Annotated in this window: 55 protein-coding genes and 1 riboswitch (2 of these 56 running past the window's edge); of the genes, 32 read left to right on the top strand and 23 right to left on the bottom strand. The window is 72.2% G+C overall.

Annotated elements, in window-relative coordinates; genetic code table 11:
* The 4 genes in view from ACWIHY_RS19890 to ACWIHY_RS19875 are tightly spaced (at most 12 nt apart) and all read right to left on the bottom strand, a layout consistent with a single transcriptional unit that may run on beyond the window.
* A protein-coding gene (locus tag ACWIHY_RS19890) for an amidohydrolase family protein (RefSeq protein ID WP_454376949.1) crosses the window boundary here: on the bottom strand, window positions 1–174 show its beginning. It extends 1,062 nt beyond the left edge of the window; the window shows 174 of its 1,236 coding nt (coding positions 1–174); its start codon is at window positions 172–174; its stop codon lies off the left edge, out of view.
* Complete coding sequence (locus ACWIHY_RS19885; protein ID WP_454376948.1) at window positions 171–1,457, bottom strand: amidohydrolase family protein; 1,287 nt, start codon at window positions 1,455–1,457, stop codon at window positions 171–173. Before ACWIHY_RS19885 ends, ACWIHY_RS19890 begins: the two co-directional genes overlap by 4 nt.
* 12 nt (window positions 1,458–1,469) lie before the next feature.
* Window positions 1,470–2,354: an SDR family NAD(P)-dependent oxidoreductase gene (locus ACWIHY_RS19880; RefSeq protein WP_454376947.1), complete on the bottom strand. Its 885-nt coding sequence runs from the start codon at window positions 2,352–2,354 to the stop codon at window positions 1,470–1,472.
* A complete protein-coding gene (locus ACWIHY_RS19875; RefSeq protein WP_454376946.1) occupies window positions 2,354–3,151 on the bottom strand; it encodes an acetoacetate decarboxylase family protein in 798 nt (265 codons plus the stop codon). Before ACWIHY_RS19875 ends, ACWIHY_RS19880 begins: the two co-directional genes overlap by 1 nt.
* Window positions 3,152–3,248: 97 nt before the next feature.
* Here ACWIHY_RS19875 and ACWIHY_RS19870 point away from each other — a divergent pair, with 97 nt between their 5' ends.
* The 6 genes from ACWIHY_RS19870 (at window position 3,249) to ACWIHY_RS19845 (ending at window position 8,758) form a co-directional block, all read left to right on the top strand.
* Window positions 3,249–3,980, top strand: a complete 732-nt coding sequence (locus ACWIHY_RS19870; protein ID WP_454376945.1) for a TetR/AcrR family transcriptional regulator — start codon at window positions 3,249–3,251, stop codon at window positions 3,978–3,980.
* On the top strand, window positions 3,977–4,957 hold the full coding sequence (locus ACWIHY_RS19865) for a DEDDh family exonuclease (protein ID WP_454376944.1): 981 nt from the start codon (window positions 3,977–3,979) through the stop codon (window positions 4,955–4,957). Before ACWIHY_RS19870 ends, ACWIHY_RS19865 begins: the two co-directional genes overlap by 4 nt.
* Window positions 4,958–5,021: 64 nt before the next feature.
* The gene (locus tag ACWIHY_RS19860) at window positions 5,022–5,255 is read left to right on the top strand and encodes a hypothetical protein (protein ID WP_454376943.1); all 234 of its coding nucleotides are present in this window, start codon (window positions 5,022–5,024) and stop codon (window positions 5,253–5,255) included.
* An 84-nt stretch (window positions 5,256–5,339) separates the two neighbouring features.
* Window positions 5,340–6,137 carry an SURF1 family cytochrome oxidase biogenesis protein gene (locus tag ACWIHY_RS19855; RefSeq protein WP_454376942.1) on the top strand — a complete coding sequence of 266 codons (798 nt, stop codon included), beginning with the start codon at window positions 5,340–5,342 and terminating at the stop codon, window positions 6,135–6,137.
* Between the two features lie 70 nt (window positions 6,138–6,207).
* Complete coding sequence (locus ACWIHY_RS19850) at window positions 6,208–8,013, top strand: glycoside hydrolase family 15 protein (RefSeq protein ID WP_454376941.1); 1,806 nt, start codon at window positions 6,208–6,210, stop codon at window positions 8,011–8,013.
* Window positions 8,003–8,758: an SDR family oxidoreductase gene (locus tag ACWIHY_RS19845; protein ID WP_454376940.1), complete on the top strand. Its 756-nt coding sequence runs from the start codon at window positions 8,003–8,005 to the stop codon at window positions 8,756–8,758. Before ACWIHY_RS19850 ends, ACWIHY_RS19845 begins: the two co-directional genes overlap by 11 nt.
* A 90-nt stretch (window positions 8,759–8,848) precedes the next feature.
* Here the strand turns inward: ACWIHY_RS19845 and amaP are convergent, their stop codons facing one another.
* Genes amaP through ACWIHY_RS19820 form a run of 5 tightly spaced genes read right to left on the bottom strand, consistent with a single transcriptional unit; the run spans window position 8,849 to window position 11,167 of the window.
* On the bottom strand, window positions 8,849–9,427 hold the full coding sequence (gene amaP / locus ACWIHY_RS19840; protein ID WP_454376939.1) for an alkaline shock response membrane anchor protein AmaP: 579 nt from the start codon (window positions 9,425–9,427) through the stop codon (window positions 8,849–8,851).
* A 7-nt stretch (window positions 9,428–9,434) separates the two neighbouring features.
* Window positions 9,435–10,121: a DUF6286 domain-containing protein gene (locus tag ACWIHY_RS19835; RefSeq protein ID WP_454376938.1), complete on the bottom strand. Its 687-nt coding sequence runs from the start codon at window positions 10,119–10,121 to the stop codon at window positions 9,435–9,437.
* Entirely contained in the window at window positions 10,118–10,465 is a 348-nt protein-coding gene (locus tag ACWIHY_RS19830) for a hypothetical protein (RefSeq protein WP_454376937.1), read from the bottom strand. Before ACWIHY_RS19830 ends, ACWIHY_RS19835 begins: the two co-directional genes overlap by 4 nt.
* 8 nt (window positions 10,466–10,473) lie before the next feature.
* Window positions 10,474–10,665 (bottom strand): hypothetical protein, encoded by a 192-nt coding sequence (locus tag ACWIHY_RS19825; protein WP_454376936.1) that lies wholly within the window; start codon window positions 10,663–10,665, stop codon window positions 10,474–10,476.
* 13 nt (window positions 10,666–10,678) lie between these two features.
* Complete coding sequence (locus ACWIHY_RS19820; protein ID WP_454376935.1) at window positions 10,679–11,167, bottom strand: Asp23/Gls24 family envelope stress response protein; 489 nt, start codon at window positions 11,165–11,167, stop codon at window positions 10,679–10,681.
* Window positions 11,168–11,261: 94 nt separating this feature from the next.
* Here ACWIHY_RS19820 and ACWIHY_RS19815 point away from each other — a divergent pair, with 94 nt between their 5' ends.
* On the top strand, window positions 11,262–12,032 hold the full coding sequence (locus ACWIHY_RS19815; protein WP_454376934.1) for a hypothetical protein: 771 nt from the start codon (window positions 11,262–11,264) through the stop codon (window positions 12,030–12,032).
* A gap of 60 nt (window positions 12,033–12,092) precedes the next feature.
* Here ACWIHY_RS19815 and ACWIHY_RS19810 read toward each other — a convergent pair whose 3' ends face one another.
* The 4 genes from ACWIHY_RS19810 to ACWIHY_RS19795 form a co-directional block, all read right to left on the bottom strand.
* Entirely contained in the window at window positions 12,093–12,884 is a 792-nt protein-coding gene (locus ACWIHY_RS19810; protein ID WP_454376933.1) for an enoyl-CoA hydratase/isomerase family protein, read from the bottom strand.
* 128 nt (window positions 12,885–13,012) lie between these two features.
* Window positions 13,013–13,234, bottom strand: coding sequence for a helix-turn-helix domain-containing protein (locus ACWIHY_RS19805; RefSeq protein WP_009337982.1), 222 nt, complete (start codon window positions 13,232–13,234; stop codon window positions 13,013–13,015).
* Window positions 13,235–13,588: 354 nt separating this feature from the next.
* Window positions 13,589–15,187 (bottom strand): ABC-F family ATP-binding cassette domain-containing protein, encoded by a 1,599-nt coding sequence (locus tag ACWIHY_RS19800; RefSeq protein WP_454376932.1) that lies wholly within the window; start codon window positions 15,185–15,187, stop codon window positions 13,589–13,591.
* A 95-nt stretch (window positions 15,188–15,282) separates the two neighbouring features.
* Complete coding sequence (locus tag ACWIHY_RS19795; RefSeq protein WP_454376931.1) at window positions 15,283–16,095, bottom strand: hypothetical protein; 813 nt, start codon at window positions 16,093–16,095, stop codon at window positions 15,283–15,285.
* Between the two features lie 294 nt (window positions 16,096–16,389).
* Between ACWIHY_RS19795 and ACWIHY_RS19790 the strand changes: the two genes are divergently transcribed.
* Window positions 16,390–16,791 (top strand): VOC family protein, encoded by a 402-nt coding sequence (locus ACWIHY_RS19790; protein ID WP_454376930.1) that lies wholly within the window; start codon window positions 16,390–16,392, stop codon window positions 16,789–16,791.
* Window positions 16,792–16,894: 103 nt separating this feature from the next.
* Here the strand turns inward: ACWIHY_RS19790 and ACWIHY_RS19785 are convergent, their stop codons facing one another.
* The 3 genes from ACWIHY_RS19785 to ACWIHY_RS19775 form a co-directional block, all read right to left on the bottom strand.
* Window positions 16,895–18,223, bottom strand: coding sequence for a hypothetical protein (locus ACWIHY_RS19785; RefSeq protein WP_454376929.1), 1,329 nt, complete (start codon window positions 18,221–18,223; stop codon window positions 16,895–16,897).
* A gap of 229 nt (window positions 18,224–18,452) precedes the next feature.
* Window positions 18,453–19,580, bottom strand: coding sequence for an alpha/beta hydrolase (locus ACWIHY_RS19780; protein WP_454376928.1), 1,128 nt, complete (start codon window positions 19,578–19,580; stop codon window positions 18,453–18,455).
* A gap of 88 nt (window positions 19,581–19,668) precedes the next feature.
* The gene (locus tag ACWIHY_RS19775) at window positions 19,669–20,391 is read right to left on the bottom strand and encodes a class II aldolase/adducin family protein (protein ID WP_454377000.1); all 723 of its coding nucleotides are present in this window, start codon (window positions 20,389–20,391) and stop codon (window positions 19,669–19,671) included.
* A gap of 203 nt (window positions 20,392–20,594) precedes the next feature.
* Between ACWIHY_RS19775 and ACWIHY_RS19770 the strand changes: the two genes are divergently transcribed.
* The 10 genes from ACWIHY_RS19770 (at window position 20,595) to cobI (ending at window position 34,430) form a co-directional block, all read left to right on the top strand.
* Window positions 20,595–21,335, top strand: a complete 741-nt coding sequence (locus ACWIHY_RS19770; protein WP_454376927.1) for a lysozyme — start codon at window positions 20,595–20,597, stop codon at window positions 21,333–21,335.
* Window positions 21,336–21,492: 157 nt separating this feature from the next.
* On the top strand, window positions 21,493–22,761 hold the full coding sequence (locus ACWIHY_RS19765) for an anion permease (protein ID WP_454376926.1): 1,269 nt from the start codon (window positions 21,493–21,495) through the stop codon (window positions 22,759–22,761).
* Between the two features lie 11 nt (window positions 22,762–22,772).
* Window positions 22,773–22,997 (top strand): hypothetical protein, encoded by a 225-nt coding sequence (locus tag ACWIHY_RS19760; protein ID WP_454376925.1) that lies wholly within the window; start codon window positions 22,773–22,775, stop codon window positions 22,995–22,997.
* Window positions 22,998–23,173: 176 nt separating this feature from the next.
* A riboswitch (cobalamin riboswitch) is annotated at window positions 23,174–23,253 on the top strand.
* 153 nt (window positions 23,254–23,406) lie between these two features.
* On the top strand, window positions 23,407–24,396 hold the full coding sequence (locus ACWIHY_RS19755; protein WP_454376924.1) for a cobalamin biosynthesis protein: 990 nt from the start codon (window positions 23,407–23,409) through the stop codon (window positions 24,394–24,396).
* A gap of 8 nt (window positions 24,397–24,404) precedes the next feature.
* Window positions 24,405–25,976 carry a cobyric acid synthase gene (locus ACWIHY_RS19750; protein ID WP_454376999.1) on the top strand — a complete coding sequence of 524 codons (1,572 nt, stop codon included), beginning with the start codon at window positions 24,405–24,407 and terminating at the stop codon, window positions 25,974–25,976.
* Window positions 25,973–29,650, top strand: coding sequence for a cobaltochelatase subunit CobN (cobN, locus tag ACWIHY_RS19745; RefSeq protein WP_454376923.1), 3,678 nt, complete (start codon window positions 25,973–25,975; stop codon window positions 29,648–29,650). Before ACWIHY_RS19750 ends, cobN begins: the two co-directional genes overlap by 4 nt.
* 79 nt (window positions 29,651–29,729) lie before the next feature.
* Window positions 29,730–31,748, top strand: coding sequence for a putative cobaltochelatase (locus tag ACWIHY_RS19740; protein ID WP_454376922.1), 2,019 nt, complete (start codon window positions 29,730–29,732; stop codon window positions 31,746–31,748).
* Window positions 31,748–32,347, top strand: a complete 600-nt coding sequence (gene cobO / locus ACWIHY_RS19735) for a cob(I)yrinic acid a,c-diamide adenosyltransferase (protein ID WP_454376921.1) — start codon at window positions 31,748–31,750, stop codon at window positions 32,345–32,347. Before ACWIHY_RS19740 ends, cobO begins: the two co-directional genes overlap by 1 nt.
* Window positions 32,341–33,681 (top strand): cobyrinate a,c-diamide synthase, encoded by a 1,341-nt coding sequence (locus ACWIHY_RS19730; protein ID WP_454376920.1) that lies wholly within the window; start codon window positions 32,341–32,343, stop codon window positions 33,679–33,681. Before cobO ends, ACWIHY_RS19730 begins: the two co-directional genes overlap by 7 nt.
* Entirely contained in the window at window positions 33,678–34,430 is a 753-nt protein-coding gene (gene cobI, locus ACWIHY_RS19725) for a precorrin-2 C(20)-methyltransferase (RefSeq protein ID WP_454376919.1), read from the top strand. Before ACWIHY_RS19730 ends, cobI begins: the two co-directional genes overlap by 4 nt.
* Before the next feature lie 2 nt (window positions 34,431–34,432).
* Here the strand turns inward: cobI and ACWIHY_RS19720 are convergent, their stop codons facing one another.
* Entirely contained in the window at window positions 34,433–35,155 is a 723-nt protein-coding gene (locus ACWIHY_RS19720) for a ZIP family metal transporter (RefSeq protein ID WP_454376918.1), read from the bottom strand.
* 96 nt (window positions 35,156–35,251) lie between these two features.
* Between ACWIHY_RS19720 and cobM the strand changes: the two genes are divergently transcribed.
* From cobM to cobC, 6 genes are read left to right on the top strand one after another with little or no spacing between them, the layout of a single operon-like run.
* A complete protein-coding gene (gene cobM / locus ACWIHY_RS19715) occupies window positions 35,252–36,109 on the top strand; it encodes a precorrin-4 C(11)-methyltransferase (RefSeq protein WP_454376917.1) in 858 nt (285 codons plus the stop codon).
* Window positions 36,106–37,380 (top strand): precorrin-6y C5,15-methyltransferase (decarboxylating) subunit CbiE, encoded by a 1,275-nt coding sequence (gene cbiE / locus ACWIHY_RS19710; protein ID WP_454376916.1) that lies wholly within the window; start codon window positions 36,106–36,108, stop codon window positions 37,378–37,380. The genes cobM and cbiE overlap by 4 nt, the downstream gene beginning before the upstream one ends.
* Entirely contained in the window at window positions 37,377–39,254 is a 1,878-nt protein-coding gene (cobJ, locus tag ACWIHY_RS19705) for a precorrin-3B C(17)-methyltransferase (protein WP_454376915.1), read from the top strand. Before cbiE ends, cobJ begins: the two co-directional genes overlap by 4 nt.
* Complete coding sequence (locus ACWIHY_RS19700; RefSeq protein WP_454376914.1) at window positions 39,254–39,868, top strand: precorrin-8X methylmutase; 615 nt, start codon at window positions 39,254–39,256, stop codon at window positions 39,866–39,868. The genes cobJ and ACWIHY_RS19700 overlap by 1 nt, the downstream gene beginning before the upstream one ends.
* Window positions 39,865–40,767 (top strand): sirohydrochlorin chelatase, encoded by a 903-nt coding sequence (locus ACWIHY_RS19695; protein ID WP_454376913.1) that lies wholly within the window; start codon window positions 39,865–39,867, stop codon window positions 40,765–40,767. The genes ACWIHY_RS19700 and ACWIHY_RS19695 overlap by 4 nt, the downstream gene beginning before the upstream one ends.
* Window positions 40,751–41,827 (top strand): Rv2231c family pyridoxal phosphate-dependent protein CobC, encoded by a 1,077-nt coding sequence (gene cobC / locus ACWIHY_RS19690; RefSeq protein ID WP_454376912.1) that lies wholly within the window; start codon window positions 40,751–40,753, stop codon window positions 41,825–41,827. Before ACWIHY_RS19695 ends, cobC begins: the two co-directional genes overlap by 17 nt.
* Before the next feature lie 350 nt (window positions 41,828–42,177).
* Here the strand turns inward: cobC and ACWIHY_RS19685 are convergent, their stop codons facing one another.
* Together ACWIHY_RS19685 and ACWIHY_RS19680 are read right to left on the bottom strand one after the other, a co-directional pair.
* Window positions 42,178–43,128, bottom strand: a complete 951-nt coding sequence (locus tag ACWIHY_RS19685) for an SCO1860 family LAETG-anchored protein (protein ID WP_454376911.1) — start codon at window positions 43,126–43,128, stop codon at window positions 42,178–42,180.
* A gap of 216 nt (window positions 43,129–43,344) precedes the next feature.
* Window positions 43,345–44,439 carry an amidohydrolase family protein gene (locus ACWIHY_RS19680; RefSeq protein ID WP_454376910.1) on the bottom strand — a complete coding sequence of 365 codons (1,095 nt, stop codon included), beginning with the start codon at window positions 44,437–44,439 and terminating at the stop codon, window positions 43,345–43,347.
* A gap of 76 nt (window positions 44,440–44,515) precedes the next feature.
* Between ACWIHY_RS19680 and ACWIHY_RS19675 the strand changes: the two genes are divergently transcribed.
* The 5 genes from ACWIHY_RS19675 (at window position 44,516) to thpD (ending at window position 49,145) form a co-directional block, all read left to right on the top strand.
* Window positions 44,516–45,622, top strand: a complete 1,107-nt coding sequence (locus ACWIHY_RS19675) for a pyridoxal-phosphate-dependent aminotransferase family protein (RefSeq protein WP_454376909.1) — start codon at window positions 44,516–44,518, stop codon at window positions 45,620–45,622.
* A 301-nt stretch (window positions 45,623–45,923) separates the two neighbouring features.
* Window positions 45,924–46,457 carry a diaminobutyrate acetyltransferase gene (gene ectA, locus ACWIHY_RS19670; protein WP_454376908.1) on the top strand — a complete coding sequence of 178 codons (534 nt, stop codon included), beginning with the start codon at window positions 45,924–45,926 and terminating at the stop codon, window positions 46,455–46,457.
* 48 nt (window positions 46,458–46,505) lie between these two features.
* Window positions 46,506–47,774 carry a diaminobutyrate--2-oxoglutarate transaminase gene (ectB, locus tag ACWIHY_RS19665; protein ID WP_454376907.1) on the top strand — a complete coding sequence of 423 codons (1,269 nt, stop codon included), beginning with the start codon at window positions 46,506–46,508 and terminating at the stop codon, window positions 47,772–47,774.
* A 54-nt stretch (window positions 47,775–47,828) separates the two neighbouring features.
* The gene (locus ACWIHY_RS19660) at window positions 47,829–48,227 is read left to right on the top strand and encodes an ectoine synthase (RefSeq protein WP_214899606.1); all 399 of its coding nucleotides are present in this window, start codon (window positions 47,829–47,831) and stop codon (window positions 48,225–48,227) included.
* Window positions 48,228–48,230: 3 nt separating this feature from the next.
* Window positions 48,231–49,145: an ectoine hydroxylase gene (gene thpD / locus ACWIHY_RS19655; RefSeq protein WP_454376906.1), complete on the top strand. Its 915-nt coding sequence runs from the start codon at window positions 48,231–48,233 to the stop codon at window positions 49,143–49,145.
* Between the two features lie 114 nt (window positions 49,146–49,259).
* On the opposite strand, the gene ACWIHY_RS19650 is transcribed toward thpD, so the two are convergent.
* Window positions 49,260–50,330, bottom strand: coding sequence for an alkene reductase (locus ACWIHY_RS19650; RefSeq protein WP_454376905.1), 1,071 nt, complete (start codon window positions 50,328–50,330; stop codon window positions 49,260–49,262).
* 117 nt (window positions 50,331–50,447) lie between these two features.
* Here ACWIHY_RS19650 and ACWIHY_RS19645 point away from each other — a divergent pair, with 117 nt between their 5' ends.
* Entirely contained in the window at window positions 50,448–50,951 is a 504-nt protein-coding gene (locus ACWIHY_RS19645) for a MarR family winged helix-turn-helix transcriptional regulator (protein WP_454376904.1), read from the top strand.
* Window positions 50,952–51,015: 64 nt separating this feature from the next.
* On the opposite strand, the gene ACWIHY_RS19640 is transcribed toward ACWIHY_RS19645, so the two are convergent.
* The 3 genes from ACWIHY_RS19640 to ACWIHY_RS19630 form a co-directional block, all read right to left on the bottom strand.
* Window positions 51,016–52,077, bottom strand: a complete 1,062-nt coding sequence (locus ACWIHY_RS19640) for an aminotransferase class V-fold PLP-dependent enzyme (RefSeq protein ID WP_454376903.1) — start codon at window positions 52,075–52,077, stop codon at window positions 51,016–51,018.
* 71 nt (window positions 52,078–52,148) lie between these two features.
* Complete coding sequence (locus tag ACWIHY_RS19635) at window positions 52,149–52,814, bottom strand: DsbA family oxidoreductase (protein WP_454376998.1); 666 nt, start codon at window positions 52,812–52,814, stop codon at window positions 52,149–52,151.
* Window positions 52,815–53,158: 344 nt separating this feature from the next.
* Window positions 53,159–54,688 (bottom strand): aldehyde dehydrogenase (NADP(+)), encoded by a 1,530-nt coding sequence (locus tag ACWIHY_RS19630; RefSeq protein WP_454376902.1) that lies wholly within the window; start codon window positions 54,686–54,688, stop codon window positions 53,159–53,161.
* A 107-nt stretch (window positions 54,689–54,795) separates the two neighbouring features.
* On the opposite strand from ACWIHY_RS19630, the gene ACWIHY_RS19625 reads away from it, so the two are divergent.
* Together ACWIHY_RS19625 and ACWIHY_RS19620 are read left to right on the top strand one after the other, a co-directional pair.
* Window positions 54,796–55,566 carry an IclR family transcriptional regulator gene (locus ACWIHY_RS19625; RefSeq protein ID WP_454376901.1) on the top strand — a complete coding sequence of 257 codons (771 nt, stop codon included), beginning with the start codon at window positions 54,796–54,798 and terminating at the stop codon, window positions 55,564–55,566.
* 1 nt (window position 55,567) lies between these two features.
* Window positions 55,568–55,868 carry the 5' portion of a GNAT family N-acetyltransferase gene (locus ACWIHY_RS19620; RefSeq protein WP_454376900.1) on the top strand. Its footprint extends 173 nt past the window's final position, so 301 of the gene's 474 nt are visible here — the first part of the coding sequence; the start codon lies at window positions 55,568–55,570; the stop codon falls past the right edge of the window.

Below are 55,868 nucleotides of genomic sequence, written 5' to 3'. Positions count from 1 at the left end.
ATTCCAGTTGCGGTCGGCGGTGTCGGCGAGGAGGTCCTCGTACGGATTGACGTACGTCGCCGCCCAGGCTTCGAAGTCGTCGTGGTGGCGCTTCTCCAAGTACGGCTTGTAGTCGAGGAGATCGGCGCCCGCGTGGCAGTCCGCCGAGATGACGGTGTAACGGTCGTCGGTCACGGCGCGACCCCCAGCTGCGGGAAGTCGTGGCCGGTCAGCCAGTGCCTGCCCACCTCGCGCGACCTCATCCACGACGCCTCCACGGGCCCCTGGTCGTCCGGCTGGCCCAGCCGCCCCGGCGTCGGGCCGATGCGCCGCGCCAGCGGGGCGAGCTTCGCCGTGTCGAAGCCGAAGACCTCGGCCGCGGCCAGACCGAGGATGCGGCGGGTCTCGGTGACGGGGATGTCGTGGAAGGTCCGCCGCAGCCACGCGCGCGTGTCGGGCCAGGTGCCCTCGGGGTGCGGGAAGTCGCTGCCCCACAGGATGTTGTCCACGCCGATCTCGTAGCGCTGGGCGAGTTCGCGGCGCTTGGTGTTGGTGGCGCAGATGAAGACCTGCCGGTCCAGGTACTCGCTCGGCGGCCGCTGCAGCTCGGCGAAGGGCGAGAGTTTCTTCCCGCCGTGCGCGCCCAGGTAGAGGCGGTCCATGAACCACAGCTGGTTCGGCAGCCACCAGCAGCCGGACTCGGCGACGCCGAACCTCAGCCCCGGGTGGCGCTCGAAGACGCCCGACCACAGCAGGAACCACAGCGGCCTGGCCGGCCACCACGTGACCTCGGAGACGTAGATGCCCAGGTGGTCGCCGTACTCGTGGCGGGGTGCGGCTCCCGAGTGGGTCACCACCGGCATCCGCGTCTCGGCCGCGGCCGCCCACACCGGGTCGTAACGGCGGTCGTGGTAGGGCGCCTTGTCGACCCACATCGAGGGGATCATCAGCGCGCCCAGCCCGGACTCCTTGGCCCGGTTGATCTCGGCGACGACCGCCCCCACCTCGCCCGTGATGGGAAGGAGCGCCACGCCGCAGTGCCGTTCGGGGTTCTGCGCCACGAACTCCGCGAGCCACCGGTTGTGCGCCCGCGCGCCCGCCATGCCGAGGCGCGGGTCCTGGTCCCCGGAGAGGCCGAGGCCGACTCCGAAGGGCGCGGCGGTCTGGCTGTCCACGGCATCGGCGTCGGGGAAGACGACCTCGGCCGCCACCCCGTCGCCGTCCAGCTCCTTGAGGCGCTGGGCGGAGTCCCAGCCGCCCCGCAGGCCCTCCTCGTTGTCGTGGAACCACTTGGCGGCGAAGGCTTCGTTGCGTACGCCCAGGCGTGTCATCTCCTCGCGGCGGGCGTCCCGCTGTCCGAGGAAGTCGTCGAAGTCCCGGTGGAAGGCGCTGTCCAGATAGGGCCGGTACCGCTCGGTCGGCAGTCCGGCGTGGCAGTCGGAGGAGATGATCAGGTACGGGTCGCTCTGCGCTGTCATCGCGCATCCCCCTCAGTCGAGAATGAAGCTCTCCAGGTACGACGGATTGGAGCGGTCGAGCATCGACCGCGACCTGGCTCGGATCTGCCGGTCGCTGTGCTCGCTCGCCGGCAGCATCCAGAAGCGGTCCGCCGCTATCCCGTCCACGACGGTTCCGGCAACGTCCTCGACCGGCGTGAACTCGATCGCGTGCCCCGCCTCTTCCATCGCCGTCTCCCACTGCCCGAGGCTGCGGTACGGCGTCCTGCGCGGCCGTTCCTTGGCGTAGCGCGCGGGCCGGTTGCGGTGCGACTCCCACAGCCCCGTACGGAGCATGTGCGGTCCGGGGAACAGCACCGACGCGCTCACGGGAACGCCCTCCGCCCGCAGATGGGCGTACAGCGACTCGGTCATCGTCACGACGGCCGCCTTGGTGACGGCGTACACGGAAGCAGTCGGCAGCGGGGCGATCCCGCCGTCCCCCGACGACGTGTTGACGACGTGCCCGGGTTCGCCGCCGGCGATCATCCGTGGGACGAACGCCTGGATGCCGTGGAAGACGCCCCACACGTTCACGGCGAACGCCCACTTCCAGTCGTTCACCTCGTGCTCCCACATGCGCCCCTCCGCGCCGGAGCCGACCCCCGCGTTGTTGCACAGCACGTGGACCGCGCCGAAGGTGTCGTACGCCGCGTCCGCGAGCGCGGTGACGTCGTCGCGCTCGCCGACGTCCACGACGCGGGCGAGCACCTGCGCCCCCTCCGCCCGGAGTTCGGAGGCGGCCTTCTCCAGTGCCCCCTCCTCCACATCGGCGAGTACGACCTTGAGCCCCTCGGCGGCGAACCGGCGGACCATCGCGAGACCGACGCCGCTCGCCGCCCCCGTGACGACGGCGACCTGGCCCTCCCCCAGCCGCATCAGACGCTCCCCTCCGGCGGGCCGTCGAGGATCTGCAGCGGGTCGTCGTACCGCTGGTGGATGTACGGGAGCAGCGCCCCCGCGCTCACCCGCTCCACCACGCGCCCCTTCTGGTCGGTGGTCTTCTCACCGATGGTGATCTCCACGACGCGGCGTACGGGCAGATCGGCGACCGGGTCGTACATCGACTCGCGCAGCACCACGTCACCGGTGATCCGCTCGAGCCTGCGCACCTTCTCGTTGCGGACGCAGTGCACGAGGACCGGGTCGGCGTCGAAGCCCCGGCCGTCCACAGCGGGCAGGAACTTGTAGTAGAAGTCCACCTTCTCGGCCGGTTCGGGCAGCGGCAGCGGCCCCTCCACCGCGCCCCGGACCTCGACGAAGGCGATGCCGTGCCGGGCGAGTGAGGCGCGTACGACCAGGCCGTCGCGCTCGACGGTCACCTCGCCCAGCTTCTTGGGCTCGCCGAAGACCTCGCGGCCGCCGATCAGGGCCCGTTCGTGGGTCATCGGCATGACGAGGGGGTACCAGCCGGTGACCCCGTCGTGGACGGCCGCGACCGCCACCGAGCCGGCGCCGAGGGGGTAGCCCGGCAGCTCGACCTTGCTGATGTTGGCCCGTACGAGCGGCCGCTCGGCGGGCTTGAGGGGCGGCGGCAGTACGGCCGCCACCGCGTCGGGGTCGCTCTCCCAGAGGGCGACCACACCGGTGGACCAGATGTCGGGAAGCCCGGAAGCGGATGCGCGAGCCGCCGCGATCTCGGCCTCGGTCCGCGCGCCGTACCGTACGCGTGCCATGTCGTACCGCCCTTCATCGGGAGGAAACCTGTAACACTGTTACACCAGCCTCGATGAAGGGGAAAGAGCCGTGCAGGCAACGGATTTGGGGGGCTCCATGCCACGGAGCACACGGAGCACGCAGAGCACGCAGAACGCAGGCAGCACACGCAGCACAGGAAGCACAGGGGGCGGCGGCCCGCGCGCCGCGCTGACCCGCGAGGAGGTCCTGGAAGCGGCCGCCGCCCTCGTCAAGCAGCACGGTCCGGCGTCGCTCACGATGCGCAAGCTCGCCGCCGAGCTCGGCACGGCGGTCACCTCGATCTACTGGCACGTCGGCAACCGCGAGTCGCTCCTCGACGCCCTGGTCGAACGGACCGTGGAGGAGATGAGCGCCGTCCGCCCGGCCGGCCGCACCCCGGCCGCCCGCATCGTCTCCGTCGCCCGCGGCCTGCGCCGCGAGCTGCGCGAGCGCCCGCACCTGATCGCGATGGTCCACGAACGCGGGCTGACCGAGCGGATGTTCCTGCCCGCCCAGCAGGCGCTGGTCCACGAGGTGCACGCGGCGGGTCTGCGCGGCGCGCGGGCCGCCGAGGCCGTACGCGCCGTCCAGTTCCAGGTCGTCGGGTACGTCCTCGTCGAGCGCAACCGCGAACGCGCCCCCGCTCAGCACCCGGGCGAGGAGGATCTGTGGGACGCGCGGAGCGCGGAACACGACCCGGCGCTCGCGCGCGCCCTGGCCCGCCCCGCCGATCCCGAACGCCTCTTCGTCAACTCGGTGAGGGCTCTGGTGGACGGTCTGCTCACCCGGGCGGACAGGGCTGTCAGTGGAGGCCCGTATCCTCAGTGACCATGCTCGAAGACCAATCGACAGCAGCGCCGTGGCCGACCGCCTACCCGAAGGGGTACGCGGTCGTCGACGTGGAGACCACCGGGCTCGCGCGTGACGACCGGATAATCTCCGCTGCCGTCTACCGGCTGGACTTCCGGGGGAACGTCGAGGACCACTGGTACACGCTCGTCAACCCCGAGCGCGACCCCGGCCCCGTCTGGATCCACGGCCTGACGAGCGATGTGCTCGTGGGCGCCCCGCTGTTCCCCGAGATCGCCGCCGAACTCTCCGAGCGGCTCGACGGCCGGGTGCTCGTCGCGCACAACGCGATGTTCGACTGGTCGATGATCGCCCGCGAGTACGCGCGGGCCGAGCGCACCGCGCCCGTGCAGCAGCGGCTGTGCACGATCGCGCTCTCCAAGGAGCTGCGCCTGCCGCTGCCCAATCACAAGCTGGAGTCGCTGGCCGCACATTTCGGCGTCGTGCAGCAGCGTGCGCACCACGCGCTCGACGACGCGCGCGTACTCGCCGAGGCGTTCCGCCCGAGCCTGCACGCCGCGGCGCAGGGCGGCGTACGGCTGCCGCTGCTCGAATGCCGACCGCTCACGGAGTGGTCGGACTCGCCGGCGACGCCGAGGGTGGGTCACCAGGCGTCGTACCGTGGCGGCGGGGGCACCTGGCGTCCGTCGCGCAAGCGGCCCGCGTGCCCGTACCCGAACCCCGGGCGGTACGAACCGGGCAAACTACTCAAGCAGGGCATGCGGGTGGCGTTTTCCGGCGACACCTCGGTGGACCGCGAGCTGCTGGAGGACCGCGCGGTCGAGGCGGGCCTGCACATCGCGACGAGTGTGTCCCGGCTCACGAGCCTGCTCGTGACCAACGACCCCGACTCGGCCACGTCCAAGACCGTCAAGGCCAAGTCCTTCGGCACCCCTGTCGTCGACGAGGCCGCCTTCACCCAGCTGCTGCGGGACGTGTCTCCGGCAGACGGGTGATTGGCGCGCGACTCGCCCGCCGGCCACTCGCCCTCCCGCCGCCCGCCGCCCCACCCTGTGGCGCATGGCACGTTGTGAGGTATGCGGAAACGACTACGGCATGTCGTTCGAGGTGCACGCGCAGGGCGCGGTGCACGTCTTCGACTGCTTCTCCTGCGCCATCCACCGGATGGCCCCCATCTGCGAGCACTGCCGGGTGCAGATCCTGGGCCAGGGCGTCGAGGTCGACGGCCACTGGTACTGCGGCGCGCACTGCTCGCGCTCGGAGGGGAAGGTGGGCATCGTCGACCGGGTCTGAAGGCCACGCGGCCGCTGACGCGGGCTCGCCCCGGCGGGAGACCCACTCGCCGGGGATCACCGCCCGCCAGGTAACGTCAAGGACGTGTACCGCTTCCTGTTGTCCCGGCAGTGGGTGATCCTCACCCTCCTGATGCTCGTCCTCATTCCCGCGATGGTCGAGCTGGGCTTCTGGCAGCTGCACCGGCACGAGCACCGCGTCGCGCAGAACGAGCTGATCTCCGGGAACCTCAGGGCGAAGCCCCTTCCCGTCGGCGACCTCACCTCCCCCGGACACACCGTCCCGCGCGCCGACTACTGGCGCCGGGTGACCGCCACCGGCACGTACGACACCGCGCACGAAGTCGTCGTACGCCGCAGGACCGACGCCGACGACAAGGTCGGGTTCCACGTCCTCACCCCGCTGGTCATGGACGACGGCCGCGCCGTGCTCGTCAACCGCGGCTGGATTCCCTTCGGCACCGACCAGCAGGCGTTCCCCGAGGTCCCGGCCGCGCCCAAGGGCGAAGTCATCGTCACCGGACGCCTCAAGGCCGACGAGACGACGGCGGCCAGCGGCATCAAGGACCTGCGCGGTCTGCCGAACCGGCAGATCATGCTGATCAACAGCGAGCAGCAGGCGAAGGTGCTCTCGCGGCCGGTCCTCGGCGGATACATCGAGCAGACCGAGCCCGTCCCGGCGGGCCCCAGGCCGCAGCTGGTGCCCGAACCCGACGCCGACTCGATCGGCCCGCACATGGCGTACGCCGTGCAGTGGTGGCTGTTCGCCGCCGCCGTACCGTTCGGCTGGGTCGTTCTCGTACGCCGCGAACTGCGCGATCGCGCCGCGGCGGCCGAAGCGGGCGACGTGACACCGGCCGAGCCCGCCACCGCGGACGCCTGAGCCGAGGCCCGTCCGGCGACCCTCGCAGGAGGCCGCTTAATGCCACGTCTGTGCGGGAACACGAGTGTGCGTGACCCAACGCATCGAGGACTACGCGCTCATCGGGGACCTGCAGACCGCGGCACTGGTCGGCAGGGACGGCTCCATCGACTGGCTCTGCTTTCCCCGCTTCGACTCGGCAGCCTGCTTCGCCGCGCTGCTCGGTGACGAGGAGAACGGCCACTGGCGCATGGCCCCGGCCGGTGGGAGCAGCTGCTCCCACCGCGCGTATCGCGGCGACTCCCTCATCCTGGACACGGTCTGGGAGACCCGCTCCGGCTCGGTCAAGGTCACCGACTTCATGCCGCAGCGCGACAACGCCCCCGATGTCGTACGGATCGTGGAGGGCCTCTCCGGCGAGGTGGCGATGCGCTCCACGCTCCGGCTGCGCTTCGACTACGGCAACATCGTGCCGTGGGTGCGCCGCACGGCCGGGCATCGGGTGGCCGTCGCGGGCCCCGACGCCGTCTGGCTGCGCGCCGAGCCGGCGGACCGGGTGAAGACGTGGGGCCAGCAGTACACCACCTACTCGTCGTTCACCGTCGCCGAGGGCGAAAAAGTTGCATTCGTCCTTACTTGGCACCCGTCGCACCAGCCGCAGCCGCCCTTCACTGACCCGTATGAAGGACTGGAGCACAGCCTCCAGGACTGGGAGGCCTGGGCCGCGATCTGCGGGTACGAAGGCCCGTACCGCGAGGCCGTCCTGCGCTCCCTCGTCACTCTGAAGGCGCTCACCTACGCCCCGACCGGCGGCATCGTCGCCGCCCCCACCACATCGCTCCCGGAGGAGATCGGCGGCGTACGCAACTGGGACTACCGCTACTGCTGGCTGCGCGACTCCACCCTCACCCTCGGCGCGCTCGTCGCCGCCGGTTACCTCGACGAGGCCGCCGCGTGGCGCGACTGGCTGCTGCGGGCCGTCGCGGGTGATCCGGCCGACCTCCAGATCATGTACGGGCTCTCCGGCGAGCGGCGGCTGCCCGAGACGGAACTGCCGTGGCTGGGCGGATACGAGGGTTCCAAGCCCGTCCGGACCGGCAACGCGGCCGTCAAACAGCTCCAGCTCGATGTGTACGGAGAGGTCATCGACTCGCTTCATCTGGCCAGAACCTGGGGCCTGCAGTCCAAACCGCACGCGTGGAACCTGCAGCTCAGCCTCCTGGGCTTCCTGGAGTCCAACTGGCGCGAGCCGGACGAGGGCCTGTGGGAGGTCCGGGGGCCGCGCCGGCACTTCGTGCACTCCAAGGTGATGGCGTGGGTGGCGGCCGACCGCGCCGTACGCGCTCTGGAGGGGAACCCGGCACTGCGCGGTGACGCGGACCGCTGGCGGGCGATGCGCGACGAGGTGCACCGGGAGGTGTGCGAGAAGGGGTACGACCCCGAGCGCAACACCTTCACGCAGTACTACGGCTCCCGCGAGCTGGACGCCGCCGCGCTTCTCATTCCCCGGGTCGGCTTCCTGCCGCCGGACGATCCGCGGGTCATGGGGACGGTCGAGGCGGTGCGGGACGAGCTCAGCAATGACGGTTTCATCCGCCGCTACAGCACGGACCGCCTCACCGTCGACGGTCTGCCGGGCGACGAAGGAACGTTCCTGGCCTGTTCGTTCTGGCTCGTCGACGCGCTGCGGATGACGGACCGGGTGGAGGAGGCCCGGGAGCTCTTCGAGCGGCTGCTGAAGCTGCGCAGCGACGTGGGGCTGCTCGCCGAGGAGTACGACCCGGCCACCGGGCGGCAGCTGGGGAACTTCCCCCAGGCATTCAGTCATATCGGGCTTGTGGTGTCCGCACTCGCCCTCGACGGGGAAGAACCGGCAGGATGGCCCCATGGATCTTGAATTGAAGGACCGGGTGTACGTCGTGACCGGGGCCAGTCGCGGGCTCGGCTTCGCCTCGGCGCGGCAGTTGACGGCGGACGGCGCGAAAGTCGTGATGAGCGGCCGCGACGAGAAGGCGGTCGCGGACGCCGCCGCCGAGCTCGGGCCGAACGCGATCGGCGTCGCCGCGGACAACGCCGACCCGGCGTCGGCGGAGCGCCTGATCGCCGCCGCCCGGGCGCACTTCGGGCGCTTCGACGGCATCCTGATCAGCGTCGGCGGCCCGGCGCCGGGCGTCGCGGCCGACAACACGGACGAGCAGTGGCAGGCGGCCTTCGACTCCGTCTTCCTCGGGGCGGTACGTCTGGCCCGTGCGGCGGCGGCCGAGCTCTCCGAGGGCGGCGTCATCGGATTCGTACTCTCGGGCTCGGTCCACGAACCGATCCACGGTTTGACCATCTCCAACGGCCTGCGGCCGGGACTGGCCGGTTTCGCGAAGTCCCTCTCCGACGACCTGGGCCCGCGCGGCATCCGGGTCGTGGGCCTGCTGCCGGCCCGGATCGACACGGACCGGGTGCGTCAGCTGGACGCCCTGTCCGGCGACGCGGAGGCGGCGCGTACGGCCAACGAGTCGGGCATCCCGCTGCGACGCTACGGCCGGCCGGAGGAGTTCGGCAAGGCGGCGGCGTTCCTGCTGTCCCCTGCGGCGTCGTACCTGACGGGCATCATGCTCCCGGTCGACGGCGGCGCCCGCCACGGCTTCTGACCCGGTCTGCCGCTCTCTCGGTCGCCGGCCGGTTCCGCATGGGGCGCCGGCCGGCGACCGGTCGCGCCGTCGCGCGGCGCACCGACCGCCTCAACTCACGCGCCGCGCCCCGTGCTTGACCTCCCGCAGACGGATCTCCGCCGGGAGGGACTCCAGTCCCGCCGAGTCCCGCGCATGAGCCAACGCCCCGTGCGTGAGCCCGGACAGCGTTTCGGCCGGTTCCGCATGGGGCGCGAGGAGCAGCGCGAGCCGCGCCTTGGGCGCGTCCCGGCGCCCGGTCAGCGTCACGTGCGCCCGCTCCACGCCGTCCAGCGTCCGCGCCTCGCCCGCCAGCACGCTCTCCAGCGCCCGCCCCCGCAGCACCGCACCATCGCCGTCGCCGCTGTTGACCAGCACTTCGGCGAGCCGGTGCCGGCGCAGCTGGGCGAGCAGCCACCACAGCGCGAGCAGGACCAGCACGGCGAGGACCGCGATGACGACCGGCCACCACCACCCCGAGTCCCGCCAGCGCGTACGGTCCGCCTCGCTCAGCAGCACATCGTCGCGCCCGTCGTACGGCCACCACGACGGTACGGACATCCCGAGCCCGGTGGCGAGCACTCCTCCGCCGACGGCGAGCAGCACCAGGCCCGCGAGCCCGAGCAGGACACGGTTGACCTTCTTGGGCATGACCCCGTCACCCCTTCTTGGCCGGCCGGCCAACGTGCACGGACAGACCCGGCCGCCCCGCCAGCCCCAGCTGCCGGATGCCCGCGGCGAGCACCGTGTCCAGGTCGGCCCGTACGTCGTCGAGTTCGCGGAAGTGGGACAGGGCCCGCACCCGCACCTTGGAGCGGCCCACCTTCACCCGCGCGGACTGCACGCCGGACACCTCCATGGCCCGGTCGCGCAGCATCATCGCGGCGGCCTTCCGGTCGATCCCGGCCCGGGCGTCGGCGGACGTACGCCGCATCGGCAGCACCGCGCGCAGCCCGGGCGTGACGGCGAAGAGCAGCAGCCACAGCCCGAGCGCCGCCGCGACGCCCGCGCCGACCAGCACCCATACGTCGTCCAGGGGCCGCGTCGCGAGGTCGTCCGCCAGCTCGCGGCGCCAGCGCATCGCCGGGTGACCGGCCCGTACGGCCGCGATGTCGTACAGCAGCAGACCGACCCCGCCGAGCACCACCAGGGCGACCAGCGCGGCCGGCACCCGGCGGGGGGACCAGAAGCGTCCCGCCTTCCCGCCGCCCTCCTCCTTCTCGAGGGTAGGCACCCGGTGGTGCGCCGTGTCGGCCGCTCCGGGTGAGCCGGGCGCGCCGGACGGGCCCTGCGCGCGTTCGATGATGGGAAGCCGCTGCGTGCGGCCGCTGTCGGGTTCGCTCACCGGATCCTTCCCCGCTCCCCTTGGAGTGCCTGGGCCGAGTGCAGCCGCTCGACGTGAACCGCCACCTCGGACACCTCCATTCCGGCCAACGTGCTGACCCCGTGGGTGACTCCACGGCGTACGGCACCGCACTGTCCGCCGATGTCGCAGGGGTAGCCGAGTTCGAGGACGATCCGCACCCGGGCCCTGTCGTGATGCACGGTCACGGTCGCGTGCGGCGCCTTGCCGCCCTCCGGCACCTTCCCGAGCGCCTCGCGCGCCGACTGCGCGGCGATCTTCGCGACGACCCGGTCGGCGATCCGGGTCGCACCGCGCCCGGCGGCCTCGATCTGACCGGTGGCCATCGCGGGGGTCACCTGGGCCGGCCGCCGCGCTCACGCACGCGGAAGAATTCGCCTGGTTCGAGGTCTCCGTCGGCGAACTTACCCACTACGAAGCCGATCGCGCCCAAGGCCGCCACCAGCAGAAATGCTCCGAACCCGCCGAAATACCCGGCGAACCCGAGCGCCATACCGGCCACTAGGCCGACCACCGCCATGCTCATCCTGCTGCTCCCTCTACTGGAGACGTGGCTCCGGCTCGTCCTCTTCCTCGTCGGGCAGCTTCACATCGCTGACCGCGATATTGACCTCGACGACCTCAAGGCCCGTCATGCGTTCCACAGCCGATACGACGTTCTCCCGGACCGCGCGGGCGACATCGGCGATCGATACGCCGTACTCGACGACGATCTCAAGGTCCAGGGCCGTCTGCACCTCGCCGACCTCTGCCTTGACGCCCCGGCTGACGGACTTCGTCCCGCCAGGCACCCGGTCGCGCACGGCTCCGAAAGTGCGGGAGAGCCCGCTGCCCATGGCGTGCACACCGACCACGTCGCGGGCCGCGAGACCGGCGATCTTCTCGACCACACCGTCGGCGATCGTCGTACGCCCCCGGGAGGCCGGATCGCCGCCGCCCCGCTTGGTGACTGAGGTCTTCCTCGCCTCCTCGCCGACCGACCCCCTGTCGGGGTTGTCGGGCCGGTTTCGCTGCGGGGTGTCAGTCATATCCGTTCATCCCTTTCCGGGCGGTACTGGACTCCGCTGTCCACATTAGGTGCGGTTGCCCGATCTCGCGCCGGGGATGCGGCAGGCTGGAGCAATGGCACCTGACGGATTGACCCGGGCGGTACGGCAACGACTCGGCCTGGGCAGACTGCTGCCCCTGGGCGAGGCGTCGGACGGCGCGTGGCTTGCGGAGAAGGCGGCCGATTCGGTTCTGCGGCGCGCGGCGGCGGACGTTCCCGGCGTGAGTCTGGGTTCGCTGCGCATCGGGCTGGCCGACCCGGACAACGCCGCTGAGCCCGCCGTTCCGCCGCCACCGGGCGCGCTCCCGCCCGGGCCGCTGCGGATCGAGGCGGACCTCACGGCCACCGCGGGCGGCGAGCCTCTGCCGCACCGGGCGGAGCGGCTGCGCATCGTGCTGGAGGAGGCGGCTTCGGCCCGGCTGGGGCTCGCGGTCATGACCGTGGACCTGCGGGTGACGGACCTGGTGGAAGCGGGCGGGGAACCCCTCACGACCACTCCCCCGGACGAGGGAGACGCCGATGGATACGAGGAGCGGTACGACGACGAGGAGCGGTACGACGACGAGGGCGGCGCCGCGCGGCCGGAGGAAGGCCGGACGGAGCCGGACGAGGCGCGCGGCGGCGCGGCCCGCGCCGCGGCGGCCGCCGCGGCCGTCCCCGGCGTGGCAGGCCTGACCCGGACGCTCGGCAACCCGGTACGGGTCGGCGACGGCCACGTCCTGGTGGAGCTGGCGACGGCGGCGGGCCACCGCGCGCTGGCCGTCGCCATCGCTGTGCGCAGGGCGGTCGCGGCGTCCCAGGACGGCCGGGTCAGGGTGGCCGTCCTGGTGACCCGCGTGGAGTGAGCCCGTCAGTGGGCCGGCCGACGCACGCGCGGGCGCATCGGTGAAAGCGCCAAGAGCGCCTCAGTCGCCGAGGCCCGCGAGGTCACGGAGCCTGCGGGCCTGGGCGGCGCGCTCGGCGACGCGCTGGTCCTCGTACGTACGCGAGGACGCACCCTGGAGCAGCGCCTTGGTCTCGATCACCGCGTCGCGCGGAGCGGCCAGCAGTGCACCCGCCAAGTCGCGTACCGCGCCGTCGAGTTCGTCGCCGGGCACGACCAGGTTGGCGAGGCCGATGCGCTCGGCCTCCGCCGCGTGCACAAAGCGCCCGGTGGCGCAGATCTCCAGCGCACGCGCGTAGCCGACGAGGCCGGTCAGCGGGTGCGTACCGGTGAGGTCGGGGACGAGACCGAGGCTGGTCTCGCGCATGGCGAACTGCACGTCCTCGGCGACGACCCGCAGGTCGCACGCCAGGGCGAGCTGGAAACCGGCGCCGATGGCGTGCCCCTGTACGGCGGCGATGGTGACGAGGTCGCTGCGTCGCCACCAGGTGAACGCGTCCTGGTACTCGGCGATGACCGCGTCGAGGTCTTCGTCGGAGCCGCGTGCGAGATCAAGGAAGGAGGGCTCACCGTCGAAGCCCTCGGGGCTGAACGCCTGCCGGTCCAGTCCGGCGGAGAAGGACTTGCCCTCGCCGCGCAGCACCACGACCCGCACGTTGCCCGGCAGCGACCGTCCGGCTTCTGTCAACGCCCGCCACAGAGCGGGAGACTGGGCGTTGCGCTTGGCCGCATTGGTCAGGGTCACCGTGGCAACGGCGTCCTCGACGGTGAGTCGTACGCCGTCCTTGTCGAGCACAGAGTCGAGCGAAGCCATGTGGCGCCTCCGGTCCGGGTGGCAGTTGTGCGGTCAGTAAGTGACTGCACAGTAACCACCCGGGCGATCCTTCGATCGACCGGGTGGCCACCGCCCACAAACCGATGGGCCGGGCCCGCCCGAGGCGGTCAGGCCGAAGTGGCCTTCTTGCCTCGTGTCGCCCCGCCGCGTCCCCGCAGCGTGACGCCGGACTCGCTGAGCATCCGGTGTACGAATCCGTAGGAGCGGCCGGTCTCTTCGGCCAACGCCCGGATGCTCGCACCGGAGTCGTACTTCTTCTTCAGGTCTGCCGCGAGCTTGTCGCGCGCGGCGCCGGTTACCCGGCTGCCCTTCTTCAGAGTCTCGGCCACCCGTGCCTCCTCAAGGAAGTGCGCTCTGGACTCTCATGATCACCCCTTCCCGGCTTCCTGGCCACCCATTCGGCAAGGTCCGTACAACAACGTTTGCCGGTGAGGAACCGCCCGCCGTAATCGGAGCGCACAATTCCGCAGGCGTTTCGTCGTACGTTCGAACGAGACTCCGAGGAAACGGCCAGGTCAGGGCGGTAAAGGATCAGTGGAACGCAAAGGGCCCGCCCCACAAGGGGCGGGCCGCAATCCGGTGCATGACACGCCGGGGTACGAGAGCCACTCACTCAGATGAAGGATCACCCGTGAGCCGAATGATCCAGTGCAAGTGGATCAGGCCCGGCGACCGGGCCGGGATCAGGCCAGGGCCACGAGGTCCTTGTAGTCCGGACCCCACAGGTCCTCCACGCCGTCGGGCAGCAGAATGATCCGCTCCGGCTCCAGCGCGTCCACCGCGCCTTCGTCGTGCGTGACGAGGATGACGGCGCCCTTGTACGTGCGCAGGGCGCCGAGGATCTCCTCGCGGCTGGCCGGGTCGAGGTTGTTCGTCGGCTCGTCAAGGAGCAGGACGTTGGCGGACGAGACGACGAGGGTCGCCAGCGCGAGACGGGTCTTCTCGCCACCGGAGAGGACGCCGGCCGGCTTGTCGACGTCGTCACCGGTGAAGAGGAACGAGCCGAGCGTCTTGCGGACCGCGACGAGGTCGAGGTCGGGAGCCGCCGAGCGCATGTTCTCCAGGACCGAACGCTCGGGGTCGAGAGTCTCGTGCTCCTGGGCGTAGTAGCCCAGCTTGAGGCCGTGGCCCGGGATGACCTCGCCGGTGTCGGGCTTCTCCGTGCCGCCGAGGAGACGCAGCAGGGTGGTCTTGCCGGCGCCGTTGAGCCCGAGGATGACGACGCGCGAGCCCTTGTCGATGGCGAGGTTGACGTCGGTGAAGATCTCGAGCGAGCCGTACGACTTGGAGAGGCCCTCCGCCATCAGCGGGGTCTTGCCGCAGGGCGCGGGGTCCGGGAAGCGCAGCTTGGCGACCTTGTCGGAGACCCGTACCGCTTCGAGGCCGGAGAGCAGGCGCTCGGCGCGCTTGGCCATGTTCTGCGCGGCGACGGTCTTGGTGGCTTTCGCGCGCATCTTGTCGGCCTGCGAGTTGAGGGCCGACGCCTTCTTCTCGGCGTTCTGACGCTCGCGCTTGCGGCGCTTCTCGTCGGCCTCGCGCTGCTGCTGGTACAGCTTCCAGCCCATGTTGTAGACGTCGATCTGCGAGCGGTTGGCGTCCAGGTAGAAGACCTTGTTGACGACCGTCTCGACGAGGTCGACATCGTGGGAGATCACGATGAAGCCGCCGCGGTAGTTCTTGAGGTAGTCCCGGAGCCAGACGATCGAGTCGGCGTCGAGGTGGTTGGTCGGCTCGTCGAGGAGCAGGGTGTCGGCGTCCGAGAAGAGGATGCGGGCCAGTTCGACCCGGCGGCGCTGACCACCGGAGAGGGTGTGGAGCGGCTGGCCGAGCACGCGGTCGGGCAGGCCCAGCGCGGCGGCGATGGTGGCGGCCTCGGCCTCGGCTGCGTAACCGCCCTTGGTGAGGAACTCCGTCTCCAGGCGCTCGTACTTCTTCATCGCCTTTTCGCGGGTCGCGCCTTGTCCGTTCGACATGCGCTCCTCGTTCTCGCGCATCTTGCGCAGGACCGAGTCGAGGTCGCGGGCGGACAGGATGCGGTCGCGGGCGAGGACGTCGAGGTCGCCGGTGCGGGGGTCCTGCGGGAGGTAGCCGACCTCGCCCGAGCGGGTGATGGCGCCACCGGCGGGGGTGCCTTCACCGGCGAGGCACTTGGTGAGGGTCGTCTTGCCCGCTCCGTTGCGGCCGACGAGGCCGATGCGGTCGCCCTTGGCGATACGGAAGGAGGCGGACTCGATAAGAAGGCGGGCGCCGGCGCGCAGCTCGATGCCGGAGGCGGTGATCAAGGAAAAACTCCAGGGCGGTATGGACGGCGGAAGGGACGGACGGAGATTTCTTTCGACGCCGTCTAATGCACAAGGAGAGTTGCCATAGACCCAGTCTAACGGTCGCCCGCAACTACTTTTCTGGCGCGGGTTCCGTCTTCCGGCAGGGCGTTGCCGAGCGGTGTGCGGTCGGGCACGATCCGGCCGAGATCGTCGACGGCGACCAGCTCGGCCGTCCAGGAAGCGTCGCCGCCGCAGGGCTGCGCGACCAGCAGTGCTCGGCCGGCGCGGGCCGTGCGGTGCGCGTCGAAGGCGCAGCCGGGCTCGGCCGGCAGCACCCAGCGCAGGTCGCCGTCCCGGGTGCGGTACGCCGCGATGCGCTGCGGGGTGACGACGGCCAGCATGCCGGCGCCGGGGCCGAGGGGCTGCAGGGCGCCGACGGCGCCACCGGGGCCGCGGGTCGCCAGCCAGTGCGAGAGGCCGGGGACGGCGCGGTGCCAGCGGACCGTACGGCCGTCCGGGCGCGAGGTGTCGGTGACCAGACCGTCGCTCCACAGTGCGAAGGCGTGGCCCGGCGCGGGGCGCAGCGCGACGGGGCGGCGCCCCGCGCGGCTGTGCGTCCAGTGCCGCAGGCCGCTCGCCGCGTCGTACGCCTCGAACGCCTCGCCCCTGATCCGCAGGGCCGGGTCGGGGCGGGCGGCCGGGGTGTGGGCGGTGAGCCGGTCGCCGTACGGCGCGGGCCTGGCCTGGTGGGCTGCGGCGGCCAGGGGCAGGGCGAGGGTCGCGGCGGCGAGGGCGAGCGCGACACGCAGGGCGCGGCGGTGAGGGGTGCGGGAGGCGGGCGGGGGCGGCGCGGGGCTCGGAGTGCGGGGGCCTGCGGGCCCGCGGATGCCACCGGCCGGCGCGGCCGTTGACGTGCTGGCAGTCACGATTCCCCCTTGCGGCGCCGCCCATGGCTCAGGGACAGAACGTAGCCGCGGGCTCCGGGGGCGGGTGCCGGGCCCGGTCCGACACGGCGGGCGGGGGCGGCAGCGTCCCCCGTTCGGACCCGGACGGGGCGCGCGGGGACCGGGCCGGTGCAGGCGTACGTCGCGGCGGCAGGTACGGGCGACGTCGGGCGGTGCGACACCGTCGGCCGGTGACAGTGGCGTTGTCAGTGGCCGGTGCAAGACTGAGAGCCACGTCACATTCGACGCACTCGACGAGAGGACGAGGTGATCGGCATGGCCGGTGCACCGAGCATTTACCCGACCGTTCTGTACAAGGACGCCAAGGCCGCCATCAGGCTGCTCAAGGACGCTTTCGGCTTCCGGGAGGTGGCTGTCTACGAGAGCGAGAGCGGTTACGTCGAGCACGCCGAGCTCGCGCACGGCAACGGCGCGGTGATGGTGGGGTCGCACGGCCGGGAGGGCATCTTCGCCAAGGTGATGGCGGATGCGGGCCCGGTGGGTGTGTACGTGGTGGTCGACGACGTGGACGCGCACCACGCACGGGCGGTGGAGCACGGCGCGGAGATCCTGATGCCGCCGACGGACCAGGACTACGGCTCCCGGGACTACATGGCCCGGGACGCCGAGGGCAACGTCTGGAGTTTCGGCACGTACGCCCCGGCGATCGGAGGCTGACGCCGGGAACGCGTGCGGGGAGGGGTGCCGGGCGCCGCACTCCCCGGGGCCGCGAGCCGTCCGGACGGACGTCGCCACCCCGCAGCGGCGCGCGGCCGACGGGCTACACGCCGCCCGTGTGGACCTGGAACGCCGCTCTGCGGACCGCCTTCGCCAGGGCCGGGTCGGGGTGGGCCGCCGCCAGGGCCACCAGGACCTGGACGGTGCGGGGGTGGCCGATCGCCTGTACCTCCTCCAGCAGCGCCGGCACGGTCGACTGCACGGCGGCGTCCAGGTGGCGTACCAGCAGCTGCGTCTCGCCGTGGTCCGCGACGGCCGCGGCGGTGTCCACCCACAGCCATGTCGACTCCTCGCGGGTGAGGATCTCGTGGGCGTCCTCGGGATCGGCGCCCTCGTACTCCGCCAGCCACAGCAGGGCGTAGGGGCGCAGCGAGCTGTCGTCGGCGGCCGCCCGTACGCCGGACTCCGCCGGGGCGCCGACCACCCGCAGCGCGTCGAAGGCGAGCCCGCGCAGCAGCGCGTCCTCGCCGCGGGCGGCCTCGAGGAGCTCGGTGACGGCGCTGGAGACGGTGCGGGCGGCGAGCCAGGCGCGGTACTCGGCGCGGGCCGGCCCCGGCGTCAGGCGGGCGCAGCCGCGCAGCATGTCCTCGGCGGACTGCTCGATGTTCCCCGCCGGGCTCTGCGCCGCGACGCAGATCTGCTCGAGCTTGACCCACACCGCCCAGTTGCCGAGCGCGGTCAGCGTGGCGAGGCCGGGGCCGAGCGTCAGGGCGCCGACCGCGGCCTGGCCGGCCAGGGCCCAGTCGAGGAGGAGGGGCAGGGGGACGGCGGGGGCGGGAGCCCCCACCGCGGGCGCGGGGAGCGGCTGCGGACCGTACGGCACCTCGCAGCGCTCTTCGCGCAGTTCGGCGACGCGCTGTTCGAGCAGGTCGAGCAGGGCCGGTACCTGCACCGGACCGGCCGAGAGCTGGAGGAGGGAGAGCACCTGGGGGACGGCTTCCACGACCTCGGCGACGGAGGCCGCGGCGATGCCGTCCGGCGCGGGGTGGACGATCGACCACGCGTCGAAGAGCGCGACCCAGCCGCGCAGCACGGCCGCGTCGTCACGGTCCCACGCGCGCAGCCGCCAGCCGGGCCGGGTGCGGTCGCCGTGCAGTTCGATCAGGCCGGCGAGCCGGGCCCTGTCCCAGCCCGCGCGGACCTGGGAAGGAGTCAAGTCCAGTTCCGTCGAGGCCTGTTGGACGGCGGCGGCGGAGAGCGCGCCGTCCCGGCCGGGCTCGACGCGGGACGCCGCGCCGTGCGGCGACGGGGAGGCCCAGCGAGCGACCCGTACGGCGTCGGCGAGCACGGCCCTGGCCTGACGGGCCAGTTCCGCGGGGGGCGGAGTGCCCTCGGGGGGCCTCGGGGCGGGGCGGGTACGCCGGTTCGTCACGGCCTGGGGTCCGCCCTGAGAGGTCAGGGGGAGGGCAGCGGCGAGGGGTCGCGGGCGGACAAGTCGGAGCCTGGAGTCGCGCGGGGTACGGGACGTCACGGAGAGCAGTCTCGCCGCTGACGCCCCGAAAGCCCAAACGGAATCGAACTTGCCGCTCATGGACGGCGTCTGGCCGGAACCTTTCCCCGCCGGAAGGGACGGATATTCCGGGCGCCACCAGGGGGCCGGGCTACATCAAGGGGGTCAGAAAGCGGCGCAGAGCCTCTTCGTAGATGGCCGGGTCCGCGTTCCACATGGCGGCGTGCGGGGCGTGCGCGACGGTGTGCAGGACGGCCAGGCCGGGGAGCAGGCGGACCAGTTCGCGCGAGGGGCGCCAGGGGGCCACAGTGTCGTCCGGGCCGTGGAACACCAGCGTGGGAACGCGCAGCCCGCCGGGGCCGGCCGCTTCGCTCAGGCGGGCGCCACGCACCCCCGTGCGGCCCTGCACGGCTCTGACGGCGAGCGGGAGCAGCACGCCGGGGGTGCGGCGGGCGACGGCCAGGGCCCGCACGGTGGCCTCCCAGTCGAGGACCGGGGAATCGAGTACGAGTCCGCTCACGCGGTCGCGGAGCGGCGAGCGCACCGCGGCGTGCACGGCCATGGCCCCGCCGGTGGACCAGCCGTGCAGGATGACGCGCTCGGCGCCGCCGCGCACGGCGTAGCGGATGGCGGCGTCCACGTCGCGCCACTCCGAGTCGCCGAGGTGGCCGAGGCCGCCCGGCGGCCTGGGGGCGCCGGCGTCGCCCCGGTAGGCGAGGGCGAGGACCGGGAGGTGGTGGGAGCGCAGGAAGGGCATGAGGTTCATGGGGTGCGCCCGGGTGGCGCCGAGTCCGTGCACGCTGATCACCCAGGTGTCGCGAGCGCCCGGCAGGAACCACGCGGGCAGGGGGCCGAGTTCACCGGGCACGTCCACGTCGGCGTGGTCGATGCCGAGCGCGGTGCGCGGATCGCCGACGTACAGCTGCGGGGTGAGCCGGACCCTGGCGCCGGGGCCGAGGGTGCCGTGGCTGACGCGTTCCAGGCGGCGTACGACGGTGTCGGGGGTGTGCGGCGCGTTCTCCAGGACGGGTCCGACGACCGCGTGGACGCCGGGGCCCTCGATGCCGTACGTGCCGGGGCGCAGGGACGCCAGGCAGCGCGTCAGGGTGACCTGGCCCGCCGCGGTGGCGTGCACGGTGAGCCGGGGGTCGGACGGCAGCGGCCGGCCGGCCGACGCCTTGAGCGCGGCGTCGCCGGCGCAGCGGCCGGCCGCGACCGCTGCCGCCCCGACGGCGATGAGTGTGGTGACGGCCGCTGCCGTCGCTGTAGCCGGGCGCACCGCTCCAGTGTCCGCACCAGCGGGGCGCGGGGCCAGTGGGCGGGGGCCGGACGGTTTCGTGTCAGGGTGTCAGCTCCGGTGCGGAGTGTCAGCCGTGCTGGCCGTATCCGCGCAGCTTTTCCTGTACTTCGCGCAGCTGGGCGCCGGAGAGCAGAGACGGTTCCCGGCCCGGCACCGCGCTCGCGGTGAGCCAGAGCCTGCACATCCACTCCAGCTGCGCGGTGCGGTCGTAGGCCTGGTCGAGCGTGTCCCCGTACGTCACGGTGCCGTGGTTCTGCAGCAGGCAGCCCGAGCGGTCGCGCAGGGCGAGGAGCATGTTCTCGGCCAACTCCCGCGATCCGTACGTCGCGTACGGGGCGGTGCGGACGGGGCCGCCGAGGGCCGCGGCCATGTAATGCACGAGGGGCAGCTCGGGCACCAGAGTGGAGACGGCGGTGGCGTGCACGGCGTGGGTGTGGACCACGGCGGCGGCGCCCGTGCTCCGGTAGACCGCGAGGTGCATCGGGAGCTCGCTGGTGGGGGTGAGCTTGCCGAGGACCTGATTGCCGTCGAGGTCCACGGCGACGGCGTCCCGCGGGCTCAGCCGGTCGTACGGAACTCCGCTCGGGGTGACGAGGACGAGTTCGCCGACGCGTACGGAGACATTGCCCGAGGTGCCGACCACCAGCCCTTCGCGCACGGTCCTGCGGGCCGTGGCCACCAGGCTGCCCCAGGCCCGTTCGATCGTGTCGTGCCGCTGCCCGGCCCCGTCTGCCCCGTCAGCCGTGCCGGCCACGTCAGTCAGGTCAGTCAGGTCGGTCACGTCACCCATGCCGGCCTCATCATCCATGTCAGTCATGCGGTGATCCTGCCAGCGGGGCCCGGGGCACTGTAGTGCGGAGGCCGGGCGTCCGTAAGGCCGCATACATGAATATTTATGGCACTCGGACGGATTGGCCGGGGATCGACCGGCATAGGCGGATCTTCCCCTAGGATCTCCGGCATTTGTCATGCACGTCGCCATCGGGGGGAAATATGGCCCGTGACCGCAAACCGCTCCGCCGCGCCCGGACGCTCGCGGCTTCCGCCGCCGTCCTGGCCCTGGGGAGCACCGCGCTCGCCGAGATCCCGGTCTCGGCCGCCTCGAGGCCGAGGGGCCACGACGTCTCCTCGCACCAGAGGGAGGTCGACTGGCGGAAGGCGAAGAGCCGGGGTGCGAAGTTCGTCTACGTCAAGGCCACCGAGTCGCACACCTACCGCAATCCCTACTACAGCCAGCAGTACAACGGATCGCGCCGGGCGGGCATCGTGCGCGGCGCCTACCACTTCGCCGTCCCCCACAGGTCGTCCGGGAAGACGCAGGCCGCGCACTTCGCACGGAACGGCGGCGACTGGCAGCCGGACGGCTGGACGCTGCCGCCGGCCGTCGACCTGGAGCACAATCCGTACGGCAGGAACAAGTGCTACGGGCTCAGCAGGCCGGAGATGGTTTCCTGGATCCGGTCCTTCAGCGACGAGGTCAAGCGCCGCACGGGCCGCAGGCCGGTCATCTACACCACCACACTGTGGTGGAACGAGTGCACCGGCAGGAGCCGGGCCTTCGGCCCGGACCACCCGCTGTGGCTCGCCCGCTACAACGCCTCGCCGGGCCCCCTGCCCGCCGGCTGGTCGTACTGGACGATCTGGCAGTTCGACAACGGCAGCGGAAGCCTGCCGGGTGACCAGAATCTCTTCAACGGATCCACGGCCCGCCTCAAGGGGTTCGCGAGGGGGTGAGGGGGCCGCCGATTGCCCGGTCCGGCGCCGTTCCGAGCACAAGCGGAATGGCGCCGAACCGCTTCGGGTCACCACACCGCCCGGCCCAGTTCACCTTCCGTTCACCCAGGTTGCCTACGTTCCACGTGCCACTGACGTCGAACGATTGCCTGGGTAAATGGAACACATCACCTTGCTGCTCGCGATTGTGATCGTGACAGCTCTAGTGTTCGATTTCACGAACGGTTTCCACGACACCGCCAACGCGATGGCGACCACCATCTCGACCGGCGCTCTGAAGCCCAAGACGGCGGTGGCCATGTCCGCCGTGCTCAATCTTGTCGGCGCGTTCCTGTCCGTGGAGGTCGCCAAGACGATCTCCGGGGGGCTCGTCAACGAGAGCGGCATCACCGTAGAAGTGATCTTCGCGGCGCTGGTCGGCGCGATCCTCTGGAACCTGATGACATGGCTGATCGGCCTGCCGTCCAGTTCCTCCCACGCACTCTTCGGCGGCCTCATCGGCGCCACCCTGATGTCGGTCGGCGCCTCCGGCGTCAACGGCGACGTCGTCGTCACCAAGGTGCTGCTGCCCGCGATCGCCGCGCCCCTCGTGGCCGGCCTCGCCGCGCTGCTGGCCACCAGGCTGACGTACAAGATCGCGGGCAAGGCCGACGAGAAGGCCACCGCCAAGGGCTACCGGGCCGGTCAGATCGCCTCCGCCGGTCTCGTCTCGCTCGCCCACGGCACCAACGACGCGCAGAAGACCATGGGGGTCATCACCCTCGCCCTGGTCACCGGCAATGTCATCGCCCCGGGCTCCAACCCCCCGATGTGGGTCATCGTGTCCGCGGGCGTCGCCATCGCGCTCGGTACGTACCTGGGCGGCTGGCGCATCATCCGCACCATGGGCAAGGGCCTCACCGACCTGCGCCCGCCGCAGGGCTTCGCGGCTCAGACCAGCGCCGCGACGGTCATCCTGGCCTCCTCGCACCTGGGCTTCTCGCTCTCCACGACCCAGTCCTGCTCCGGCGCCGTCATGGGCGCGGGTCTCGGCCGCAAGGGCGGCGTGGTCCGCTGGTCCACCGCCACCCGGATGTTCGTCGCCTGGGGCCTGACGCTGCCGGCCGCGGGTCTGGTCGCCGCCGCCGCCGAGTTCCTCACCAGTCAGGGCACCTGGGGCATCGTCGCGGTCGCCGTGCTGCTGGTGGGCGGATCGGCCGTCATCTGGGCGCTGTCGCGCCGCAAGCCGGTCGACCACAACAACGTCACCGACGACGAGATCAGTGAGCCCGCCGGTGTGGTCACGACCGCCATGGCGGCCGTCAGCGTGCCGCCCACGGCCGCTGCCGTCGCCGCCGCGGGCCCCGTCGCCGCCGAGGACCTACTGACCACCATCCCGGCCCCGGCCGGCAGCTCCGCCGAGCCGGCCAGCCCGGCCGCGGTGTAAGGACAGACAGCATGAAGATCGACTGGGCAGCTCTCGGCTCCGTGTTCGGCGTGAGCCTCGTGGTCACCGTGGCCCTGGTGGGCCTGTTCACCCTCGGCATCGTGGGTCTCTCCAAGCGGGAGAGCGCCTCCGCGCAGGGCGGCGGGTCCGCCGTCCTGGCGCGCACCGGCGCGTACGCCTGCTTCGCGCTGTGCGCGGCGGCCGTGACGTACGGGATCTACCTGATCGTCGTCTGACGCTCCGGCCCGACTCCACGCAAAGCACCACAGAAACCGCCCCGTCACCGGCCCTCCACAGCCGTCGGCGGGGCGGTCTCTGTGTGCCTCAGCACACTCTCCCGTCGCAGGTCAACGGCAAGTTGACGGCGTTCGCGGAGCGTGGTGGACTGCCCGAGCCGAATACGGCGGCACGAGAGGAAGCCCGGTGCGAATCCGGCGCGGTCCCGCCACTGTTACCGGGGAAGACGAAGAGGTCCCCGGGAGCCAGGAACTCTCACCGCCGGTCACGTCGAACCAGGGCGCGGACCCTGAGTGAGGACATACCGCCATGCCCGGCTGCCGTTCAGTCACCCCTGTCAGTTCCGTCAGTCCTGACATCCCTGTGAGTACGACGTGTTCGCTTCGAGGCGCATCGGCCTGCTGAGCCATGCGTGCCGATCGCATCTTCGCGTACGGCGCCACCGCCGGCCTGATCGGCGACCTCGTTCTCGGTGATCCTCGCCGCGGGCACCCGGTCGCCGCGTTCGGGCGGGCCGCGGGCGCCGTCGAGTCCCTGCTGTGGCGTGACCACCGCGGGTGGGGCGCGGTGCACACCCTCGTGTGCGCCGGGGGCGCCGCCGCTGCCGCCGCGCTCGCTTCCCGTGCCGTGCGCCGCTCCCCCGCCGCCGCTGCGGCACTGACCGCCGTCGCCACCTGGGCCGTTGTGGGAGGTACGTCGCTGGGCCGTGAGGCCCGCGCCGTGGGCAGCGCCCTGGAGGCCGGGGACGTCGAGGTCGCCCGCGAACGCCTTCCCCATCTCTGCGGGCGCGACCCGCAGTCCCTGGACGAGCAGCAGATCGCCCGCGCCGTCGTCGAGTCCGTCGCCGAGAACACCTCGGACGCGGTGGTCGGGGCGCTGGTGTGGGGCGCTCTGGGCGGTGTGCCGGGGCTCGTGGCCTTCCGCGCCATCAACACCCTGGACGCCATGGTGGGGCACAAATCGGCCACTTACCTGCGCTACGGCTGGGCTTCGGCCCGCCTCGACGACGTGGCCGGCTGGCCCGGCTCCCGGCTGACGGCCGCCCTGGCAGCGGTCGCGGCTGTCTCCGGCGGCGACCCGCGCGGCGCGGTGCGGGCCTGGCGTGCGGACGCGGCCAAGCACCCGAGCCCCAACGCGGGCCCCGTGGAGGCCTCGTTCGCGGGCGCGCTCGGCGTACGGCTCGGCGGGACACTCTCGTACGCGGGCCGTGTCGAGCACCGGCCCGTGCTCAACGCCGCCGGCCGGCCCGTCGGCGTACCGGACATCGAGCGGGCTGCGCGGCTGTCGCGGCGCGTCGGTGTGCTGGCTCTGGCGACGGCTGTCGCGGGGCGGCTGACTTTCGGCGCGGTGCGACGAGCCGCGCGCACGAGGATACGTACGGGGAAGGGACGCGTGTGAGCGGTTCATTGGGGGGCGGTCTGCTCGTGGCGGGGACCACGTCCGACGCCGGCAAGAGCGTGGTGACGGCAGGGATCTGCCGATGGCTCGTGCGCAAGGGTGTGAAGGTCGCGCCGTTCAAGGCGCAGAACATGTCACTGAACTCGTTCGTGACGCGCGAGGGCGCGGAGATCGGGCGGGCGCAGGCCATGCAGGCGCAGGCCGCGCGCGTGGAGCCGACGGCGCTCATGAACCCCGTCCTGCTCAAGCCGGGCAGTGACCGCAGCAGCCAGGTGGTGCTGCTGGGCAAGCCGGTGGGCGAGATGAGCGCTCGCGGGTTCTTCGGGGCGTCCGGGCCCGCGGCGCAGCCGCAATCAGGCGCTGTGGCCGCCGGGAAGGCACTGCGCGGGGGACGGCAGGAAGCACTGCTCGGGACCGTGACGGACTGTCTGCGGGAATTGCGGGGCACGTATGACGCCGTGATCTGCGAGGGGGCGGGCAGTCCCGCCGAGATCAATCTGCGGCGTACCGACATCGTGAACATGGGCATCGCGCGAGCGGCCCGGTTCCCGGTGGTCGTCGTCGGCGACATCGACCGGGGCGGAGTCTTCGCTTCCTTCTTCGGTACGACCGCGCTGCTGAGCCGGGAGGACCAGGAGCTGGTGGCCGGCTACCTGGTCAACAAGTTCCGGGGCGACGTCTCGCTGCTCGAACCGGGGCTCGACATGCTGGAGGGGCTGACAGGACGGCGTACGTACGGCGTGCTGCCCTTCGCGCACGGCCTCGGCATCGACGAGGAGGACGGGCTGCGGGTCTCCCTGCGCGGCGCCGTACGGGAGTCCGTCGTCGCGCCGCCGGTCGGGGACGACGTACTGCGGGTCGCCGTGTGCGCCGTGCCGCTGATGTCCAACTTCACGGACGTGGACGCGCTCGCCGCCGAACCGGGCGTCGTGGTGCGATTCGTGGACCGGGCCGAGGAGCTCGTCGACGCGGACCTCGTCATCGTGCCGGGCACCCGCGGGACGGTGAAGGCCCTGGAGTGGCTCCGCGAGCGCGGACTGGCCCGGGCGCTGGCGCGGCGGGCCGCGGAAGGCCGTCCCGTGCTGGGGATCTGCGGCGGCTTCCAGTTGCTCGGCGAGCGCATCGAGGACGACATCGAGTCGAGGGCCGGGACCGTGGACGGGCTCGGGCTGCTGCCGGTGCGCGTGCGGTTCGCGGGCGAGAAGACGCTGGCGCGGCCCGTCGGCAGCGCGCTGGGCGAGCCCGTCGAGGGATACGAGATCCATCACGGCGTCGCCGAAGTGCTGGGCGGCGAGCCCTTCCTCGACGGGTGCCGGGTGGGGTCGGTGTGGGGCACCCACTGGCACGGCTCGCTGGAGAGCGACGCGTTCCGGCGCGCCTTCCTGCGCGAGGTGGCCGCCGCCGCGGGCCGCCGCTTCGTACCGGCTCCGGACACCTCGTTCGAGGCGCTGCGCGAGGAGCAGCTCGACCGCCTCGGGGACCTCATCGAAGAACACGCTGATACGGACGCGCTGCTGCGGCTCATCGAGTCGGGCGCGCCCTCAGGACTTCCCTTCATCGCACCTGGAGCGCCCGCATGAGCACTCAGCCCACCGAGAGCACCGAGCACACCGTGCTGCTGCTGTCCACCGCCGACACGGATCTGCTGGCGGCCCGCGCCTCCGGCGCCCCGTACCGCATCGGCAACCCCACCCGTATCGACGCGGCCGAGGAACTGCCCGCGCTGATCGAGGGCGCCTCCGTCGCCGTGGTCCGGCTGCTCGGCGGCAAGCGCGCCTGGGAGGACGGGCTCGCGGTCCTCAAGGCCTCCGGGATTCCGACCGTCCTGCTGGGCGGCGAGACCGTGCCGGACGCCGAGCTGATGGCCGAGTCGTCCGTACCGGCGGGTGTCGTCGCGGAGGCGCTGCGCTACCTCGTCGAGGGCGGCCCCGGCAACCTCGTCGAGCTGGCCAGGTTCCTCTCCGACACGGTGCTGCTGACGGGCGTCGGTTTCGCCGAGCCGCAGAAGATGCCCGAGTGGGGCGTCCACGGCACGCGTGCGTACGACGAGGACCGCCCGACGGTCGGCGTGCTCTTCTACCGCGCCCACGAGCTGTCCGGCAACACGTCCTTCGTCGACGTACTGTGCGAGCAGCTCGAGGCACAGGGCGCCAATGCCCTTCCCGTGTACTGCGGTTCGCTGCGCAGCGCCGATACGGAGCTGTACCAGGAGCTCGGCAAGGCCGACGCCCTGATCGCGACGGTCCTCGCGGCAGGCGGCACCCGGGCCAGCGACGCGTCGGCCGGTGGTGACGACGAGGCCTGGGACATCGGCGCGCTCGCCGACCTCGACGTGCCGGTGCTGCAAGGCCTGTGCCTCACGTCGTCCCGCGCCACCTGGGACGCCTCCGACGCCGCGCTGTCGCCGATGGACGCGGCGATGCAGGTCGCCATCCCGGAGTTCGACGGCCGTCTCATCACCGTCCCGTTCTCCTTCAAGGAGCAGGGGGAGGGTGACGTGCCGGTGTACGTCGCCGATCCCGAGCGCGCCGCGCGCGTCGCCGGTATCGCCGTACGGCACGCCCGGCTGGCCCACAAGCCGAACAAGGACAAGCGCCTCGCGCTCGTCTTCACCGCCTACCCGACGAAGCACTCGCGCGTCGGCAACGCGGTGGGCCTCGACACCCCCGCCTCCGCGATCCGGGTGCTCGACGCCCTGCGCGACGCCGGATACGCGGTCGAGGGCCACCCCGACAACGGCGACGAGCTGATCCACCGGCTCATCAACGCCGGTGGCCACGACGTGGAGTGGCTGACCGAGGAGCAGCTCGCCGCCGCCCCCGCGCGCGTGCCGCTCGCGGATTACCAGGCATGGTTCGACAACCTTGAGCCGGAACTGCGCGACGGGATGCTGGAGCACTGGGGCGAGGCGCCCGGCCGACTGTACGTCGACGGTGACGAGATCGTGCTGGCGTCACTCCAGTTCGGGAATGTCGTCGTGATGATCCAGCCGCCGCGCGGCTTCGGCGAGAACCCGATCGCGATCTACCACGACCCCGACATGCCGCCGTCGCACCACTACATGGCGGCGTACCGGTGGCTGGAGAACAGTTTCGGCGCGGACGCGATCGTGCACATGGGCAAGCACGGGACCATGGAGTGGCTGCCGGGCAAGGGCCTCGGCCTGTCGGCGGGCTGCGGGCCGGACGCCGTGCTGGGCGAGCTGCCGCTGATCTACCCGTTCATCGTCAACGACCCGGGTGAGGGCACGCAGGCCAAGCGGCGCGGGCACGCCACGGTCGTGGACCACCTGGTGCCGCCGATGGCGCGTGCGGACACGTACGGGGACCTGGCGAAGCTGGAGCAGCTGCTGGACGAGTACGCGCTGGTGAGCGACCTCGACCCGGCGAAGGCGCCCGCCGTGCGGGCGCAGATCTGGACGCTGGTGACGGCGGCGCAGCTCCACCACGACCTGCATCTGGACGAGCAGCCGGACGACGACGACTTCGACGAGTTCGTCATGCACATCGACGGCTACCTGTGCGAGATCAAGGACGTGCAGATCCGCGACGGCCTGCACATTCTGGGCGGCGGCCCGGAGGCCGAGGCCCGGGTGAACCTGGTGCTGGCCGTGCTGCGCGCCTCGCAGGTGTGGGGCGGCAAGGCCAACGCCCTGCCGGGGCTTCGCGCCTGCCTCGCCGAGCACTTCGGGCTGGTGGAGAAGGAGCTGCTGGGCGAGCCGGGCGCCGCGGTCAAGGTGGCGGACGGACTGACCGCGCTGGTCGAGGGTCCGGCGCGGACGGGGGCCGACGCGATCGATCTCCTGGAGCAGCTGTGCCGGCGGCTCGCCGAGGGCATGGAGGAGCGGCGCTGGGACGCGGCGGAGGCCGCCGGCCTGGTGACCGAGGTGCTGGGCGTCGAACTGCCCGACGCGGTGGCCGTGTTGCGGTTCGCCTGCGACGAGGTCGTGCCGAGGCTGGCCCGTACGACGGACGAGATCGGCAACATCCTGCACGCGCTGGACGGTGGCTACGTACCGGCGGGGCCGTCCGGTTCGCCGACGCGCGGGCTCGTGAACGTGCTGCCGACCGGGCGCAACTTCTACTCGGTCGACCCGAAGGCGATTCCGTCGCGGCTGTCGTGGGAGGTCGGCCAGGCGCTCGCCGACTCCCTGGTGGCGCGCTATCTGACGGACACCGGCGACTATCCGAAGTCCGTGGGCCTGACGGTCTGGGGTACGTCGGCGATGCGCACCCAGGGCGACGACATCGCGGAGATCCTCGCGCTGCTGGGCTGCCGCCCGGTGTGGGACGACGCGTCGCGGCGGGTGACCGGATTCGAGATCGTGCCGCTGGACGAGCTGGGGCGGCCGCGTATCGACGTGACCGTGCGGATCTCCGGATTCTTCCGGGACGCGTTCCCGCATGTCGTGGGGCTGATCGACGACGCGGTACGGGCCGTGGCCGACCTGAACGAGCCCGCCGACCGCAACTTCGTACGGGCGCACGCCGACGAGGACACCGCCGCGCACGGCGACCGGCGGCGCGCGACGGCCCGCATCTTCGGCTCGAAGCCGGGGGCCTACGGCGCCGGCCTGCTGCCGCTGATCGACGCGCGCAACTGGCGCTCGGACGCGGACCTCGCCGAGGTGTACGCGGTGTGGGGCGGATACGCCTACGGACGCGGCCTGGAGGGGAAGGCGGCCCGCGGGGACATGGAGACGGCGTTCCGGCGGATCGCGGTGGCCGCGAAGAACGTCGACACGCGCGAGCACGACCTCGTCGACGCCGACGACTACTTCCAGTACCACGGCGGCATGGTCGCCATGGTGCGGCACCTGACAGGTGAGTCGCCCGAGGCGTATGTGGGTGACAGCGCGACGCCCGACCAGGTGAAGACGCGGACCCTGGGCGAGGAGACGCACCGCGTCTTCCGGGCGCGGGTGGTCAATCCCCGGTGGATGGCGGCCATGCGCAGGCACGGCTACAAGGGCGCCTTCGAGATGGCCGCCACGGTGGACTACCTGTTCGGGTACGACGCCACGGCGGGTGTGGTCGACGACTGGATGTACGAGAAGTTGTCGAGCGAGTACGTCTTCGACCCGGAGAACCGGGACTTCATGAAGAAGTCCAACCCGTGGGCGCTGCGGGGCATCACGGAGCGACTGCTGGAGGCCGCCGAGCGCGGGCTGTGGGCCGAGCCGGACGCGGAGACGCTGGAGCGGCTGCGGGCCACGTACCTGGAGCTCGAGGGCGACCTGGAAGGTGACGCGTGAGGGCGCCCGCGCCGGCCGGGCCGCACGTGCCCGGCGGGCTGACTTGTACACCGGACTGGCTTGATGTGGAGGCTTCCTCGTGAGTACGCCGTATCCGTTCACCGCCATCGTCGGGATGGACGATCTGCGGCTCGGACTGCTGCTGAACGCCGTCTCGCCCGCCGTCGGCGGTGTGCTCGTCCGTGGCGAGAAGGGAACCGCCAAGAGCACCGCCGTGCGCGCGCTCTCGGCGCTGATGCCGGAGGTCGCGGTCGTCGCCGGGTGCCGGTTCTCCTGCGCCCCCGACTCCCCCGATCCGGCGTGTCCCGACGGGCCGCACGAGGTCGCGGGCGGAGTGTCGCGGCCCGCGCGGATGGTCGAGCTGCCGGTGGGGGCGTCCGAGGACCGGCTGGTCGGTGCGCTCGACATCGAGCGGGCGCTGGCCGAGGGCGTCAAGGCCTTCGAGCCCGGTCTGCTCGCCGACGCCCACCGCGGCATTCTGTACGTCGACGAGGTCAACCTGCTGCACGACCACTTGGTCGACCTGCTGCTGGACGCCGCCGCCATGGGCGCGTCGTACGTCGAGCGTGAAGGCGTGTCCGTGCGGCACGCCGCGCGGTTCCTGCTCGTCGGGACCATGAACCCCGAAGAGGGCGAGCTGCGTCCGCAGTTGCTGGACCGGTTCGGGCTGACCGTGGAGGTGGCCGCCTCCCGGGAGACCGATCAGCGGGTGGAGGTCGTACGGCGCAGGCTCGCGTACGACGACGATCCCGCCGCCTTCGCCGCGAAGTGGGCCGGTGAGGAAGCCGCGCTGCGCGCCCGGATCGTGGCCGCGCGGGCGCTGCTGCCCGAAGTACGGCTCGGGGACGGCGCCCTGCGCCAGATCGCCGCCACCTGTGCGGCCTTCGAGGTCGACGGGATGCGGGCCGACATCGTCATGGCCCGTACGGCGACCGCGCTGGCCGCGTGGGCCGGGCGTACCGACGTACACGCCGAGGACGTACGGCAGGCGGCGCTGCTCGCGCTGCCGCACCGGCGCCGGCGCAATCCGTTCGACGCGCCGGGACTCGACGAGGACAAGCTGGACGACACGCTGGAGCAGAACAGCGGTTCCGACGAGGATCCCGACCCCGATCCCGACGGACCCGGCGGGGGCGGGCAGCCGCCGCAGGGGGACGACGGCGACGGTTCTCCGACCGACGCCCCGGAACAGGACGGCGAGGCCGAGCCCGGACCGGAGGACGGGGAGGGGCAGCAGGCTCCCGCCGGGTCCGGTGGCGAGCAGGCCGCGGCCAGGGCCGGTGAGCCGTTCCGTACGAAGATGCTGAGCGTGCCGGGGCTGGGCGAGGGTGCGGCCGGGCGCCGGTCCCGCGCCCGTACCGAGCACGGTCGTACCATCGGGTCCCGGCGGCCGCAGGGGGCGCTCACCAAGCTGCACCTCGCGGCGACCGTGCAGGCCGCCGCGCCGCATCAGCGGGCGCGGGGGCGCAGTGGGCGCGGTCTGGTGGTCCGGCGGGACGATCTGCGGCAGGCGACGCGCGAGGGGCGCGAGGGGAACCTCGTGCTGTTCGTCGTGGACGCTTCGGGGTCGATGGCCGCCCGGCAGCGGATGAGCGCGGTGAAGGGTGCCGTGTTGTCGCTGCTGCTGGACGCGTATCAGCGGCGGGACAAGGTCGGGCTGGTGACGTTCCGGGGGAAGGACGCCGAACTCGTCCTTCCGCCCACATCGTCCGTGGACGCGGCCGCCGCCCGGCTGGAGACGCTGCCCACCGGGGGGCGTACACCGCTGTCCGCCGGGCTGTTGAAGGCGCACGACGTGCTGCGGGTGGAGCGGCTGCGGGATCCCTCACGGCGGCCGCTGCTCGTGGTCGTGACCGACGGGCGGGCGACCGGTGGGCCCGAGCCGGTCGCGCTGGCGGCACGCGCGGCCCGGCTGCACGAGGTGGAGGGTGTCGCCTCGGTGGTCGTGGACTGCGAGTCCGGTCCCGTGCGGCTCGGTCTCGCGGGTGAGCTGGCGCGTGAGCTGGGCGGCACGGCCGTCACGCTCGACGAACTGCGGGCCGACAGCATCGCCGGACTCGTCAAGGACGTACAGCAACTCAGCAGGAGGGCAGCCTGATGCCGCAGGGACAGCCGAGCGTCGTACCGGATGACGGTCTCACCACGCGCCAGCGGCGCAACCGGCCGCTCGTCGTCGTGCATACGGGGATCGGGAAGGGCAAGTCGACCGCCGCCTTCGGGCTCGCGCTGCGCGCCTGGAACCAGGGGTGGCCGATCGGAGTGTTCCAGTTCGTCAAGTCGGCGAAGTGGAAGGTCGGGGAGGAGAACGCGCTGAAGGTGCTGGGCGCGAGCGGTGAGGGCGGGTCGGTCGCCTGGCACAAGATGGGCGAGGGCTGGTCCTGGGTCCAGCGTGACGCGCAGCTCGACAACGAGGCCGCGGCGCGCGAGGGGTGGGAGCAGGTCAAGCGCGACCTGGCCGCCGAGACGTACAAGCTGTACGTGCTCGACGAGTTCGCGTACCCCATGCACTGGGGCTGGGTGGACACCGACGAGGTGGTCGAGGTGCTGCGGGACCGGCCCGGGACCCAGCACGTGGTGATCACCGGGCGCAACGCTCCGGAGAAGCTGGTCGCGGCGGCCGATCTGGTGACCGACATGTCCAAGGTCAAGCACCCGATGGACGCGGGCCAGAAGGGGCAGCGGGGCATCGAGTGGTAGCACGTCTGGTCGTTGCCGCACCGTCGTCGGGGAGTGGGAAGACCACTGTCGCGACGGGGCTGATGGCTGCCTTCGCGGAGCGCGGGATGCGCGTTTCGCCGCACAAGGTGGGTCCCGACTACATCGATCCCGGGTACCACGCGCTGGCCACCGGCCGGCCGGGGCGCAATCTCGACGCGTACCTGTGCGGTACGGAGCTGATCGCGCCGCTCTTCGCGCACGGCGCGGCGGGGTGCGACATCGCCGTCGTCGAGGGCGTGATGGGGATGTACGACGGGGCCTCGGGGCAGGGTGAGCTGGCGTCCACCGCGCAGATCGCGAAGCTGCTGCGGGCCCCGGTCGTGCTGGTGGTCGACGCGTCCTCGCAGTCGCGGTCGGTGGCGGCGCTGGTGCACGGTTTCGCGTCCTGGGATCCCGAGGTGCGGATCGGGGGCGTGATTCTGAACAAGGTGGGGTCCGCGCGGCACGAGGAGTTGCTGCGGGAGGCGCTGGACGCGTCGGGCGTGCCGGTGCTGGGGGCGCTGCGGCGCGAGCGGCAGGTGCGGACGCCCTCACGGCACCTGGGGCTCGTGCCGGTCGCCGAGCGGCGGGCCGAAGCGGTCGACGCGGTGGCGGCGCTGGCGGAGCAGGTGCGGGCGGGCTGTGATCTGGAGGCGGTACTCGCCCTGGCCCGCAGCGCGCCGGAGCTCGGCGTGGCCGCGTGGGACGCGGCGGGGGCGAGCGCGGTGAGCGGGCGGCCGGTGGTCGCCGTCGCCTCGGGGGCCGCGTTCACGTTCTCGTACGCCGAACACAGCGAGCTGCTCGCCGCCGCCGGCGCCGAGGTCGTGCCGTTCGATCCGCTCCGGGACGAGAGCCTGCCGGAAGGGACGCGGGGACTCGTCATCGGTGGCGGATTTCCCGAGGTGTACGCCCCGGAGCTGTCCGGTAACGAGCCGTTGCGCAAGGCCGTTGCCGAGCTCGCCCGGTCGGGGGCGCCCGTTGCCGCCGAGTGCGCCGGGCTGCTCTACCTCGCGCGGTCCCTCGACGGGCAGCCCATGTGCGGGGTGCTCGACGCCGAGGCGCGGATGTCGGAGCGGCTGACGCTGGGGTATCGCGAGGCGGTCGCCGTCTCGGACAGTTCGCTGGCCGCCGTCGGGACCCGGCTGCGGGGGCACGAGTTCCACCGGACGGTGATCGAGCCCGGCGCGGGAACGGATCCAGCCTGGGGGATGCACCTGCCGGAGCGGCGGGTCGAGGGGTTCGTACAACTGGGTGTGCATGCGAGCTATCTGCATACCCACTGGGCTGCCGAGCCAGGCATGGCCAAGAGATTTGTCGAGAGGTGTGCGGGATGAGCGGGTTGAACGGCTTGATCACAAAGCTGACCGGGGTCGGCGTCGGACCCGGCGATCCCGAGCTGGTGACCGTGAAGGGTGTCAACGCCCTGCGGGACGCGGCTGTTGTGGTCGTACCGGTGATGGACAGCGGCGAGCGGGGGCGGGCCGAGGCGACCGTCCTGCACTACGTCGACGAGGCGAAGGTCGTCCGGGTGGTGTTCGCGCTGAACGAGCGCGAGGACCGGGCGCGGCGCGAGGCGGCCTGGGACGCGGCCGGGGCGCGGGTCGCCGAACTGCTGCGTACGCACGGCTCGGTGGCATTCGCCACGATCGGCGACCCCAACGTCTACTCGACGTTCACCTATCTCGCGCAGACGATCGCGGACCTGGTGCCGGGGACCGAGGTGGTGACGGTGCCCGGTATCACCGCCATGCAGGACCTGGCCGCCCGCAGCGGGGCCGTACTGACGGAGGGGACCGAGCCGCTGACCCTCGTTCCCGTGACCGCCGGGGCCGCTGTGCTCAAGGAGGCCCTGGAGGGGCCGGGGACGGTCGTGGCGTACAAGTTCGGGCGGCTCGCGGGCGAGGTCGCGACGGCGCTGCGCGAGACCGGGCGTACCGGGGACGCGGTGTGGGGCTCGGCGCTCGGGCTGCCCGAGGAATCGATTCGGCCTGCCTCCGAGCTGGCGGAGGGCGGGTCCCTGCCGTACCTCTCGACGCTCATCGCTCCCGCGCGGCGCGACGGCGGTCGCGGGGGCAAGTTGTGAGTTCAGTGCGCGATGCCCACCATCAGCCAGATGAACGCCACTCCCGCGACCGTGCACAGCAGCGTGGAGCGGGCGGGGTGTTCGTGGTGGGCCTCGGGCAGGATCTCGGCGGCCGCGAGGTAGAGCAGGGCGCCGCCGAAGAAACCCAGATAGCTGCCGAGAAGTTCCTCCGGAAGGGTGAAGAGCAGAGTGGACGCGGCGCCCACCACCGGGGCCAGCGCGTCCGCGAACAGCATGGCCACGGCCTTCCGGCGCGCGTTCCCGTACACGCGGGCGAGCGTGTACGTGTTGAATCCGTCCGCGAAGTCGTGGGTGACGACGGCGAGCGCGACGGTCGTTCCCATGCCCTCACCGATCTGGAAGGCGGCGCCGATCGCGATGCCGTCCATCAGGCTGTGGCCGACCATCGCGCCCGCCGCCGTCAGTCCGACTTGGGGGACACGCTCCTCGTTCGCGCCGTGCGCCGCCTGGCGTCCCGCGAGCATGCGCTCCACCAGGTGGGCCACCAGGAAGCCGCCGACGAACAGCAGAAGTGCCTGCGGTACGCCGAACCGTTCGCCGTTCGCGGCCTCCAGCGCCTCCGGCAGCAGGTCCAGGCCGACGACGCCGAGCATCAGCCCGCCCGCCAGGCCCAGCACGAGGTGGCGGCGGTCCGTGACGCGCTGCGCCACCCAGCCACCGAAGAGCGTCATGAGGAACGCGCCGAGCGCGACGAACACCGCCATGTGCTCTTGCTAGTCGATTGACGCCCCGCCGCGCACATCCAAGATCCAAGTCGATTCACCGTTGACCCCGTAGATTCCCCGAGAGGACCCCCACTCATGGCCGATGCCCCCACCGGCAAGGTGACCTTCGTGGGCGCCGGCCCCGGCGCCGCCGACCTGCTGACCTTCCGTGCCGCGCGCGCCATCGCCGACGCCGATGTGGTGATCTGGGCGGCGAGTCTCGTACAGGCCGAGATCCTGGAGCACGCGTGCGAGGGCGCCGAGATCCTGGACTCCGCCGCGATGTCCCTGGAGGACGTCGTCGCGGTGTACGAGCGGGCGGTGCGGGACGGGTTGAAGGTGGCCCGCGTGCACTCCGGCGACCCCGCGCTGTGGGGCGGCACGCAGGAGCAGGTCGACCGGTGCGACGAACTCGGTCTGGACGTCGAGATCGTGCCGGGGGTCTCCTCGTTCTCGGCGGTCGCCGCGATCGCGCAGCGCGAGCTCACGATTCCCGAGGTCGCGCAGTCCGTCATCCTGACCCGGCTGGGCGGCGGCAAGACGCCGATGCCGCCCGGTGAGGAAGTACGGGAGTTCGCACGGCACGGCACGACGATGGCGGTCTTCCTGTCGGCGGCCAGGTCCGGTCAGCTCACGGCGGAGCTGCTGGAGGGCGGCTACCCGACGGACACACCGGTCGTCATCGCCTACCAGGTCACCTGGCCCGAGGAGTTGGTGCTGCGCTGCACCATCGCCACGCTGGAGGAGACCGTGAAGGAGCACAAGCTCTGGAAGCACACGCTCTTCCTGGTCGGGCCCGCGCTCTCCGCCTCCGGTACGCGCTCGCACCTCTACCACCCGGGGCACTTCCACGGCTTCCGCCGGGCCGACCGCAGCGCGCGGGCGGCGCTGCGCGAGGCGCGGAAGTCCGCGGAGGCGGGCATCGAGTCGGGGGCGGGGAAGTCCGGCTCATGATCACTGTTGTCGGTACGGGGACGGGCGCCCCGCTCGGCCCCGACGCCCGTGCGGCGGTCGACGCCGCCGGGCTGGTCGTCGGGGGGCGTCGGCATCTGGATGCCGCCGGGCTGCCGGACGGCACGGCCCGGGTGGTACTCGGGCCGCTCGCGCCCGCCCTGGACGCGGTAGCGGAGCACCTGGACAAGCGGGCGGACGGCGCGGAGGCGGGCGTGGTGGTGCTGGCCTCCGGCGATCCCGGGTTCTTCGGGATCGTACGGGCGCTGGCGGAACGGTTCGGCGCCGACGCCCTGGATGTACGTCCGGGCGCGCCGTCCGTCGCCGTCGCCTTCGCCCGGCTCGGGCTGCCGTGGGACGACGCGGTGGTCGTGAGCGCGCACGGGCGTGCGCTGCGTACCGCCGTGAACGTGTGCCGGGCGCACCCGAAGACGGCCGTCCTGACCGGCCCCGGCGCCGGGCCCGCAGAACTGGGCGCCGCGCTGGCCCGTACCGGCATTCCGCGCACCCTGGTCGTGGCGTCCGCGCTCGGCGATCCGGCGGGGGGCGAGAGCGTCGAGCGCCTCTCCCCCGGCGAGGCGGCGGCGCGCGACTGGCCGACGGCGGTCAGCGTCGTTCTGTGCCTCGACGAGTCGCGGGCGCTGGCCCCGGCGCAGCGGACGGTCGCCGGGCGGGGCGTCGGCCCGGACCGATGGGCGCTGCCCGAGGACGCCTTCGAGCACCGCGACTCGATGATCACGAAGTTCGAGGTGCGGGCACTGGCGCTCGCCCGGCTCGGCCCGCGCGTGGGCGACCTGGTGTGGGACATCGGGGCGGGGTCGGGGTCCATGGCCGTGGAGTGCGCGCGGCTGGGGGCGGCGGCGATCGCGGTGGAGAAGACCTGCGACGGCGTGGAGCGCGTCCGGGCCAATGCCGCCGCGCACGGCGTCGACGTACAGACGGTGCACGGCGCGGCGCCGACGGTGCTGTCCCAGCTGCCCGAGCCCGACGCGGTGTTCGTGGGCGGCGGCGGGCGTGAGCTGCCCGCCATCGTCGCGGCGTGCGCGCGCAGCGCGCGGCGCACGGTCGTGGTCGCGCTGGCGGCGCTGGACCGGGTGCCCGCCGTACGGGCGGCTCTGGCGTCCGCCGGATTCGAATCCGAGGGCGTACTGCTGCAGTCGTCGCGGCTCGCGCCGCTGCCCGGGGACGTGACCCGGCTCGCGGCCGCCAACCCTGTCTTTCTGCTGTGGGGCCACCGCCCCGCGGATCCGGCAAGTGAAGGAGCAGTTCAGTGATCGGCCTCATCTCCGCCACGGCGGCAGGCGCCGTGGCCCGCGACCGGCTGGCCGCGGCCTGGCCCGGCCGTACGCAGGTGTACGACGGCCCGGTGCGGGAGGCGGTCGGGCGCGCCTTCGCGGAGTGCGACCAGCTGGTGTGCTTCCTGGCGACGGGCGCGGTCGTACGGCTTGTCGCCCCGCTCCTCGCGGACAAGACGTCCGACCCGGGCGTGGTGTGCGTCGACGAGGCGCAGCGCCACGCGGTGTCGCTCATCGGCGGCCACGGCGGCGGCGCGAACGAGCTGGCGCTCGCGGTGTCGGGCGTCCTCGGCTGCGCCCCGGTCATCACGACGGCCACGGACGCCACGGACATCCCCGGCCTGGACACGCTGGGCTGGCCCGTCGAGGGGGCGACGGCGGCGGTGACCCGGGCGATCCTGGACGGCGCGCCCGTCACGCTGGAGGCGGACGCGGTGTGGCCGCTGCCGCCGCTGCCGGGGAATGTGGCTCCGGCGGGTGCGGGCACCGGCCCGGCGTCCGGCGCGGACCACCCGGAGCCCGCCATCGGTCTCGCCGAGGCGGCCGCGGTCGCCGCTGTGCCCGTGGGCGGGCTGCCCGGGGCCATGGCCGCCACCGTCGCCGCCGGCGTCCTCGCGGAGGCGTCCTCGGCCGCCGCCGAGGACGACGGGGCGCACGGTGCGCCCGCCGTGGTCCGCGTCAGCGACCGGGTCCTCGGCCTCGGGGAGCGGGAGGTCGTGCTGCGGCCGCCGTCGCTCGTCGTCGGCGTGGGCGCCAGCAAGGGCGTGTCCGTCGACGAGGTGTTCGGGCTGGTCGAGGAGACGCTGGCGGACGCCGGGCTCTCGGAACGTTCCGTCGCCGCGCTCGCGACCGTCGACGCCAAGGCGGAGGAGGCCGGGATCGTGGGGGCGGCGGCCCGGCTTGGCGTGCCGCTGCGGACGTACGCCGCCGAGGAGCTGGCCCGTATCGACGTGCCGAACCCCTCCGGGGCTCCGCTCGCCGCCGTCGGCACGCCCTCCGTCGCGGAGGCCGCCGCGCTCGTCGGTGGGGGCGAACTCCTCGTGCCCAAGCGGAAGTCGGCGCCCGAGGGTCGGGCGGCGATGGCCACCTGCGCCGTCGTACGCAAGGAGCCGCGCGGCCGCCTCGCGGTCGTCGGGCTCGGTCCCGGCGCGCGCGACCTGCTCACGCCGCGCGCCCGCGACGAGATCCGGCGCGCCTCGGTCCTCGTCGGGCTCGACCAGTACGTCGACCAGATCCGCGACCTGCTGCGGCCGGGCACGCGCGTCCTGGAGTCGGGGCTCGGCGCCGAGGAGGAGCGGGCCCGTACGGCCGTCGCCGAGGCGCGCGCCGGACACGCGGTCGCGCTGATCGGGTCGGGTGACGCGGGCGTGTACGCCATGGCGTCGCCCGCGCTGGCCGAGGCGAGCGACGACATCGACGTCGTCGGCGTACCGGGGGTGACGGCGGCGCTCGCCGCCGCCGCGATCCTGGGGGCGCCGCTCGGCCACGACCATGTCTCGATCAGCCTCTCCGACCTGCACACGCCGTGGGAGGTCATCGAGCGACGGGTACGGGCCGCGGCGGAGGCCGACATCGTGGTGACGTTCTACAACCCCCGCAGCCGGGGCCGCGACTGGCAGCTCCCCAAGGCGCTGTCGATCCTCGCCGAGCACCGCGAGCCCACGACGCCCGTCGGTGTCGTGCGCAACGCCTCGCGACCGGACGGAACAAGCCGCCTCACCACGATCGCCGCACTCGACCCGGCGACCGTCGACATGATGACCGTCGTGGTCGTCGGCAACACCGCCGCCCGCGAGATCGCCGGCCGCATGGTGACCCCGCGCGGCTACCGCTGGCAGACGGAGGGTTCGTGATGACAACAACGGACAGGATCGTCCACCCCATCGAGCAGGAGTCCTTCCGGCGCCTGCGCACCCGCCTCGACACGTCGCACTTCCCGCCGCTGACGCGGGCCGTCGTGGAGCGCGTCATCCACTCGGCGGCGGACCTGGAGTACGCCACCGACCTGGTCTGCGACGAGCGCACGCTCGAAACCGCGCACGCCGCGCTGCACGCCGGCGCGCCGGTCGTCGTGGATGTGGAGATGGTCGCGGCGGGCATCACCCGGCGCGAGACCGTGTGCCGGCTGAAGGAAGCCGAGGCCGGCCCGGACCTGACCCGCAGCGCCCACGCGATCAGGCTGGCGTACGAGCAGGTGGGGCCCGGTGCCCTGTGGGTGATCGGCTGCGCGCCCACCGCGCTGGAGGAGCTGTTGCTCCTGGACGCCCGGCCCGCGCTCGTCATCGGCCTGCCCGTCGGCTTCGTCGGGGCGGCCGAGTCCAAGGCCGCGCTGCGCGAGAGCGGGCTGCCGGCCGTCAGCAACGTCTCCGAGAAGGGCGGTTCGGCCGTCGCGGCGGCCGCGCTGAACGCCCTGCTCTACACCCGGCCGAAACCCCTCAACACCCCCCTCACCAAGGAGAACGCGTGACCACCGCGCCCGCACTGCTCATCGCCGGCCACGGCACCCGGGACGAAGCGGGAGCCGGAGCCTTCCGCGACTTCGTCGAGGAGCTGGGCAGGCGTCACCCCGAACTGCCCGTAGCCGGCGGCTTCATCGAGCTGTCCCCGCCGCCGCTCGGCGACGCGGTGACCTCGCTGGTCGACCGGGGCGTCACGCGCTTCGCGGCCGTTCCCCTGATGCTGGTCTCCGCCGGTCACGCCAAGGGCGACATACCGGCGGCGCTGTCCCGCGAGAAGGAGCGCCACCCGGGGATCTCGTACACCTACGGCCGTCCGCTCGGCCCGCATCCGGGGCTGCTGGCCGTGCTGGAGCGGCGGGTGGAGGAGGCGCTCGGTGACGTGGACCGGTCGGACGTGACCGTGCTGCTCGTGGGCCGGGGCTCGACCGACCCGGACGCCAACGCCGAGGTGTACAAGGCCGCACGACTGTTCTGGGAGGGACGTGGGTATGCGGGTGTGGAAACCGCGTTCGTCTCGCTCGCCGCTCCCGACGTGCCGGGCGGACTCGACCGCTGCACGAAGCTCGGGGCGAAGCACATCGTGGTTCTGCCGTACTTCCTCTTCACCGGGATCCTGCCGGACCGGGTGCGGAAGCAGACGCAGGACTGGGCCACGGCGAACCCCGCGACCGGGGTGGCTTCGGCCGATGTGATCGGCCCCACCGAGGAGTTGATGGACCTCGTGATGGAGCGCTACCGGGAAGCCGTGAAGGGGGACCTGCGGATGAACTGCGACTCCTGCGTCTACCGGATCGCCCTGCCCGGCTTCGAGGACAAGGTGGGGGCGCCGCAACAGCCGCACTTCCACCCCGACGACGACGGCCACCACCATCACCACCACCCAGGCAGCCATGCACACGCCCACTGAGACCGGCGCACACGCCGCGGCGGCGCACGATCTGCGTCACCACGGGGACGCCGAGGTCCGCGAGGGTGACCTCACGGACCTCGCGGTCAACGTACGGGCGGACACTCCCCCGGCGTGGCTCAAGGCCCGCATCGCCGCGTCCCTGGACACGCTCGCGGCCTACCCGGACGGGCGGGCGGCGCGCGCGGCGGTCGCGGAGCGGCACGGCCTGCCGGTCGAGCGGGTGCTGCTGACGGCAGGGGCGGCCGAGGCGTTCGTACTGCTCGCACGGGCGCTCGCGGTGCGGCGGCCCGTCGTCGTACACCCGCAGTTCACGGAGCCGGAGGCGGCGCTGCGGGACGCGGGGCACGAGGTCGGCCGCGTCCTGCTGCGTGAGGAGGACGGCTTCCGGCTCGCTCCGGCGGCCGTACCCGAGGACGCGGACCTGGTGGTGATCGGCAACCCGACCAACCCCACGTCCGTCCTGCACCCGGCGGACCACATCGCCGGGCTCGCCCGCCCCGGGCGGACGCTGGTGGTCGACGAGGCGTTCATGGACGCGGTGCCGGACGAGCCGCAGGCACTGGCGGGACGCACGGATGTGCCTGGTCTTGTCGTGCTGCGGAGCCTGACGAAGACGTGGGGGCTGGCAGGCCTGCGCATCGGGTACGTCCTGGCCGAGCCGAAGACGATCGAGGCCCTGGAGCGGGCGCAGCCGCTGTGGCCGGTGTCGACGCCGGCGCTGACCGCCGCCCGGGCGTGCGTCGGTCCGGCGGCGCTCGCGGAGGCGACACGGGCGGCGCACCGGGTGGCGGCCGACCGGGCCCATCTGCTGGCCGGGCTGGCGGAGTTCGAGGAGGTGCGGGCGGTGAGGGCGGCCCAGGGGCCTTTCGTACTCGTACGGATGGAACGGGCCGACGAGGTACGGGTACGCCTGCGGAGCCTCGGCTTCGCGGTGCGGCGGGGGGACACCTTCCCGGGCCTCGGCCCGCAGTGGCTCCGCCTGGCCGTGCGCGACCGCGCCACGACGGGCCGCTTCCTCCAGGCCCTGGACCAGGCGCTGACGCTGGTCGGGCGCTGAGTGCGGTGGCGGGGCGAGGCCTCTTCTCCCCCGCCCCCTCGCGTCGGCCTGCCCCCTGAGGAGCGGTCAACGGGTCCTGGGGTCCATAGGGTTGCCGCGTGAGTGAACGCGTCAACGTGTCCTGTTTCCTGCCCTGGACCGGACCGCCGGACTGCCGTCCGAAGCCGGGCTCGTGGTCACCGCGCGCCTGGAGGAGAGGACCGGCGGACCGGTCACGAGGTCGTACGCCTGCCTCCTCGCCGACAAGCCCGAATCGTCGCCGAAGCGCGGGGAAACCGGGGCCGCGCGGCCGAACCGTCGAGGCCCCGCCACGCTTCCGCCCCGGGCTCCCCGGGCCCCACCCCCTCGTGTCAGGCGCCGTTGCCCGACCGGCGCCTCTTCGCCACCACCAGGGCGCCCGCGCCCGACACCAACAGCAGCGCCGCTCCGCCCGCGAGATACGGCGTCGTCGAACTGCCTCCCGTCTCCGCCAGGTTCGCCTCCGTCGCCGTCTGCGGCTTCACGTCCGGCGCGGAAGGGGCCGTGGGCTCGTCCTCCGGCTCCTCCTGCGGTTCCTCCGGTACCACCGGCACCTTCGGGGACTCGCATGTCGCGCCCGCGAGTGTGACCGTGCCCTCGACCTCGGCGACGTTCAGCTTCAGGGGGTTCACCGACACGTCGAGCTCGAGCGCCGTGGCAGCCGCCGTACGGGAAGTGGTGTGCGTCTTCGACAGGTCGAGCGTCACCACCCCCACCGCCGGCACGTCGACCCGCGTCGGCCCTCCCGCCGACAGGGTGACCTTCTTCCCGAGCACGGTGACCGCGCCGAGCACGTTCGACTCGGCCACCGGCTGCTTGCCCGCCTCGCACAGCGCCTTCGACGTGACCTTCTCGACCTCGATGAGCGAGAGCAACGGCAGCCCCGGCACATGCACCTTGGCGTGTGCGAGGTTGACGTACCCCTCGGCCCGGTGCGCGTCGGCCGTCGCCTTCGCCGTGGCCACGTCGGCGCGCAGCACGCTGACCGGGTTGCCCTTCTCCACACCGTCCAACTGGACCGTCAGCGCGGTCTTTTCCGCCCTCCCCGGGGCCTTCACCTCGTTGAGCGCGGTGGTCAGCGGCACGTTGACCGTCTTGTTGAGCAGGGAGACGCCGAGGCCGGTACGGAGCACGACGGCACCGGCCTTACCGTCGCCGCCCCCCGTGGCGTGCGCCGGAGCGGCGACGAGCAGAGCGGCGGCGGGGCCCGTGGTCAGGGCGAAGGCCGCCGCGGCGGCTGCGGAGCGGCGCACGGACCGGCGTGCGGACCCGCGTGCGGGCATGCTGAAGAAGGTGCTGTTCAAAGCGGTGGACCCCCACAAGTGACGCGGCGCCGCCCGGCGCACTCCACGGGGACACGTGGGCGCCGGGGCGGCTGAGACACAGGAATACTTACGCACTTAGAGTGAACGGTCAGCCACCTGGCGTGAGTTCACTCCATCGTGGGGTTTCCGAGTCCGCATTCGAATGTCGCCGAGTGCCGCGCACTGCCGTTCCCCTCAGCCGACGACGATCCGGCCGTTCAGGATGATCCGGCGCGGGGCCGCGAGGACCCGTACATCCGCTCGCGGATCCTCGTCGTACACCACCAGGTCGGCAGGGGCGCCCTCCTCGAGCAGCGGACGCCCGAGCCACCGGCGCGCAGCCCAGGCCGTCGCCGAGAGGGCGTCGATCGGCGGGATGCCGGCCTTCACGAGCTCCGCGACCTCGTCCGCCACCAGGCCGTGGGCCAGCGAACCGCCCGCGTCGGTGCCGACGAAGACCGGGATCCCGGCGTCGTACGCGGCGCGGACCGTGTCGTACCGGCGCGCGTGCAGGTCGCGCATGTGCGCCGACCAGCGCGGGAACTTCGCCTCGCCGCCGTCCGCGAGGTGCGGGAACGTCGCGATGTTGACCAGGGTCGGGACGATCGCGACGCCTCGCTCGGCGAAGAGCGGGACGGTGTCCTCGGTCAGGCCCGTGGCGTGCTCGATGCAGTCGATGCCCGCTTCGACGAGGTCACGCAGCGACTCCTCGGCGAAGCAGTGGGCGGTGACCCGGGCGCCGAGCCGGTGGGCCTCCGCGATGGCCGCCTCGACCTCGCCGCGCGGCCAGCACGCGCCCAGGTCCCCGGTGCCCCGGTCGAGCCAGTCGCCGACGAGCTTGACCCAGCCGTCGCCGCGCCGCGCCTCCCGGGCGACGTAGGCGACCAGGTCGCCCGGCTCGATCTCGTGGGCGTAGTTACGGATGTAGCGGCGGGTGCGGGCGATGTGCCGGCCCGCCCTGATGATCTTCGGGAGGTCCGCCCGGTCGTCGATCCAGCGGGTGTCGGACGGCGACCCGGCGTCGCGGATCAGCAGGGTGCCCGCGTCCCGGTCGGTGAGCGCCTGCTTCTCGCTGGTGGCCTCGTCGACCGGGCCGTGCCGGTCGAGTCCGACGTGGCAGTGCGCGTCGACGAGGCCGGGCAGCGCCCAGCCGTGGACGACCGGCACATCGCGTACGCCCACGGGCCGTTCGTACGTGATCCTGCCGTCCACGGCCCACAGCTCGTCCCGTACGTCGTCGGGCCCCGCGAGCACCCGCCCCTTCACCCGCAGCACCATGCGATCACTCATGCACAGCACTCTACGAGGGGACGGTTACGCTCAGCCGGGAGAGATCGAACATCCGAAGATCGAAGAGAGCTCCGCCGTGACACATCCGCTTCTGGACCTGGCCCCGCTGACCGCCGCGCACTTCGCGGCGATCGAACGCCGGGTCGCCTCGCTGCTCTCCACCGAGCAGGACGTGGTCATCATGCAGGGCGAGGCACTGCTTCCCCTCGAGGGCTGCATCCGCGGCGGTGCCCGCCCCGGCTCGGCCGCGCTGAACGTGGTCACCGGTCCGTACGGGCAGACCTTCGGGAACTGGCTGCGCGACTGCGGCGCGGCCGTCTTCGACCTGACCGTGCCGTTCCACACCGCGGTCACCGCCGAGCAGATCGGTCAGGCCCTCGACGAGCATCCGGAGATCGACTTCGTCTCGCTGGTGCACGCGGAGGCAGCGACCGGCAACACCAATCCGGTGGCCGAGATCGGCGAGGCCGTACGGGCCCACGGCGCCCTCTTCATGCTCGACGCGGTCGCTTCGGTGGCCGCCGAGAAGCTGCTGCCCGACGCGTGGGGCGTGGACCTGTGCGTGATCGGGGCGCAGAAGGCGATGGGCGGGCCGGCCGGGGTCTCCGCCGTGTCGGTGAGCGAGCGCGCCTGGGAACGGTTCGCCGCGAACCCCGCCGCTCCGCGCCACTCGTACCTCTCCCTCCTGGACTGGAAGGAGCGGTGGATCGACGGCGGCCGCAAGTCGCTGCTGCACGCGCCCGCACAGCTGGAGATGCTGGCGCTGGAAGCCTGCCTGGAGCGGATCGAGGCGGAGGGGCTCGGCGCGGTGGAGGCCAGGCACCTGGCCGCCGCGTCGGCCACCCGGGCGGGGGCGATCGCGCTGGGCGGGGGCCTGGAGCCGTACGTCCACGCGGCGCGGGACGCCGCGCCGGTCGCCACGACGCTGCGCACCCCTGCCGGGGTGGACGCGTCGGAGCTCGTCGCGAAGACGCTGGCCGCCGATCCGTCGCTGCCGCTGATCGCGGGCGGCGGGGCGCTGTCCAAGGAGATGGTCCGGGTCAATCACTACGGTGTCGATGCCACACAGGGTGTGGTCCAGTCGTCGCTCGCCGCTCTCGGAGCGGCACTGAGCGGATCGGGCGTGCGGGTCGACTCGGAAGCTGCCCGAAAGGCCGTGGCGGAAACCTGGCCCAGCGGATAGTTTCTTTGAATTCAATGAATTAACAGATAACGGGAAGCCGCTTTATCAGCGCAGCTTCCCGTTTTCTTCTGCCCCGGATCACCGACCTTAAACGCCAAGGTTTCAGCAAGAGATCGAGGCCGTTTCAAGTGTGTGACCGACCCCACACCGAAAGAGATTTGCCCGGTTATATCCGGTCAAATGCCCTGCATTTGCAGTCTGCTCGCGCGAAGTGCGTGCCTGCGCGATAACACATGAAGGGCTCCCACCCAACCCCTTCCGACGATGCACTTTTTGAATTTGCTCGGTAAATTTCATCCGCATGACCGCCGCACCAGCAGACCTTGCACGTGCCCGAAGCGAATTCCTGCAGATCGAAGCTCCGCGAGTGGAGGACGGAGCCGCGATCTGGCGCATTGCCCGCGACTCCAAGGCCTTGGACCTCAACTCCTCGTACAGCTATCTGCTGTGGTGCCGCGATTTCGCGGCAACGTCCGTCGTGGCCAGAGACAGCCCCGGGGGTGAGCCGATCGCCTTCATCACGGGGTACGTACGCCCCGAGCGCCCGGACACCCTGGTCGTCTGGCAGGTCGCGGTCGACCACGACCACCGCGGCCGCGGGCTGGCCGGAACGCTCCTGGAGGCGCTGACCGAGAAGGTCGCCGCCCGCCAGGGGGTGAAGACGATCGAGACGACCGTGACCCCGGACAACAACGCCTCCAACCGGCTGTTCACGTCGTACGCCGAGCGCCGTGGAGCGCCCCTGGAGCGTGAGGTGCTCTTCGACGGCGGGCTGTTCCCCGACGGGACCCACCTGCCCGAGGTGCTGTACCGCATCGGCCCGATCGCTTCCTGACACCCCCTTCCCCCAGACTTCTTCCTTTCTCTCTCCCAGGAGACCGCCGTGACCATCACTCCCCCCGCCCTCAGCGTCTTCGAGACCCTGGAATCCGAGGTACGCAGCTACTGCCGCGGCTGGCCGGCCGTGTTCGACCGCGCGCAGGGCAGCCACCTCCATGACGAGGACGGCCACACCTACCTCGACTTCTTCGCCGGCGCCGGGTCGCTCAACTACGGCCACAACAACCCCGTGCTGAAACGGGCGCTGATCGACTACATCGAGCGCGACGGCATCACCCACGGCCTGGACATGGCGACGACCGCCAAGCGCGCCTTCCTCGAGACCTTCGAGAACGTGATCCTGCGGCCGCGCGACCTGCCGTACAAGGTGATGTTCCCGGGCCCGACAGGCACCAACGCCGTCGAGGCCGCGCTGAAGCTGGCCCGCAAGGTCAAGGGCCGCGAGTCGGTCGTGTCCTTCACCAACGCCTTCCACGGCATGTCGCTCGGCTCGCTCGCCGTCACCGGCAACGCGTTCAAGCGGGCCGGCGCCGGTATACCGCTGGTGCACGGCACGCCGATGCCGTTCGACAACTACTTCGACGGCACGGTCGAGGACTTCCTGTGGTTCGAGCGGCTGCTCGACGACCAGGGCTCGGGCCTCAACAAGCCCGCCGCGGTGATCGTCGAGACGGTGCAGGGCGAGGGCGGCATCAACGTCGCCCGCGCGGAGTGGCTGCGCGCGCTCCAGGAGCTGTGCCACCGCCAGGACATGCTGCTGATCGTCGACGACATCCAGATGGGCTGCGGCCGTACCGGCGGCTTCTTCTCCTTCGAGGAGGCCGGCATCACCCCGGACATCGTCACCCTGTCGAAGTCGATCAGCGGTTACGGCATGCCCATGTCGCTCTGCCTCTTCAAGCCCGAGCTGGACGTCTGGGAGCCGGGCGAGCACAACGGCACCTTCCGCGGCAACAACCCGGCCTTCGTCACCGCCACCGCCACGCTCAACACCTACTGGGCCGACGGCCAGATGGAGAAGCAGACTCTGGCCCGCGGCGAGCAGGTCGAGCGGGCACTGCTGGCCATCGCCGACGAGAACGCCGAGGCCGGTGTCAGCTTCCGGGGCCGCGGCCTGGTCTGGGGCATGGAGTTCACCGACAAGGCACGTGCCACGGCGGTCTGCCGCCGCGCCTTCGAACTCGGCATGCTGCTGGAGACCTCGGGTCCGGAGAGCGAGGTCGTAAAGCTGCTGCCGGCGCTCACCATCTCCCCCGACGAGCTGGACGAGGGGCTGCGCGTCCTCGCCCGCTCGGTCCGCGAGACCGCCTGACGGCGTCATCGCGGCAACGAAGTAACGAAGTACCACAGAAGGGCTCAACGCACCGTGATAGTCCGATCGTTCAAGGACATTGAGGGCACCGACCGCCACGTGAAGGCCGCGTCCGGCACCTGGGAGAGCAAGCGCATCGTGCTCGCCAAGGAGAAGGTCGGCTTCTCGCTCCACGAGACCGTGCTGTACGCGGGTACGGAGACGTCGATGTGGTACGCGAACCACATCGAGGCCGTCCTGTGCACGGAGGGCGAGGCCGAGCTCACCAACGACGAGACCGGCGAAACCCACTGGATCTCACCGGGCACGATGTACCTGCTGGACGGCCACGAGCGCCACACCATGCGCCCCAAGACCGATTTCCGGTGCGTATGCGTCTTCAACCCTCCCGTCACCGGACGGGAGGACCACGACGAGAACGGTGTCTACCCGCTGCTGACCGAGGAGGTCTGAACCATGACCGACGTACTGACCGCACGCACCGAGACCCCACGCGCCGACCTCTACCCGACGCGCGGCGCCGCCGAGGTGATCACTCCCCGCCAGGACCCGGTCGTCTGGTCCGCGCCCGGCGCGCCGGGGCCCCTCGAGGCCGCCGAGCTGACGGGCTTCGAGCGGGACGGTTTCCTCGCCGTCGACCAGCTGATCACCCCGGAAGAGGTGCCGCTCTACCGGGCGGAGCTGGACCGGCTGGTCAGCGACCCCGGGGTGCGGGCGGACGAGCGCTCGATCATCGAGCCCAAGTCGAGGGACGTACGGTCGGTCTTCGAGGTGCACCGCATCAGTGAGGTCTTCGCGCAGCTCGTGCGGGACCCGCGGGTCGTCGGCACGGCCCGCCAGATCCTCGGCTCGGACGTGTACGTCCACCAGTCGCGGATCAACGTCAAGCCGGGCTTCGGGGCTTCGGGCTTCTACTGGCACTCGGACTTCGAGACGTGGCACGCCGAGGACGGTCTGCCGAACATGCGGACCGTGTCCGTCTCGATCGCGCTGACCGAGAACTACGACACCAACGGCGGCCTGATGATCATGCCCGGGTCGCACAAGGAGTTCCTGGGCTGCGCGGGCGAGACGCCCAAGGACAACTACAAGCGCTCGCTGCAGATGCAGGACGCCGGAATCCCGTCGGACGAGGTACTGACGCGCATGGCGGACCGGCACGGCATCAGGCTCTTCACGGGCAAGGCCGGTTCGGCGACCTGGTTCGACTGCAACGCGATGCACGGATCGGGCGACAACATCACGCCGTACGCGCGCAGCAACGTCTTCATCGTCTTCAACAGCGTGGAGAACACGGCGGTCGAGCCGTTCGCGGCCCCCGTACCGCGGCCGGACTTCATCGGCGCGAGGGACTTCACGCCGGTGAGGTGAGGCCTGCGGGGGCGAGCGTGGCAGGGCGGGCGGGACCGGTTCGACGGAACCGGTCCCGCCCGCCGTGCGTTTCGCGCTCCGGGGGCATCTGGCCCTTCAGGCCTTCGGGCCGCTTCAGGCAGCCAGCGCCGGATAGTCGGTGTAGCCCTTGTGGTCCCCGCCGAAGAAGGAGGCCGGGTCCGGGGTGTTGTACGGGCCCTCGGTCCGCAGCCGGGCCGGCAGGTCCGGGTTGGCGAGGAAGAGCGCTCCGTACGCGACGAGGTCGGCCACACCCTCCTCGACGAGGCCGAGCGAGCCGTGGTCCGTGGGGCCCTCGGTCGCCGGGTTGAGGATGAAGGCGCCGGAGAACTTCGCGCGCAGTTCCAGCAGCAGCTCGCGCCGCTCCGGGGCGACCTCGACGGCGTGCAGGTACGCGAGGCCGAGCGGGGCTATGGCCTCGACGAGCGCCGGGTAGACGAGGTCGGTGTCGGTCTCGGCGATGTCGTTGTACGGGTTGGCGGGCGAGATCCGCAGGCCGGTGCGGCCGGCACCGACGGCCTCCGCGACCGCCTTGGTGACCTCGACGGCGAAGCGGACGCGGTTCTCCACGGAGCCGCCCCACTCGTCGGTGCGCAGGTTGGTGTTGGTGGAGAGGAACTGGTGGATCAGGTAGCCGTTGGCGCCGTGCAGCTCGACGCCGTCGAAGCCGGCGTCGATGGCGTTGCGGGCGGCCGCCGCGTAGTCGGCGATGGTCTCACGCACCTCCGCGCCGGTGAGCTCGCGCGGGGTGACGAAGTCCTTCATGCCCTCGGCCGTGTAGAGCTGACCGGCGGGGGCGACGGCGGACGGGGCGACCGGGACCAGCCCGTCGGGCAGGAGGACGGGGTGGCCGATGCGGCCGGAGTGCATGAGCTGGGCGTAGATCCGGCCGCCCGCGGCGTGCACGGCGTCGGTGACCTCGCGCCAGCCCGCGGTCTGCTCGGCGCTGTGCAGGCCGGGGGTGAACGGGTATCCCTGGCCGACGACCGAGGGCTGGACGCCTTCGGTGACGATCAGGCCGGCGGAGGCGCGCTGGGTGTAGTACTCGGTGGTGAGCTCGGTCGGTACGCCGCCCTCGCCGGCGCGGCTGCGGGTCATCGGCGCCATCACGATGCGGTTGGCGAGCGGCGTACCCGACAGGTCGAACGAATCGAAAGCGGTGGGCATGGCGAAGCCTCCGGAAGAGATATGTGGTCGGCCAAGTAATCCGGCGAGAGCCACTGTAGCGCATTACTTGGCCGACCAAGGTAAAGTTGCTCCAGACAGTCCCGACAAGGAGTTCCCATGACGGCCGACCCCGCCTGTCCCGAGCCTCCGAGCGCCGCGAGCGGCGGCCCGGTCAGCCACTCCATCTCCCAGACGGCGCGGCTCCACCGCATCGCCGCGGGCAGGCTCCTGCGCGATCTCGGCCTCTACCCGGGTCAGGAATTCGTGATGATGCATCTGTGGGACGCGGGTCCGGTGCGCCAGTCGGAGCTGATCAAGGCGGTCGGCCTCGACCCGTCGACGGTGACGAAGATGCTGCAGCGCCTGGAGCAGTCGGGCCATGTACGCCGCTGCCCCGACCCCGCCGACCGGCGGGCCGCGCTGGTCGAGGCGACCGGCGCCAGCTGTGGCCTGAAGGCGCAGGTGGAACAGGCGTGGCGGGAGCTGGAGGACGTCACGCTGGCCGGACTCGACGACGACGAGCGCAAGGAACTGCTGAGGCTGCTGGCCCACATCGAAGGCAACCTCTGCCCGCAGGCGCGTGCGGCGGCGGCCGACGGCGCGTGCGACGCCGGGGAGTAGGCGGGCCCGCGCGCTACGGTCCGGGGCGGGCCCGGACGGTCCGGGCCCGCCCCGGGGCGGTGTTTCAGCCCGCGAGGACCTCCAGCACCCGGTCCACGTCGGCGCCGGTGTTGTAGAGGTGGAAGGACGCCCGCAGGTTGCCCGCGCGGACCGAGACGACGATGTCCGCCGCCGTCAGCGCGTCGAGCCGGTGCGCGAGGCCCGGGGCCGCGACGACCACGGAGTCGGCGGAAACCGGGGTGCGGCCGAGGGAGGCGAGTCCTTCGCGGTAGCGCGCGGCGAGCGCGAGATTGTGGTCCCGCACGTTCTCGACGCCGACCTCTTCCAGGAACGCGAGGGACTGCTCGACGCCGACGTACGGCAGGAAGGGCGGCGGCTCGTCGAACCGGCGCGCGCTGCGGGCGAGTTCTTGGACGGGACCGTAGGTGCTGGCCCAGATGTCCTCGCCGGACATCCACCCCGCGTGGAACGGCGTGAGGTTCTCCTGCGCCTCTTCGCCGACGGTGAGGAACGACACGCCGCGCGGCGCCATCAGGTACTTGTACCCCCCGGCGACGGTGTAGTCGAAGCCGCCCGCCCCGAAGGGCAGCCAGCCCACCGCCTGGGTCGCGTCGACGAGCGTACGGGCGCCGTGGGCGGCGGCTGCGGCCCGTACGGCGGACAGGTCGGCGACGCGGCCGTCGGCGGACTGCACCGCGGAGAAGGCCACCAGCGCGGTCTCCGGGCGCACCGACTCGGCCAGAGACTCCAGCGGCACGTACCGCGTCTTGAGGTCGCCGCGGACCGCGAAGGGGGTGACCACCGAGGCGAAATCACCCTCGGGGCACAGGACTTCGGCTCCGGCGGGCAGCGAGGCGGCGATCAGCCCGACATGCACGGCCACCGAGCTTCCGACGGCGACCCGTTCCCCGGGGACATCGACGAGCCGCCCGTATGCGGCGCGGGCGGCGGCCACGGCGTCGTAGCTGCTCCCGCCGTCGGGGCTGCCCGTCGCGTTCAGCTCGGTCGCGGCCTTGACGGCCTCGACGCCGCGCCGTGGCAGCAGCCCGCAGCTGGAGGTGTTGAGGTACGTGGTCTCCGGCGCGAATTCCGCGCTCACGGCTTCGGTGAGAGTAAGGGGCTTCATGCCCCCCTACTGTGCTACCTCCGCAACTCCCCGTCTATTGAGTATATTTGACGAATATCTCCAAGCGATGCTTATACGTTGCTCGTGGTGCTGTCGGCGACGCGGCTCGCCCACGCCTGCTCGAGGGCCTGGGTGAAGACCTCGGCGGGCTGGCCGCCGGAGATCCCGTAACGCCGGTCGAAGACGAAGAACGGCACGCTGTTCGCCCCCAGCTCCGCGGCCTCGCTCTCGTCGCCGCGCACCTCGTCGGCGTACGCGCTCTCGTCGGCCAGCACCGCCCGCGCCTCCTCGGCGTCGAGTCCGGCCTCCCCGGCCAGCTCCAGCAGTACGCGCTGGTCGAAGACGGACCGCTGCTCGGCGAAGTTGGCGCGGAGGACGAGGTCCAGCAGCGCCTCCTGACGACCGCGCGCCCTCGCCAGGTGCAGCAGCCGGTGGATGTCGAAGGTGTTGCCGTGGTCACGGCCCTCGGTCAGGAAGCCGAGGCCTTCGGAGTGCGCGTGTGAGGCGACCTGCTGCTCCATGGCCAGCACTTCCTCGTGCGTACGTCCGTACTTCCTGGCCAGCATGTCGGTCACCGAGTCCGTGACGCCCTTGGGGCTCGCGGGGTCGAGCTCGAAGGAGCGGTGCACCACCTCGACGTCGTCGCGGTGCGGGAAGGCGGCCAGCCCCTTCTCGAAGCGCGCCTTGCCGATGTAGCACCACGGGCAGGCGATGTCGCTCCAGATCTCGACGCGCATGTGCTTCTTCACTCCAGGTCAGAGGGTACGTGAGGGGCGCGGAGGCACCCTCCGCTCACGCCTCAACACGTTCCGGGCGCGACTCATTCCCGGGCCAGGGCCAGGGGGCGGCGAGGCGGCTGACGGCCGACCGGTGGGTCTCGGGCGGTGGCGGTCGGGGTCGGGCCGGCCTTGCGCAGCAGGTGCCGGCGCAGCGAGTCGGCCGTACCCGAGTCCGCTGGAGCGGGCCGGCCGTGCTGCTGATCCCGGAGGGGGCGGCCAGGCAATCAAGCCCCGCAGGACCGGCCCACGCGCGCCCACTCCGCCTGCTCCCGACACTCCCGCCCGGTCCCGCCGTTCCCCGGCTACTCCCGCCGGTCGCCGACCCGCCGCGGCAGCCCCTGCGGGTTCGCGTCGCGCAGCTCCACCGGCAGCAGCGCCTCCGGCGTCGACTGGTAGGTGACCGGCCGCAGCCACCGCTCGACCGCCGTCGCGCCCACCGACGTCGACGTCGACGTCGTCGCCGGGTACGGGCCGCCATGGTGCTGGGCGGGTGCGACCGCCACCCCCGTCGGCCACCCGTTGACCAGGACGCGCCCCGCGAGCGGCGTCAGCTCCGCGAGAAGGCCGGCCCCCGTCTCTCCGTCGCCCGCCAGCTCCTCCGTGGAGAGCTGGAGCGTGGCGGTCAGGTTGCCCGGCAGTCGGGAGAGCACCGCTCCGATCTCCGCCGGGTCTTCGTAGCGCGCGACCACCGTGACCGGCCCGAAGCACTCCTCGAGGAGCAGGTCGTGCGCGCCTTCGGTGGCCAGCAGCCGCGCCGGTACGGTCAGGAAGCCCGCGCTGACCGTGTGTTCGCCGCCCGCGCCCGGGGTCACCGGGGCTTCGGTGTCCGGGAGCTCGGCCCGTTCCCGTACACCGGCGAGGAACGCGTCCCGCATGCGGTGGTCCAGCATGACGCCCGGGTCGGTGTCGCTGACGGCCGCGGTGAGGGACTTCAGCAGCCGGTCGCCGGCCTCACCGTCCGGCGCCAGGACGAAGCCGGGCTTGGTGCAGAACTGTCCCTCGCCCAGCGTCATGGAGCCCGCGAGGCCGGCCCCGATCTGCTCGGCCCTCTCCTCGGCTGCGGCCGCTGTGATCACGACCGGGTTGAGGGAACCGAGTTCGCCGTGGAAGGGGATCGGCGCGGGCCGGGCCGCCGCCGCGTCGAACAGCGCCCGGCCGCCGCGCACCGAACCGGTGAAACCGGCGGCCGCGACCAGCGGGTGCCGCACCAGCTCGACGCCCGCGTCGAAGCCGTGGACGAGGACCACCACGTCCTCGGGGAGCCCCACTCGGGCCGCCGCCCGGCGCAGTACGGACGCGCAGAGTTCCGACGTCGCGGGGTGGTCGGGATGCGCCTTGACGACGACCGGGCAGCCCGCCGCGAGCGCGCTCGCGGTGTCGCCGCCGGGCACCGAGAAGGCGAGCGGGAAGTTGCTGGCGGAGTAGACGGCGACGACGCCCAGAGGGATCTTGTAGCGGCGCAGGTCGGGCCAGGGCGGAGTCTTCGTCCCGTCCTCGTGGTCGATCCTGATGTCCAGGAAGGCGCCCTCGTCGACGACGTCCGCGAACGCCCTGAGCTGAGCCGTGGTGCGGGCGAGCTCGCCGGTCAGCCGCGTCGGGCCGAGCGCTGTCTCCGCGTCGGCCGCCTCCACGACGTGCTGCGCGGCCTCGTCGAGGAACCCGGCGGCGGTACGGAGCAGGGCGGCCCGCGCCGTGCGGTCGGCGAGGGCGGGGCGAACGGCGTGCGCGGCCCGCACCGCGCGGTCGACCTCCTCCACTGTGGCTTCGACCGCGACCTGCTCACGCGGCTTCCCCGTTCGGGGGTCGACACTCCAGACTGGTGTTGCTGCCACCGTGGCGTCCTTCCAGCTGTTCGATATTCTGAACAGAGTTCCTGATACTGAATATGCTGGGACTCTATTAACGGACGTTCTGAGTGGTCAAGAAGGGGCGAGGCTCAATGTCAACTGCCGATACGGGCGGTGCGCAGGTCAAATCGGCGGTGCGGACCGTGGAGTTGCTCGAATTCTTCGCCGGCCGCCCCGGCATGCACTCCCTCGCTGCCGTCCAGGAAGCCGTCGGGTACCCCAAGTCCAGCCTCTACATGCTGCTGCGCACGCTGGTCGAGCTCGGCTGGGTGGAGACGGACGCGACGGGCACGCGGTACGGCATCGGCGTTCGCGCCCTGCTCGTCGGTACGTCGTACATCGACGGCGACGAGGTCGTGGCCTCCGCCCGCCCCACGCTCGACCGGCTCTCCGACGACACGACGGAGACGATCCACCTGGCGCGGCTCGACGGTACGAATGTCGTGTACCTCGCGACCCGCCAGTCCCAGCACTACCTGCGCCCCTTCACACGCGTCGGCCGCCGGCTGCCCGCGCACTCGACGTCCCTCGGCAAGGCGCTGCTCGCCACGCACACGGACGAGCAGGTGCGCAAGCTGCTGCCGGAGACCCTGCCGGCGCTCACCGAACACACCATCACCGACCGCGAGAAGCTCATCCAGGAGCTGCACCTCGTCCGCGAGCGGGGGTACGCCGTGGACCGCGAGGAGAACACCCTGGGCCTGCGCTGCTTCGGCGTGGCGATCCCCTACCGGACCCCGGCCCGCGACGCGATCAGCTGCTCGGTGCCGGTCGCGCGGCTCACCCCGGCGCACGAACAGATGGTCAAGGACGCCCTGTTCGACGCACGGGATCGGCTGACGCTCGCCACCCGGAGGCTCTGACGTGACTCTCGCCGTGACGCTGCGCGAGGTGCGGCCGGGTGACCTCGATCTGTTCTTCACCCAGTTCCAGGACCCGGAGGCGAAGCGCATGGCTGCCTTCGGCCCGGCGGACCCCGTGGACCGGGCCAGGTTCGACGCGCACTGGAAGCGCAACATCGCCGAGTACGTGGTACGGACCGTGCTCGCCGACGGCGAGGCAGTCGGCAGCGTCTGCGTGTACGGAGAACCGGGCGACCTCCAGGTGACGTACTGGATCGACCGTGCCCACTGGGGCCGCGGCGTGGCCACCGCCGCTCTGCGCG

This window comes from Streptomyces sp. NPDC055287 (assembly GCF_053646035.1).
This window is presented reverse-complemented; position numbering and strand designations above follow the sequence as displayed.

Bases quoted from the DNA above. Each gene is read 5' to 3' on its own strand.
- ACWIHY_RS19625 (WP_454376901.1), top strand. From the start codon at position 54,796: ATGTCAACTGCCGATACGGGCGGTGCGCAGGTCAAATCGGCGGTGCGG.
- ACWIHY_RS19755 (WP_454376924.1), top strand. From the start codon at position 23,407: ATGCGTGCCGATCGCATCTTCGCGTACGGCGCCACCGCCGGCCTGATC.
- cbiE (WP_454376916.1), top strand. From the start codon at position 36,106: ATGATCACTGTTGTCGGTACGGGGACGGGCGCCCCGCTCGGCCCCGAC.
- ACWIHY_RS19720 (WP_454376918.1), bottom strand. From the start codon at position 35,155: ATGGCGGTGTTCGTCGCGCTCGGCGCGTTCCTCATGACGCTCTTCGGT.
- ACWIHY_RS19885 (WP_454376948.1), bottom strand. From the start codon at position 1,457: ATGACAGCGCAGAGCGACCCGTACCTGATCATCTCCTCCGACTGCCAC.
- cobI (WP_454376919.1), top strand. From the start codon at position 33,678: ATGAGCGGGTTGAACGGCTTGATCACAAAGCTGACCGGGGTCGGCGTC.
- cobO (WP_454376921.1), top strand. From the start codon at position 31,748: ATGCCGCAGGGACAGCCGAGCGTCGTACCGGATGACGGTCTCACCACG.
- thpD (WP_454376906.1), top strand. From the start codon at position 48,231: ATGACCGACGTACTGACCGCACGCACCGAGACCCCACGCGCCGACCTC.
- ectA (WP_454376908.1), top strand. From the start codon at position 45,924: ATGACCGCCGCACCAGCAGACCTTGCACGTGCCCGAAGCGAATTCCTG.
- ACWIHY_RS19640 (WP_454376903.1), bottom strand. From the start codon at position 52,077: ATGAAGCCCCTTACTCTCACCGAAGCCGTGAGCGCGGAATTCGCGCCG.
- ACWIHY_RS19645 (WP_454376904.1), top strand. From the start codon at position 50,448: ATGACGGCCGACCCCGCCTGTCCCGAGCCTCCGAGCGCCGCGAGCGGC.
- ACWIHY_RS19770 (WP_454376927.1), top strand. From the start codon at position 20,595: ATGGCCCGTGACCGCAAACCGCTCCGCCGCGCCCGGACGCTCGCGGCT.
- ACWIHY_RS19815 (WP_454376934.1), top strand. From the start codon at position 11,262: ATGGCACCTGACGGATTGACCCGGGCGGTACGGCAACGACTCGGCCTG.
- ACWIHY_RS19810 (WP_454376933.1), bottom strand. From the start codon at position 12,884: ATGGCTTCGCTCGACTCTGTGCTCGACAAGGACGGCGTACGACTCACC.
- cobM (WP_454376917.1), top strand. From the start codon at position 35,252: ATGGCCGATGCCCCCACCGGCAAGGTGACCTTCGTGGGCGCCGGCCCC.
- amaP (WP_454376939.1), bottom strand. From the start codon at position 9,427: ATGCCCAAGAAGGTCAACCGTGTCCTGCTCGGGCTCGCGGGCCTGGTG.
- ACWIHY_RS19860 (WP_454376943.1), top strand. From the start codon at position 5,022: ATGGCACGTTGTGAGGTATGCGGAAACGACTACGGCATGTCGTTCGAG.
- ACWIHY_RS19830 (WP_454376937.1), bottom strand. From the start codon at position 10,465: ATGGCCACCGGTCAGATCGAGGCCGCCGGGCGCGGTGCGACCCGGATC.
- ACWIHY_RS19635 (WP_454376998.1), bottom strand. From the start codon at position 52,814: ATGCGCGTCGAGATCTGGAGCGACATCGCCTGCCCGTGGTGCTACATC.
- ACWIHY_RS19875 (WP_454376946.1), bottom strand. From the start codon at position 3,151: ATGGCACGCGTACGGTACGGCGCGCGGACCGAGGCCGAGATCGCGGCG.
- cobC (WP_454376912.1), top strand. From the start codon at position 40,751: ATGCACACGCCCACTGAGACCGGCGCACACGCCGCGGCGGCGCACGAT.
- ACWIHY_RS19680 (WP_454376910.1), bottom strand. From the start codon at position 44,439: ATGAGTGATCGCATGGTGCTGCGGGTGAAGGGGCGGGTGCTCGCGGGG.
- ACWIHY_RS19820 (WP_454376935.1), bottom strand. From the start codon at position 11,167: ATGACTGACACCCCGCAGCGAAACCGGCCCGACAACCCCGACAGGGGG.
- cobN (WP_454376923.1), top strand. From the start codon at position 25,973: ATGAGCACTCAGCCCACCGAGAGCACCGAGCACACCGTGCTGCTGCTG.
- ACWIHY_RS19775 (WP_454377000.1), bottom strand. From the start codon at position 20,391: ATGGGTGACGTGACCGACCTGACTGACCTGACTGACGTGGCCGGCACG.
- ACWIHY_RS19825 (WP_454376936.1), bottom strand. From the start codon at position 10,665: ATGAGCATGGCGGTGGTCGGCCTAGTGGCCGGTATGGCGCTCGGGTTC.
- ACWIHY_RS19765 (WP_454376926.1), top strand. From the start codon at position 21,493: ATGGAACACATCACCTTGCTGCTCGCGATTGTGATCGTGACAGCTCTA.
- ACWIHY_RS19870 (WP_454376945.1), top strand. From the start codon at position 3,249: ATGCCACGGAGCACACGGAGCACGCAGAGCACGCAGAACGCAGGCAGC.
- ACWIHY_RS19880 (WP_454376947.1), bottom strand. From the start codon at position 2,354: ATGCGGCTGGGGGAGGGCCAGGTCGCCGTCGTCACGGGGGCGGCGAGC.
- ACWIHY_RS19650 (WP_454376905.1), bottom strand. From the start codon at position 50,330: ATGCCCACCGCTTTCGATTCGTTCGACCTGTCGGGTACGCCGCTCGCC.
- ACWIHY_RS19845 (WP_454376940.1), top strand. From the start codon at position 8,003: ATGGATCTTGAATTGAAGGACCGGGTGTACGTCGTGACCGGGGCCAGT.
- ACWIHY_RS19790 (WP_454376930.1), top strand. From the start codon at position 16,390: ATGGCCGGTGCACCGAGCATTTACCCGACCGTTCTGTACAAGGACGCC.
- ACWIHY_RS19760 (WP_454376925.1), top strand. From the start codon at position 22,773: ATGAAGATCGACTGGGCAGCTCTCGGCTCCGTGTTCGGCGTGAGCCTC.
- ACWIHY_RS19700 (WP_454376914.1), top strand. From the start codon at position 39,254: ATGACAACAACGGACAGGATCGTCCACCCCATCGAGCAGGAGTCCTTC.
- ACWIHY_RS19685 (WP_454376911.1), bottom strand. From the start codon at position 43,128: ATGCCCGCACGCGGGTCCGCACGCCGGTCCGTGCGCCGCTCCGCAGCC.